The sequence below is a fragment of the Novosphingobium sp. BL-S-21 genome, assembly GCF_055521655.1.
This window is the reverse complement of the sequence record NZ_CM145495.1, coordinates 328,794-370,000: the sequence shown is the minus strand read 5'-3', so window position 1 is coordinate 370,000 and position 41,207 is coordinate 328,794. Positions and strand designations below refer to the sequence as shown.

General features: G+C 67.5%; 31 protein-coding genes and 1 other annotated feature (2 of these 32 cut by a window edge). Of the genes, 18 read left to right on the top strand and 13 right to left on the bottom strand.

The genetic code is table 11. From position 1 onward, the window contains the following. Window positions 1-1,379: the 5' portion of a TonB-dependent receptor gene (locus tag ACZ1J6_RS01460; protein ID WP_134095981.1), read on the bottom strand. It extends 1,030 nt beyond the left edge of the window; only the first 1,379 of its 2,409 coding nucleotides appear in the window; its start codon is at window positions 1,377-1,379; its stop codon lies beyond the left edge, outside the window. Window positions 1,380-1,619: 240 nt separating this feature from the next. Between ACZ1J6_RS01460 and ACZ1J6_RS01455 the strand changes: the two genes are divergently transcribed. Continuing rightward, the gene (locus tag ACZ1J6_RS01455; RefSeq protein WP_165921495.1) at window positions 1,620-2,306 is read left to right on the top strand and encodes a response regulator transcription factor; all 687 of its coding nucleotides are present in this window, start codon (window positions 1,620-1,622) and stop codon (window positions 2,304-2,306) included. A gap of 33 nt (window positions 2,307-2,339) precedes the next feature. Here ACZ1J6_RS01455 and ACZ1J6_RS01450 read toward each other — a convergent pair whose 3' ends face one another. Beyond that, window positions 2,340-2,921 carry a TetR/AcrR family transcriptional regulator gene (locus ACZ1J6_RS01450; RefSeq protein WP_465127380.1) on the bottom strand — a complete coding sequence of 194 codons (582 nt, stop codon included), beginning with the start codon at window positions 2,919-2,921 and terminating at the stop codon, window positions 2,340-2,342. A gap of 163 nt (window positions 2,922-3,084) precedes the next feature. Here ACZ1J6_RS01450 and ACZ1J6_RS01445 point away from each other — a divergent pair, with 163 nt between their 5' ends. From ACZ1J6_RS01445 to ACZ1J6_RS01405, 9 genes are all read left to right on the top strand, one after another. Next, window positions 3,085-5,562, top strand: a complete 2,478-nt coding sequence (locus ACZ1J6_RS01445) for a TonB-dependent receptor (RefSeq protein WP_134095978.1) — start codon at window positions 3,085-3,087, stop codon at window positions 5,560-5,562. A gap of 77 nt (window positions 5,563-5,639) precedes the next feature. Further along, window positions 5,640-7,178, top strand: coding sequence for a CehA/McbA family metallohydrolase (locus ACZ1J6_RS01440; protein WP_431567293.1), 1,539 nt, complete (start codon window positions 5,640-5,642; stop codon window positions 7,176-7,178). 131 nt (window positions 7,179-7,309) lie between these two features. Further along, window positions 7,310-8,161, top strand: coding sequence for a TauD/TfdA dioxygenase family protein (locus ACZ1J6_RS01435; protein WP_134095976.1), 852 nt, complete (start codon window positions 7,310-7,312; stop codon window positions 8,159-8,161). Window positions 8,162-8,454: 293 nt separating this feature from the next. Next, window positions 8,455-9,489: a sulfate ABC transporter substrate-binding protein gene (locus tag ACZ1J6_RS01430; protein ID WP_134095975.1), complete on the top strand. Its 1,035-nt coding sequence runs from the start codon at window positions 8,455-8,457 to the stop codon at window positions 9,487-9,489. A gap of 49 nt (window positions 9,490-9,538) precedes the next feature. Continuing rightward, complete coding sequence (cysT, locus tag ACZ1J6_RS01425) at window positions 9,539-10,381, top strand: sulfate ABC transporter permease subunit CysT (protein ID WP_243654393.1); 843 nt, start codon at window positions 9,539-9,541, stop codon at window positions 10,379-10,381. Continuing rightward, window positions 10,378-11,217, top strand: coding sequence for a sulfate ABC transporter permease subunit CysW (gene cysW / locus ACZ1J6_RS01420; RefSeq protein ID WP_132268810.1), 840 nt, complete (start codon window positions 10,378-10,380; stop codon window positions 11,215-11,217). Before cysT ends, cysW begins: the two co-directional genes overlap by 4 nt. Continuing rightward, complete coding sequence (locus tag ACZ1J6_RS01415; RefSeq protein ID WP_243654394.1) at window positions 11,214-12,191, top strand: sulfate/molybdate ABC transporter ATP-binding protein; 978 nt, start codon at window positions 11,214-11,216, stop codon at window positions 12,189-12,191. The genes cysW and ACZ1J6_RS01415 overlap by 4 nt, the downstream gene beginning before the upstream one ends. After that, entirely contained in the window at window positions 12,191-12,343 is a 153-nt protein-coding gene (locus ACZ1J6_RS01410) for a YezD family protein (RefSeq protein WP_132268813.1), read from the top strand. Before ACZ1J6_RS01415 ends, ACZ1J6_RS01410 begins: the two co-directional genes overlap by 1 nt. A gap of 247 nt (window positions 12,344-12,590) precedes the next feature. Beyond that, window positions 12,591-15,971 carry a glycosyltransferase gene (locus tag ACZ1J6_RS01405; protein ID WP_134095974.1) on the top strand — a complete coding sequence of 1,127 codons (3,381 nt, stop codon included), beginning with the start codon at window positions 12,591-12,593 and terminating at the stop codon, window positions 15,969-15,971. 30 nt (window positions 15,972-16,001) lie between these two features. On the opposite strand, the gene ACZ1J6_RS01400 is transcribed toward ACZ1J6_RS01405, so the two are convergent. From ACZ1J6_RS01400 to ACZ1J6_RS01390, 3 genes are read right to left on the bottom strand one after another with little or no spacing between them, the layout of a single operon-like run. Further along, window positions 16,002-17,390: a sensor histidine kinase gene (locus ACZ1J6_RS01400; protein WP_243841241.1), complete on the bottom strand. Its 1,389-nt coding sequence runs from the start codon at window positions 17,388-17,390 to the stop codon at window positions 16,002-16,004. Then, window positions 17,387-18,073: a winged helix-turn-helix domain-containing protein gene (locus tag ACZ1J6_RS01395; protein ID WP_132268819.1), complete on the bottom strand. Its 687-nt coding sequence runs from the start codon at window positions 18,071-18,073 to the stop codon at window positions 17,387-17,389. Before ACZ1J6_RS01395 ends, ACZ1J6_RS01400 begins: the two co-directional genes overlap by 4 nt. 29 nt (window positions 18,074-18,102) lie before the next feature. Next, a complete protein-coding gene (locus tag ACZ1J6_RS01390; RefSeq protein WP_134095973.1) occupies window positions 18,103-18,561 on the bottom strand; it encodes a PDZ domain-containing protein in 459 nt (152 codons plus the stop codon). A gap of 275 nt (window positions 18,562-18,836) precedes the next feature. On the opposite strand from ACZ1J6_RS01390, the gene ACZ1J6_RS01385 reads away from it, so the two are divergent. From ACZ1J6_RS01385 to ACZ1J6_RS01370, 4 genes are all read left to right on the top strand, one after another. Further along, window positions 18,837-19,634, top strand: a complete 798-nt coding sequence (locus ACZ1J6_RS01385; RefSeq protein WP_134095972.1) for an AcvB/VirJ family lysyl-phosphatidylglycerol hydrolase — start codon at window positions 18,837-18,839, stop codon at window positions 19,632-19,634. Further along, window positions 19,631-20,107: a DUF2147 domain-containing protein gene (locus ACZ1J6_RS01380; RefSeq protein WP_132268824.1), complete on the top strand. Its 477-nt coding sequence runs from the start codon at window positions 19,631-19,633 to the stop codon at window positions 20,105-20,107. The genes ACZ1J6_RS01385 and ACZ1J6_RS01380 overlap by 4 nt, the downstream gene beginning before the upstream one ends. After that, window positions 20,089-22,704, top strand: a complete 2,616-nt coding sequence (gene mprF, locus ACZ1J6_RS01375; protein ID WP_243841240.1) for a bifunctional lysylphosphatidylglycerol flippase/synthetase MprF — start codon at window positions 20,089-20,091, stop codon at window positions 22,702-22,704. Before ACZ1J6_RS01380 ends, mprF begins: the two co-directional genes overlap by 19 nt. A gap of 156 nt (window positions 22,705-22,860) precedes the next feature. Next, window positions 22,861-23,841, top strand: a complete 981-nt coding sequence (locus ACZ1J6_RS01370; RefSeq protein WP_132268825.1) for a magnesium and cobalt transport protein CorA — start codon at window positions 22,861-22,863, stop codon at window positions 23,839-23,841. Between the two features lie 98 nt (window positions 23,842-23,939). On the opposite strand, the gene ACZ1J6_RS01365 is transcribed toward ACZ1J6_RS01370, so the two are convergent. From ACZ1J6_RS01365 to ACZ1J6_RS01350, 4 genes are all read right to left on the bottom strand, one after another. Further along, window positions 23,940-25,073, bottom strand: a complete 1,134-nt coding sequence (locus tag ACZ1J6_RS01365) for a BON domain-containing protein (RefSeq protein ID WP_134095971.1) — start codon at window positions 25,071-25,073, stop codon at window positions 23,940-23,942. A 173-nt stretch (window positions 25,074-25,246) separates the two neighbouring features. Beyond that, the gene (locus ACZ1J6_RS01360) at window positions 25,247-26,620 is read right to left on the bottom strand and encodes a carbohydrate porin (protein WP_243841239.1); all 1,374 of its coding nucleotides are present in this window, start codon (window positions 26,618-26,620) and stop codon (window positions 25,247-25,249) included. 87 nt (window positions 26,621-26,707) lie between these two features. Beyond that, a complete protein-coding gene (locus ACZ1J6_RS01355; RefSeq protein ID WP_134095970.1) occupies window positions 26,708-29,152 on the bottom strand; it encodes a glucose/quinate/shikimate family membrane-bound PQQ-dependent dehydrogenase in 2,445 nt (814 codons plus the stop codon). Window positions 29,153-29,174: 22 nt separating this feature from the next. Then, window positions 29,175-29,327: a hypothetical protein gene (locus ACZ1J6_RS01350; RefSeq protein WP_165921496.1), complete on the bottom strand. Its 153-nt coding sequence runs from the start codon at window positions 29,325-29,327 to the stop codon at window positions 29,175-29,177. A 350-nt stretch (window positions 29,328-29,677) separates the two neighbouring features. Between ACZ1J6_RS01350 and ACZ1J6_RS01345 the strand changes: the two genes are divergently transcribed. Next, the gene (locus ACZ1J6_RS01345; RefSeq protein WP_134095969.1) at window positions 29,678-31,003 is read left to right on the top strand and encodes a dicarboxylate/amino acid:cation symporter; all 1,326 of its coding nucleotides are present in this window, start codon (window positions 29,678-29,680) and stop codon (window positions 31,001-31,003) included. A gap of 222 nt (window positions 31,004-31,225) precedes the next feature. On the opposite strand, the gene ACZ1J6_RS01340 is transcribed toward ACZ1J6_RS01345, so the two are convergent. Further along, window positions 31,226-32,722 (bottom strand): SulP family inorganic anion transporter, encoded by a 1,497-nt coding sequence (locus ACZ1J6_RS01340; RefSeq protein WP_134095968.1) that lies wholly within the window; start codon window positions 32,720-32,722, stop codon window positions 31,226-31,228. A gap of 64 nt (window positions 32,723-32,786) precedes the next feature. Next, window positions 32,787-32,842 (bottom strand) — a sequence feature (sul1 is cis-regulatory element that is thought to sense ions involved in sulfur or methionine metabolism; They are found in Alphaproteobacteria). 144 nt (window positions 32,843-32,986) lie between these two features. Between ACZ1J6_RS01340 and ACZ1J6_RS01335 the strand changes: the two genes are divergently transcribed. Together ACZ1J6_RS01335 and ACZ1J6_RS01330 are read left to right on the top strand one after the other, a co-directional pair. Continuing rightward, window positions 32,987-33,805 carry an AraC family transcriptional regulator gene (locus ACZ1J6_RS01335; protein ID WP_134095967.1) on the top strand — a complete coding sequence of 273 codons (819 nt, stop codon included), beginning with the start codon at window positions 32,987-32,989 and terminating at the stop codon, window positions 33,803-33,805. 62 nt (window positions 33,806-33,867) lie between these two features. Then, entirely contained in the window at window positions 33,868-34,812 is a 945-nt protein-coding gene (locus ACZ1J6_RS01330; RefSeq protein ID WP_132268835.1) for a DMT family transporter, read from the top strand. A gap of 9 nt (window positions 34,813-34,821) precedes the next feature. Here ACZ1J6_RS01330 and ACZ1J6_RS01325 read toward each other — a convergent pair whose 3' ends face one another. From ACZ1J6_RS01325 to ACZ1J6_RS01315, 3 genes are all read right to left on the bottom strand, one after another. Continuing rightward, a complete protein-coding gene (locus tag ACZ1J6_RS01325; RefSeq protein ID WP_134095966.1) occupies window positions 34,822-36,228 on the bottom strand; it encodes an efflux transporter outer membrane subunit in 1,407 nt (468 codons plus the stop codon). A 113-nt stretch (window positions 36,229-36,341) separates the two neighbouring features. Further along, window positions 36,342-39,593, bottom strand: a complete 3,252-nt coding sequence (locus tag ACZ1J6_RS01320; protein ID WP_134095965.1) for an efflux RND transporter permease subunit — start codon at window positions 39,591-39,593, stop codon at window positions 36,342-36,344. A 4-nt stretch (window positions 39,594-39,597) separates the two neighbouring features. Then, window positions 39,598-40,719, bottom strand: coding sequence for an efflux RND transporter periplasmic adaptor subunit (locus ACZ1J6_RS01315; protein WP_134095964.1), 1,122 nt, complete (start codon window positions 40,717-40,719; stop codon window positions 39,598-39,600). Between the two features lie 192 nt (window positions 40,720-40,911). Between ACZ1J6_RS01315 and ACZ1J6_RS01310 the strand changes: the two genes are divergently transcribed. Then, window positions 40,912-41,207: the start of a response regulator transcription factor gene (locus ACZ1J6_RS01310; RefSeq protein ID WP_132268970.1), read on the top strand. Its footprint extends 451 nt past the window's final position; the window shows 296 of its 747 coding nt (coding positions 1-296); its start codon is at window positions 40,912-40,914; its stop codon lies beyond the right edge, outside the window.

The following is a 41,207-nucleotide window of genomic DNA, read 5'->3' as shown; positions in this document are numbered from 1 at the left end:
CAGCCCTGGTTGGACGAACTCACAACGCCCGAGACGCTGGGGCTCAGCACGGTGTAGCCGGAGCCGTCCGCGTTCCACTGGTTGGAGCTGGGAGTGGCGGCGTTCTCGCTGGCGTGCTCGTTGTAATAGTAGGCACCGGCCACGAAATCGAGGTGCGGCAGGCTGCCGACCAGCTGGAGTTCCTGGCTGAACTGGTTCTGGTCGAGGAACGAAAGCGAGTAGCGGCTGAACTTGGCGTTCGGCAGGAACACGGTGCGGTGAGCGCCGCCCGAGTTGTCGTACTGGTCGGTGTGGACGTCACGCCAGGCGGTGATCGAGCGCAGCGTCAGGTTCGGATTGAGGTCGTAGCTGAGGTTGCCCATCACCCCCTGCGTGCGATCGACGCTGGGCTGCTGCGGCACGCCGATGTCCGCGGTCTTCATGCGCTTGTCGCCGCTGACCTGGACGAGCGGGGAAAGCGGGGCGATCTGCCCGGCCTTCAGCTTGCCGCCCTGGCTGGCGATATCCGCCAGCGTGGCGACCGTCAGGTTGTTCGGGTTGTAGTTGATGAGCTGGCTGTACATCGGCGTGTTGTCGTCACGCGACTTGTCGTACGAGATGTTCGCCGTCAGCCCTTCGAACGGCTTCCACTGGGCCTGGATCCGGCCGCCGACGCGGTCGTAGTAGTTCCAGCCGGTCTGCCCCGCGAGCGGGTTCTTCACCGTGGCGTCCTGGTGCTGGTAGACCCCGTCTACCTTGACCGAGATGTTGTGGAACTCGGGGAAGTCGATGTGCGCTTCGCCGTCGCGCTGGCCATAGTTGCCGAGGCCCGCCGAAACGCGGCCGCCGAATTCGCCGGTGGGCGCCTTGGTGACGATCGAGAGCGCCCCGCCTTCGGTGTTGCGGCCGAACAGCGTGCCCTGCGGCCCGCGCAGCACTTCGATGCGCTGCACGTCGAACAGCGCGGCGTTCAGGCCCTGCTGGCGGCCGAGGTAGACGCCGTCGAGGTAGACGCCCACGCCCTGGTCGCGCGCGGTCTGGTTGGCGTCGAACGGCACGATGCCGCGGATGCCGACGGTAAGGGCAGACTGGCGCGCTTCGAACGTGGCGACGCGCAGCGAGGGCACGGTGCCGCTGGCCAGGTCGATCAGGCTCTGGACGTGCTGCTTCTCGATATCCGCGCTGCCGATGACGGCGATGGCGATCGGAGTCTTCTGGAGGTCGGTCTCGCGCTTGGTGGCGGTGACGATGATCGGCACCGAGCCGTCGCTGTCGGCCGCGGCGGCGCTGTCGGCCGCGGGAGCGATTGTTGCGGCTTCATCGGCGAAAGCGGCTACCGGCGCCTGGCTCAACGCGACGATGCTGCAAGTGGCCGCCAGACGGATGGCGTGGCGAATCATGCGAAAACTCCCTGAAATGCTTGGTCTTCCTCCTTGCAGTCGCGGCAAGGGGCCCGCCCGGCGGGGCGACAGGGAGGCTGACTAGGCGCAACCCGCGTCACATCCGTGTTGCTTTCTTGTAATTTTCTTGACGCAATTGTGGCGACACGCGGCCGGGCGAACATGACAAATTTGACATGTGCATGGCGGCGATCACGGCACTATGTGGCCGGATCATTCGTATCGAAACTGCAGGATACCATGATCAAATCTGGCGACATCGTGCTGACCTCGGGCGACCTTGCCCATGTCAGCGCCGTTCGTGACAACTTCCTCTCCTTCGAGGCGGCGGTGATGAACGCAACCGAACTCTGCGCGCGGCCCGCCAGGGCCCCGACCTGGATCTTCGTGGACTGGCTTCTGCCGGAAATGTCGGGACTTCAGCTCTGCGGGCTGCTGCGCGACCGCATCAACGACCATCCCCTCCACATGACGATGATCCTGCCGGAGGCCGATCCGCGCGCCCAGGCCCGCGCGCTGGACGCGGGGGCGGACGACTACCTGATCGCGCCCCTCACCCCGCATGCGCTCGTGCAGCGCCTGCGAATCTACCAGCCTGCCGCGGCCGCGCGCAAGGAAACCCCGGCGATCCAGATCGGCGAGCTGATGATCCAGCCCGATTCGCATCTCACCCGGTACCGGGGTCTGGTCGTGCCGCTGCAATCGAATGAGCAGCGCCTGCTCAATCACTTCGCGCGCAATCCCAACCGGGTGTTCACGCGCGGCGAACTGATCGGCGTGCTGGGCAAGAGCGTGGAGGTCTGCGACGAGCGGACCGTGGACTCCTGGGTCAGCCGCCTGCGCCGCAAGCTGCGCTCGATGCAGGTCCCGCACCTGCCGCGCACCGTGCGTTCGTTCGGATATGTCTTCGACAGCGCCGAAGCCTGAGGGCGGCGGCCAACTGCGGCTGCGAAACCGCGATCAATCCGGGCCCTTGTGCCCGGGCCGCGCATATTCGGGATAATGGAACATGGCGCTGAAGACATGGCCGGCATCGGCGAACAGCGCTTCTGCGTCCATTTCCTTTTCCTTCAGCATCTCGTCCAGCGAATAGGCGATCTCCACCGACATGCGGGTGCGCCGCAGCACCAGTTCACGCGGAACATGCGCGAGATAGGGCATGTACATGTCCGTCAGCAGGTCCGAGACGAAGTTATGCGAGAACAGGCGGATCGGCGTGAGGCTCGGGATCGCCCGCAGCGCCCGCATGATCCACAAGGCGCCGGGCTCGCTGGCCGTGATCTCATGCATGGTGCGGATCAGTTCGACCACCTTGCCCTCGATCACGTCGAGCCCGGCCTCGCGGTAATTGTCCAGCCAGGCCTGTAGCGCCACGTTCTGCCGCTCCATGAAACGCTCGGCCAGGGCATGGAGAATCGCGTATTTGTCGTCGAAATAGCGATAGAACGCGGGCGGGGTCATTCCGGCGCGTTCGCAGATCTGGTTCGTCGAGATGCGCTCGATGCCCACCTCCCCCAGCAGATGCGCGGCGGAATCGAGCAAGGCATTGAATGTCTTGCGCGATCGCTCCTGCACGGGCCTGCGGTAAGGGGGTTTGTCAGGGTCCAATTCGTGCTCCGGACACCGCAAATGCCGCGTGGTGTCATAAAAATGATAATTATAGCTACCATATGCGGTCCGCACAGCAAATACAGGGGTCGCATCCATGTTCAAGTCCCGTTTCCGCGTGCAGGCCTCGGCCTGCGCGATGGCCGTCTTCGCCTGCGCTTCGGGCATCGCCCATGCCGACGAAGCCTCGCCCAACCCCGCCGCCGGATCGGGTGACGACATCATCGTCACCGCGCGCGCCGGCAGTGCGCAGAAGAAGGTCGAGGCGAGCTACGCCATCTCGACGATATCCGAAGCCGAACTGCAGATGAAGGCGCCCATCGGCGTGGGCGAGGCGCTGAAGAACGTGCCCGGCTTCTGGATCGAAAGTTCCTCCGGCGAGGCCAGCGGCAATATCCGCGTGCGCGGCATCCCGACCGACGGCTTCTCCGCGCTCTCGCTGCTGGAAGACGGCATCACCATCCAGCACGACGCCGGCCTCGGCTGGCTGAACGGCGACCAGGCCCTGCGCATGGACCAGACCATCCAGGGCATCGAAGTGGTGCGCGGCGGTCCGTCGTCGATCTTCTATTCGAACGCCCCCGGCGCGGTCGTGAACTTCATCACCCGGCGCGGCGGCGACCATCTGGAAGGTTCGGTCCGCTACGAAGTGGCCGACTACAATTCGCACCGCGTGGACGGCTGGGTCGGCGGCCCGATCGGCAACAGCGACTGGCGCTTCCTGGTCGGCGGCTATTACCGCCTGTCGGACGGCCAGCGCCACACCGGCTACCGCCAGGACGAAGGCGGCCAGATCCGCGCCACGATCTCGCGCGAGTTCGAGCGCGGCTCGCTCATGCTGGGCGTCAAGCGCATCGACGAGCGCATCGGCAACGCCATGGTCACGCCCTTCGTCAACGACAGCAATGGCGATCCGGTGGGCGTGCCCGGCTTCAACGCCAAGCGCGACATCATCGCCGGCAAGGAAACCCGCTATTTCGACTTCCTGACGCCGGACGGCGTGGAAAAGTTCGACAACGGCATCGGCACCACCATCAAGCTCACCCAGCTGACCGGCGAGTTCGACTACGAACTGACCGACAGCCTGCGCGTCGAGCACAAGATGCGCTACCGCGACAGCTACACCAAGCGCAACTCGATCACCCCGCGCACGGTCGCCTCGGCCGCCGACCTGCTGTCCTCGACTTATGGCAAGTACGTCGACACGGTCGCCGGCCAGACGCTGGGCTTCAACTATACCAACGGCAGCGGCCCGATGGACCTGGCCAATGCCAACGGCAACGGCCTGGCCCTGCTCAACCTCGCCCGTTCCTTCACCATTCCCGAAGACGAGTTCGTTTCCGACACCCGCTTCCTGCAGGACTTCGAACTGGCCGGCCACCACGACCTGGCGCTGGGCTTCTACTATGCCCACGTCAAGGAAACCTACCATTCGAACTCGGCGGCGATCTTCACCGACGTGAAGGACAATGCCGCCCTGCTCGACGCCGTGCTGCGCGATGCGGCCGGCAACACGCTCTACCAGTTCACCAATGACGGCATCGCCAGCTACGGCTCGGAATTCAACAACGCCTTCGGCAAGTCGGACACCATCGCCGTCTACGCCAGCGACGAATGGAAGCTGACCGACCGCCTGCGCGTCGATGGCGGCATTCGCTGGGAGCAGATCAAGACCAGCGGCCAGGTGGAAGGCAAGAGCACGATCAACCTCGGCCAGTCCGCCACCGCCGCCGACGACGCGGTGCTGGTCGGCTCGGGCGTGTTCGCGCCGTTCTCGCGCAAGTACGATCACATGGCCTGGACGCTCGGCGCGAACTACCAGCTCCAGCCGCGCATGGGCGCCTTCGCCCGCTTCACCTCCACGTTCCGCCTGCCCAGCGTCTCCAGCTTCCTCGGCAATGCGGCGGCCAGCCCGGTCACGCAGAAGATGGACTTCTACGAGGTCGGCCTGAAGTACGCCTCGCCCACGTTCGACGTCTATCTCACCGGCTTCAACTCGATCTACAAGAGCTACGAGATCAGCGACTATCGCCAGAACGCGGCCGGGCAATATGTGCTCAACACGGTCTACGGCGACACCAAGACCTGGGGCACCGAGCTGGAAGCCACCTGGCGCCCCGCGAATTGGTTCGACATCCACGCCAACTGGACCTGGCAGGACGCGCGCTTCACCGACTTCGTCTACACCAATTCCAGCGGCCAGGTCGTCGACTATTCCAAGAACCGCCTGATCCGCGTGCCGAAGCACAGCTTCCGCATCACTCCGGGCGTCAACCTGATGGACAACCGCCTGCGCGTGGAGGCTGACTTCGCCTACTACGGCCAGCGTTATGCCGAAGTGGCCAACCAGATCAGCCTGCCCGCCTATTCGACGGTGGACCTGAACGCCAAGTTCGACGTCAACGACCGGCTGACCTTCAACCTCTACGTCAACAACCTCACCAACACGATCGGCCTGACCGAGGGCAATCCCCGTGCCGGCTCGATCGACAACGAGGAAGTGGGCGACCTGGTCTACATCGCGCGCTCGATCTTCGGCCGCAGCGTGCGCGGCGCGGTGACGTTCAGGTTCTGATCGGCCTCTCCGCTCTCTCCCTCCGGCGGGCGCCATGGCCGCGCCCGCCGGAACCCTCACCTCCGGGGACAATCGACATGCCCAAGACCTTCTCCCGCCTCGCCTCGCTCGCCCTCCTTCTCGCTTCTGCCCTCGGGTCGCACCAGGCAATCGCGCAGGACCTGCCGGAATGGGACAAGGTGCCTCTGGCAAAAGGGCATGAGAAGCCGGACCTCGTGCTGACCGGCACGGTCGACCGTTCGGACTACCAGCGCAACGTCCCGGTCTCGTTCGACGTCCCCGGAGGCGTTACCCGCATCGGCGTGGAGTACGAATATACCCGCCCGGACGGGAAGACCGTGATCAACCTCGGCCTGTTCGACGGCAGGACGTTCCGCGGCTGGAGCGGCAGCAACAAGCACACCGTCGTGATCGACGAGAACAACGCCACGCCCTCGTTCATCGCCGGGCCGGTCGGCGGGCGGCGCTGGTCGCTCGATCTGGGCGTGTCCTATATCGGCGAAGGGGTGACCTCGCGCTTCACCGCCCGCATCTGGTTCTGGCGGCCGGGCGAAGTGCCAGCCGTCTCGACCTTCTCGCCCGAGCCGCTGGAAGCGGCCGACAAGTGGTATCGCGGCGACTTCCATCTTCACACCGGCCATAGCGACGGCTTCTGCACCAGCCGCCGGGGTCGCAGCGTGCCCTGCCCGCTCTACCGCACCGTGGATGCGGCGCTGGCCGCCCATCTCGATTTCGCGGCGATCACCGATCACAACAATGTCGCGCTCTATGGCTCGATGCGCGAACTCCAGCCCTTCTACGACGATATCCTGCTGATCCCCGGCCGCGAAATGACCACCGAGCAGGGCCACGCCAACGTCTTCGGCACCACCGAATATATCGACCACCGCCTCGGCGAGAAATCCATGCCCGACATGGCGACCATGATCGAGCGCGCCCATGCCGCGGGCGGCCTGTTCTCGATCAACCATCCGGGATCGCCCACCGACTTCCGTTGCCGCGGCTGCGGCTGGTCCGCCCCCGAGGCGACTTACGCCGCGACCGACGCCATGGAAGTGATGAACAGCGGCAACCTCTGGAAGCAGCTTGGCGGCGGGGACGCCGGGGGCGATGTGGCGATCTGGGAAAAGCAGCTCGCCCAGGGCCGCCGCATCACCGCGATCGGCGGCAGCGACAACCATGACGTCGATCTCGGCCGCCTCGGCGTCGGCTTCCCGACCACGCTGGTGCGGGCGCCGGAACTGTCCGAACGCGCCATTCTCGATGCCGTGAAGGCAGGCCACGTCATGATCGACATGACCGGAAAACCGGGCCTCGGCTTCGATCTCTCGGCGCGCGGCGGCGCCCGTGCAGGAACGGTCGGGGATGCCTTCGCGCTGCCTGCCGGCCAGACCCTGGAACTGGCGCTCACCATCACCGGCGCGAAAGGCCGCAAGCTCGTGGGCCTGGTCGACGGTCAGCCGGCGGCGGAACTCTCGGCCGAGAGCCTGACCGAAGCGCGGCAGGCCCTGCCGCTCAAGTGGACCTCGGACGGCCAGCGACACTGGATCCGTTTCGAACTGCGCGACGGGGCGCAGCGGCTCTTCATGACCAATCCGGTATATGTGAACTACTGAGCTTCCCGCTCCGCAGGGCCGACCGGATGGGCCTGGACTGCGGCGAAACGCTTGCCAGGAGAGGGCTGGGACGGCTTGACCGGGTAAACTCAATCAAATAGGTTGAGAATACCCGGTCAGGAGTTCGTACAATGCCGATTGAAATCCGCAAGCATGGGCGCGTCGGCGCCGAAATCCTCGGGATCGACCTCGCCCGTCCGCTGACGGAAGACGATCTTTCGGCGATGCGCGCGGCTTTTGCCGAACATGGCGTGGTCTTTTTCCGCGACCAGTCCATCACCGAACAGCAGCATATCGACTTCGCCCGCCATTGGGGCGCGATCAACATCAACCGCTTCTTCACCGCCCATTCGGTCTATCCGGAAATCGCGCTGGTGGTGAAGGAACCGGACCAGCAGCACAATATCGGCGGCGGCTGGCACACCGACCATTCCTACGACTTCGCCCCCGCGCTGGGCTCGATCCTGGTGGCCCGCGAACTGCCGCCGCAAGGCGGATCCACGGCCTTCGCCTCGATGTACGCCGCCTATGACGCCTTGCCGCCGCCGCTCAAGGCGCAAGTGGAGGGGCGCCATGCCGTCCATTCCGCACGCCATGTCTTCGGAAGCAGGGCCGGCGCTTACGAGGCCGCGCAGGACACCCGGCGGGACGGCCGAATCGGCAATGCCGGCGCTGCGGACCTGCTGGACGACCCGGTCCATCCGGTCATCATCACGCACCCCCTCAGCGGCAAGCGCGCAGTCTACGTGAACCCCAGCTTCACCCTGCACATCCAGGGCCTGTCCGAAGAGAACTCGCGCGGCTTGCTCGAAGAACTCTATGCCCATTGCCGCCGTCCGGAATTCCAGGAGGATTTCCACTGGCGGGAAGGTTCGATCGCCTTCTGGGACAACCGTGCCACCTGGCACTACGCCTACAACGATTACCACGGCCATCGCCGCGAGATGCACCGCATCACCATCGAGGGCACCCAGCTCGGCTGAATCGGTCGCGGCGGCACCCGGGTTTTCTCGCAGTTGAAGGGTGCGGGGCTTTGCAGCACGATGGGGCGCTGCTCCCTTTGGGTAGGGCCCGGGACGGATACCGTCCTTATGGAAACGCACCGAAGGGCGCTCTTTTCGCGCGCTTCGGCGCTGGCGGGGCCGCCGAACCCTTGGGAAACCGCGGAGTTCCGCATCGGCCAAAAGGTGGACTTGCCACCCTGCAAATACATATTTAATGTCAACCAAATCGATTGAGTTTAGGCAATGCGCCTTCTGACGGGAGACATGACACGATGAAAGCCGGAACCCTCAATCGCCGCCTGTTTATTTCGGTGGCCGCCGCAACGGCACTGGCCGCCTCTCTGGCGGGCTGCTCCGGCGGCAAGTCGGGCAACGCGGTGGAGATCACCAATGTCTCCTACGACCCCACCCGCGAACTCTATCAGGCCGTGAACCCGGCCTTCGCCGCCTACTGGAAGAAGAAGTCCGGCCAGGACGTGACCTTCCGCATGAGCCACGGCGGATCGGGCAAGCAGAGCCGCGCCATCATCGACGGATTGGAAGCAGACGTCGCCACCCTGGCGCTGGCCTATGACATCGACGTGATCGCGGACAAGGCCAGGCTGCTCCCGGCCGACTGGCAGAAGGCCCTGCCCGACAACAGCGCGCCTTACACGTCCACCATCGTGTTCCTGGTCCGCAAGGGCAATCCCAAGGGCATCCACGACTGGGCCGACCTGGTGAAGCCGGGCGTGCAGGTCATCACGCCCAATCCCAAGACCAGCGGCGGCGCGCGCTGGAACTTCCTGGCCGCCTGGGCCTACGGCCGCAAGGCGGGCGGATCGGATGCCGCCGCCGAGACGTATACGAAGCGCCTCTTCGCGCAAGTTCCGGTGCTTGACAGCGGTGCGCGCGGCGCCACGACCACTTTCGTCGAACGCGGCATCGGCGATGTCCTGCTGGCCTGGGAGAACGAGGCGCTGCTGGCCGAAAAGAAGCTCGGCGCCGGCAAGTTCCAGATCGTCGTCCCCTCGATCTCGGTCCTGGCGGAGCCGCCGGTCGCCGTGATCGCGAACAATGCGAAGAAGCACGGTACCGAAGCGGTTTCCAAGGCCTACCTCGAATATCTCTACACACCCGAGGCCCAGGTCGCGATCGCACGCAACTTCTACCGGCCGAGCGACCCCAAGATCGCGGAACAGTTCGCCGGGCAGTTCCCGAAGCTGAACCTCGTCACCATCGACAAGGACTTCGGCGGCTGGACCAAGGCGCAGAAGACCTTCTTCGACGACGGCGGCGTGTTCGACCGCATCTACACCAAGAAGTAAACCGCGCCCTTCGCGCCAGAAATCGAGCAGGCCACTGCAGATGCCATCCATGACGACGCGCAAGGCCAGCTGGCGTGCGCCCTCCGTGTTGCCCGGCTTCGGGCTGACCTTCGGGTTCAGCCTGGCCTGGCTTTCCCTGATCGTGCTGATCCCGCTTTCCACGCTGTTCCTGAAGTCCGCCGGCATGGGCTGGCACGCTTTCGTGGACGTGGGCTTTTCCTCCCGCGCCCTCACCGCCTATCGCCTGAGCTTCGGCACCGCCATCGCCGCGGCCTTCGTCAACGCCGTCTTCGGCCTGCTCGTGGCCTGGGTGCTGGTGCGCTATGAATTTCCCGGCAAGCGGGTGGTGAGCGCGCTGGTGGACCTGCCCTTCGCGCTGCCCACCGCCGTTGCCGGCATTGCCCTGACCGCGCTTTACGCGCCCAGCGGCTGGGTCGGCCAGTACCTCGATCCGCTGGGCATCAAGGTGGCCTTCACGCCGATCGGCATCACCGTGGCGCTGATCTTCATCGGCCTGCCCTTCGTGGTCCGCTCGGTGGAGCCGGTGCTGGCCGACCTGGGCAAGGACGTGGAGGAAGCCGCCGCGACCCTGGGCGCGAACCGGGCGCAGACCTTCGCCCGCGTGATCTTCCCGGCGATCCTGCCCGCGCTCTTCACCGGCTTCGCGCTGGCCTTCGCGCGCGGCGTGGGCGAATATGGCTCGGTGATCTTCATCTCGGGCAACATGCCCGGCCGCACGGAGATCGCCCCGCTGCTGATCGTCACCCAGCTCGAACAGTATAATTACGACGGCGCCACGGCCATCGCCATGGTCATGATGCTGGTGTCCTTCGCGGTGCTCTTCACGCTCAACGCGCTCCAGTCGATCCGTCGCAGGAGGCTCGGCGCATGAGGCGGCACGCTCCCGGCACCGAGAGCCGGACCGCACAGGTCCTGCTGATCGGCCTTGCCCTCACTTTCCTGGCCTTCTTCCTGATGCTGCCGCTGGTCGCGGTGTTCAGCGAAGCGCTGAAGCAGGGCATCCGTCCCTTCCTGGACGCGGTGACCAACCCCGACGCCTTCTCGGCGATCCGGCTGACGCTCATCATCGCGGCGATCAGCGTGCCGCTCAACATGGTCTTCGGCCTTGCCGCCAGCTGGGCGATCACCAAGTTCAGCTTCCCCGGCAAGAACCTGCTGCTGACGCTGATCGACCTGCCCTTCTCGGTCTCCCCGGTGGTCTCGGGCCTGATCTTCGTGCTGCTGTTCGGGGCGCAAGGCCTGCTGGGGCCATGGCTGTCAGCGCACGGCGTCAAGATCATCTTCGCCGTACCCGGCATCATCCTCGCCACCGTGTTCATCACCTTCCCCTTCGTCGCGCGCGAGTTGATCCCGCTGATGATGGAGCAGGGCAAGGACGACGAGGAAGCCGCGCTCTCGCTGGGCGCCAACGGCTGGCAGACCTTCTGGCATGTGACCCTGCCGAACATCCGCTGGGGCCTGCTCTACGGCGTGCTGCTCTGCAATGCCCGCGCCATGGGCGAGTTCGGCGCGGTCTCGGTCGTCTCCGGCCATATTCGCGGCGAGACCAACACCATGCCGCTGCATGTCGAGATCCTCTACAACGAATACGATTTCGTCGGAGCCTTCGCGGTCGCCTCGCTGCTGGCCGCCCTCGCCCTCGTCACGCTCGTCCTCAAGAGCGTGCTCGAATGGCGCTTCGACCTTCACTCGGGAGCAAGCCATTGATCCGCGTCCAGAACATCACCAAGCGTTTCGGCAACTACCCGGCGCTTCACGGCATCGACCTGGAGATCCAGCCGGGCGAGTTCATCGCCCTGCTTGGCCCCTCCGGCTCCGGCAAGACGACCCTGCTGCGCATCATCGCCGGCCTGGAGTTCCAGGACGAGGGCCACGTCTACTTCGACGGGCAGGACGTTTCCGACATTCCCGTGGGCAAGCGCAATGTCGGCTTCGTGTTCCAGCAATATGCGCTGTTCCGCCACATGACCGTGGCCGACAACATCGCCTTCGGCCTCAGCGTGCGCAAGGCCCGGCTGCGCCCGGCCAAGGCGGAGATCAAGGAACGCGCGCAGGAACTGCTGCGCGTGGTCCAGCTGGAAGGGCTGGGCGACCGTTATCCCGGCCAGCTTTCCGGCGGCCAGCGCCAGCGCGTGGCGCTCGCTCGCGCGCTGGCCATCGAACCGAGCCTGCTGCTCCTGGATGAGCCGTTCGGCGCACTCGATGCCAAAGTCCGCAAGGACCTTCGCCGCTGGCTGCGCGACTTGCACAAGCAGATGGGGCTCACCTCGATCTTCGTCACGCACGACCAGGAAGAAGCGCTCGAACTCGCCGACCGCGTGGTGGTGATGGATCACGGCCGGATCGACCAGATCGGCACGCCCGAGCAAGTCTACATGGAGCCCGCCACCGCTTTCGTCTCGCACTTCGTGGGCGAGACCAACCGCCTGCCCGACGGCCGCCACATCCGCCCGCACGACATCGAGATCGTCACCGCGGCCAGCGGCCGGGGCGAAGGGCAGCTGCTGGTGGACAACGTGTTCCGCAAGGGCGGCGCCTGGCGCGTTGAAGGGCGGCTCCACGGTAGCGAGACGATCGTCGAGATCGACGTGGATGCCCATGAGCCGCCGCCCGGGATCGGCCAGACGGTCGCCATCGCCGCACGCCGGGCCCGGACCTTTGCACTGGCGGAGGAAGCCTGATGACCCGCGACAGCCAGTCCGAGCGCAATCTCGAGGAAAGCCTCGCAAAAGTCCGCGAGGCCCTGCAGGACTTGCGCTACGGCCAGATCGCCCTGACCATCCACGACGGCCGCGTCGTCCAGCTCGACGTCACCGAGAAGAAGCGCTTCTGATCCGCCAGCGCTCCCGGACGCGGTCCGGGAGCGCTGGCCCCCTTCTCGCCGCAACATGAATCTTTTGTAACCTTGCCTCCACGCCGGCTCCATGCCGCCGGGGTTAGAACGGCCATGCGGTCCGGGAACCGAATTTGACATTCGCACCCTCGTCATTGCCTCTGGTTCCCGGGCCGCACCTTCCAGAAGACCAATGAGCCTCCGGGCGGCGTTCCCCCACGCCGCCCGGAACTTCGTGAGGCACGCCGTGGCAGCACCTGTTTTCTTCGACCCCACCGGAAACCGGCGCGTCCGGGTCCGCCGCCTGTCGTTCCTGGCGCTGCTGCTGGCGATCGCCGCCTGCGTCGTCTTCGCGACGACCGTGGCCAGCGTACCGGCCCCGCCGCCGCTGCCCATCGCTTACGAACATGCCTCCCCCCTGCCGTTCCGCGCGCAGATCGGCCACCTCACCCGCAGCGCACGCAAGTTCCTGTTCGGCAAGGCGGCCGTCCAGACCCCGACGCCCGGTGCAAAGCCGATCACGGTGGGCTTCTACACGCCCTGGAGCGACGACAGCGCCACATCGCTGGAACGCCATATCGATCGGCTGGACTGGGTGGCCCCGGCCACCCTCTCCGTAGACGCGACCGGCGCTCTCAAGGTCGACGACGATGCGCGCCTGAAGCACATCCTTTCCTCCGCGCTCCACCGCCCGCTGGTGGTGCCGGTGCTCCAGAACACCGTCGACGGTGACTGGCAGGGCGATGCCACCGCCGCCCTGCTCGCCCGCCCGGTCCGCCGCCGCGCCCTGGAAACGCAAGTCGCCGCCTATCTCGACCGGACCTCGGCCGCTGGCGTCATGGTCGATTTCGAAACCATGCCCAGCGCCAGCCTGCCCAACTTGCGCCTCTTCCTGAGCGAACTGCGCGCGGTTCTGGCGCCGAAGCACCGGATCGTCTCGGTCACCATGCCGATCGACAATCCCGAATGGTCGATGCGCGCCTTCGGGCAAGTCGCCGACCGGCTGGTGCTGATGGCCTATGACGAGCACTGGCAGGGCGGCACACCCGGCCCGATCGCCTCGAACCCGTGGTTCGCGCAGAAGGTCGCCCATGCCCTGGCCGGATTGCCGCGCGGCAAGGCGATCGTCGCTCTGGGCGAATACGCCTACAACTGGCACGATGGCAAAGCCGACAGCATGACGGTGGAGGAGGCCTGGCTCGACGCGCACGACAGCGGCGCGCCGCCGCAGTACGACGCCATGAGCGGCAATGCCGGCTATTCCTATGACGATCCGCAGGACGGCCAGGATCACCGCCACGACGTGTGGATGCTGGATGCGGCCGCGACCTGGAACGAGATGCAGGTTCTCTCGCGCCTGGGCGTGGGCGACATCGCGCTCTGGCGCCTCGGCTCCGAAGATCCCGGCTTCTGGAACACGGTTAAGGCCTGGCGCACCGGCACGCGGCCGAACCTCACCCGCCTTGTCCAGGCCGCCAATGTCGACGTGGAAGGCCAGGGCGAGATCCTCGACGTGACCGCCACCCCGCAGGAAGGCAGCCGCACCGTCGGTTTCGATGCGGCCACCGGCATGATCTCGGCGGAAAGCTACACCCGCCTGCCCACGCCTTACGTCGTCCACCGGATCGGCGCCCTGCCGAAGAAAGTCGCCCTTACCTTCGACGACGGCCCGGACGCCACCTGGACCCCGCGCATCCTCTCGATCCTCGAACAGTACCACGTCCCCGGCACGTTCTTCGTCGTGGGCGAAAACGCGCTGACCAACCGCGACCTCATCAAGCGCATCGCCGACGACGGCGACGAGATCGGCAACCACAGCTACACGCACCCGAACATGGCCGAGGAAGCGGCGACCGGCATCGGCCTGGAACTCAACGCCACGCAGCGCCTGGTAGAGGCCACCACCGGCCGCTCCACGCGCCTGTTCCGCGCACCCTATTTCGGAGACGCGGAGCCCACCACGGCCGACGAACTGGTGCCGGCGGCCATCGCCCACGCCCGCGGCTATACGGTGGTCGGCCTCCACGTCGATCCGGACGACTGGAAGCGCCCCGGCGTGCAGCATGTGATCGACAGCACGATCGCGCAGGTGGAATCCGCCTCGCCCGACCGTTCGGAAAACGTGATCCTGCTGCATGACGGCGGCGGCGACCGTTCGCAGACCGTGGCGGCGCTGCCCGTCATCATCGAGCGCCTGAAGCAGGACGGCTACACGTTCGTGCCCGTCTCCACCCTTGCCGGCCTTTCGCACGATGCGGTGATGCCCAAGGTCGACGGCGTGGACCTGGCCGCCGTTCGCGCCGACGTGGCGCTGTTCGGCGCGCTGGCGGCGATCCTGGTGGCGCTCAACTGGACGTTCTTCTTCGCGATCTCGCTGGGCGTGCTGCGCTCGATCGGCCTCGCCTCGCTGGCAAGCCTGCTGCGCCGTCCGCAGCCGATGGCCGCCCCGGAGGACACTTGCGATCCGCTCGTCACCGTCATCATTCCCGCCTTCAACGAGGAACGCGTGATCGAGGCCTCGGTGCGGCGCGTGCTCGAAAGCGACTATCGCCAGCTCCAGATCATCGTCGCCGACGATGGATCGAAGGACCGGACGAGCGCCATCGTCCGCGAGGCTTTCGCCAGCAATCCCCGCGTCGAACTGCTCACCCTGGTCAACGGCGGCAAGGCCGCGGCGCTCAACCGGGCCCTGAAGGATGCGCGCGGCGGCGTGATCGTGGCGCTCGATGCCGATACCCAGTTCGAACGCGAGACGATCTCGCGCCTGGTGCGCTGGTTCGCCGATCCCGCCATCGGCGCGGTCGCGGGCAATGCCAAAGTGGGCAACCGCGTGAATCTCGTCACCCGCTGGCAGGGCGTGGAATATGTCACCGCGCAGAACCTGGAGCGCCGCGCGCTGACCCGGCTGGACGCGATCATGGTCGTGCCCGGCGCGGTCGGCGCCTGGCGCCGCGAAGCACTCGACGATGTCGGCGGCTATCCCGAGGACACTTTGGCGGAGGATCAGGACCTCACCATCGCCATCCAGCGCAAGGGCTGGAAGATCGCCTACGACGAAGACGCGGTGGCCTGGACCGAAGCGCCGGAGAGCTTCCGCGCGCTGTCCAAACAGCGCTTCCGCTGGTCGTTCGGAACGCTCCAGTGCCTCTGGAAGCACCGCGGCACCCTGGCCAAAGGCCGTCCTTCCGGCCTCGCCTTCATCGGCATGCCGCAGGCCTGGCTGTTCCAGATCGTCTTCGCGGTGATCTCGCCCGCCATCGACCTTGCCCTGCTGATCTCAATCGCCGGCACCGCCTTGCGCGTCTCGCAGCACGGCTGGGCCCAGACCCAGACCGACGTGCTGCGCATGGGCGCCTACTGGCTGGCCTTCACCCTGGTGGACCTCGCCTGCGGCTGGATCGCCTACCGCCTCGACACCCGCCGCGAGCGCTTCCGGCCGCTGCTGCTGCTGGCGCAGCGCTTCGTCTACCGCCAGCTCATGTATAGCGTGGTGATCCGCGCGGTGAGCGCCGCTTTCGCCGGCAAGGGCATCGGCTGGGGCAAGCTGGAGCGCACCGGCCGCGTCACCGCGACGCCGGGCGCCGGCCCGGCAACGCCGGCACGGGAGCGCGAACTGGAAACGGTCTGAAGGGCGCGGAAATCGGCGCGGAGATCGGCGTCAGGCCGGAATGCCGAGCCGGACCTCCAGCCCGCCGCCCGGCGTTTCCGCCAGTTCGACGCGCCCGCCATGCAGCTTCGCCACGGCCTCGACCAGCGCCAGCCCAAGCCCCGAACCGGCGACCGCGCGGCTGGGATCGAGCCTGCCGAAACGCTGCAAGGCCGCCTCGCGCCGCGCTTCCGGGATCCCGGGCCCATCGTCGCGCACGCCCAGCACGACCTGTCCCTCGCGCCGCCGGGCAAAAAGCGCGATGGTGCTGCCGCCTTCGGCATATTTGACGGCATTGTCGACCAGGTTGCCGAGCGCCTGGCTCATCAATTCGCGGTGGAGCAGCACGGTGAGCCCCACCGGCGCCTCGGCTCGCAGCACGAAGCCCGCGTCCTCGGCATAGGGCTCGTAGAGCGCCGCGAGATCGCCGAGGAAATCGCCCGCTTCCGTCTGCTCGAAGCGCTCGCGGCCGATACCGGCTTCCGCACGGCCGATCTGGAGCGCGGTGGTGAGAATGCGGGTGAGCGTATCCGCCTCGGTCAGGGCGCGCTGCATGGCAGCCTCGGCAGCCGGATCACGCGCCTCCAGCGCCGCCTGTTCCAGCACCGCGCGCAGCCGCGTGACGGGCGAGCGCAAGTCGTGCGCCAACCCTTCCGCCACCACGCGCAGCTCGCCCACCAGCGTCTCGATCCGCGCGAGCATGGCGTTGATCTCGCCGGCAAGCTCGTCGAAAGCGTCGCCCGAACCGTCCAGCGTCACGCGGGCGTCGAAAGCGCCGCTGCCCACCCGGTGCGCGGTCTGCGCCATGTCGTGGACGCGCTGGCCCACCAGCCGCGAGGTCAGGACCGCCACCAGCATCGCCAGCGGCAGGGCCAGGAACAGCGCCGCGAACAGCGCCTGCTCGAAACTGTGCTGCAGCTTGAGGTCGCGCCCGATCTCGATTCCGGCCAGCAGGATCGTACCGTCCGCAAGCCGCGTCTCGGATAGCGCCATGTTCAGCGGCTGGGCGCTGTCGCTCCGGTAGAGCACGGTCTCGAACTGGCCGCCCGCCTCGGGATCGGGCGGCGGCAGGGCCGAAAGATTGCCCACCAGGCTGCGCCCCTCACGATCGGCCAGGAGCAGGACCGGCGCACGGCGGCCCTCGCTGCGCAGCCGCCGCTCGATATTCGCCTGGAGCGCCGCCGATCCGCCGTCCTGATAAGTGTCCAGCAAGTCGTCGCGCAGTTCCTCGACCAGCGCCCGCTGCTCGTCCCGCACGCTCTGCTGACCGGCGATCCATACGAAAGTCAGCACCCCGCCGGTGGCGACGAGCTGGAACAGCACGACCGGAACGAAAAGGCGGAACGTCGTCGAGCGCAGGAAGCGCGGCAGGCGCGCGGGCGCGACCCCGCCGCCCGTCAAGCCGCCAGTCCCAGGCGGTATCCCGCCCCGCGCACGGTGTGCAGCAGCGGCGCCGCGCCGTCCTCGTCCAGCTTGCGGCGCAAGCGGCTGACATGCACGTCGATGACATTGGTGCCGGGATCGAAGTGATAGTCCCACACCGCCTCCAGCAGCATGGTGCGCGTCACCACTTCGTCGACATGGCGCAGGAAGTATTCGAGCAGGCGGAATTCGCGCGGCTGGAGATCGATGGCGCGGCTGCCGCGCCGCACCTTGCGGGCCAGCAGGTCCATTTCCAGATCGCCGCAGGCCAGCCGGGTTTCAACCGCCGCCTGCCCGCCGCTGCGCTTCACCAGCAGGCGCACCCGGGCGAGCAGTTCCGCAAAGGCGAAAGGCTTGGTGAGATAGTCGTCCGCGCCGGAGGTGAGCCCCGCCACGCGGTCATCGGTCGATCCCAGGGCCGACAGCACGATCACCGGCGTCTCGATCCCGCCTGCGCGCAGGGCGCCCAGTACCGACATGCCGTCCATCTGCGGGATCATGCGGTCCAGCACGATGGCATCGTAAGTCCCGTCGCTGGCCAGGAACAGCGCATCGCGCCCGTTCGCGGCCCGATCGACCACGAAGCCCTCCTCGGCCATGCCCTTGGCGATATAGGTCGCCGTGGCGTCGTCGTCCTCGACGACCAGCAGCTTGTGACCCATTTCTTTGCCCGGCCCCTTCACATCGCGGTTCAGAGCCCTTGCGGCCCCGGCTCCCGGGCAAGATCGATCGTGCGGACCGCGCCCTGGTGCACTACCTTCAGGTGAATAGGCCGTTGTCCGCGCTCAGACAACTCCTCGGCGAGGGCCTGCAGGCTCGGCGGTTCGTGGCCGTCGGCGCTTTCGATCCAGTCTCCCACCGCCAGCCCCGCCTTCTCGGCATAGCCGCGCGATCGCACGCTGGTGACGACCAGCCCCGGCTGCGGCCCCGGCACCGGGTCCGCGGTGAAGTCCAGAGCCTGCCGCCAGCCCTCGGCCGAAAGCGTGCCATGGGGATGGGGCAGGGTCTGGCCGATCAGGCCGAAGTGCCGCTGCGCCCAGATGTCGCCCCAGGTCAGCGCGCCGGTCACGGCCAGCAGCGCGCCCAGCATCGGCAGCAGGCTGAGTATCCGCGTCCTGCGGCGACTGCCCAGGTCCTGCGCCTCGCTCACGCGAAAGCCTCCTGGCCCAAAGCCGGCTGGCCCAAAGCCGCTCGGCCACAGCAGGACATGCAGCCGGGCCTGCCGGCAAGGAAAGGGGAGATGGGCGAAACGAACATGAAGCGGCACGATCCTCGGCGCCAGTACGAGACTGACCGCAAGCTACACCCTTGCCCTGCACTATCGCAGCACGGCGTGCCGGAGTCACATTAAGGAAAGTCCATGTTTGCTCCACGCTGCGGCAAGGTCCGCGCGCCCAGACCTGCAGCATGAAGAAGGCTGGCAGCATGAGAGGAACAGCACCCCGTCGGTCGCGGCGCCGCGCCGCCTGGCTGGCCGCGGTGGTCATCGTCGCCGCGGCCGTGCTGGCCATTTGGCTCGGATGGCTCGGCGCCTGGAACGCCAGCCCTTTCGCGGACCTGCCGGCAGCAAGCGCCGGCACGGTCAAGGGCGAGCGCTATGCCGCCGTCCTGCTCTCAGGCGACATGGGGCCGCGCGCCGGGCTGGGCGGGCAACTGGCCACCCGCCTCGCGGATCACGGCCTGGCCACCGTCTCGGTCAATTCGCTCACCTACTTCAAGGTCCGCCGCACGCCCGCCGAGGTTTCCGCCATGCTGGCCGAGGCCATCCACCGCGCCATGGCGCTGGGCCATGCCGACCGCGTGATCGTGCTCGGCCAGTCGTTCGGCTCCGACATGGTTCATGTCGGGCTGGAGCATCTTCCCGCTGACGTGCGGCGCCATGTCGCGATGGTCGTGCTCACCGTGCCCACGCGCACCGTGTTCCTGCGCGTCTCGCCGCTCGAATGGCTGGATCGCACGCCGCCCGACGCGCCTGCCCTGCCCAGCGCCATGAAGCTGGATTGGGTTCCCGTCGTCTGTATCCATGGCCGCGACGAGCCGGACAGCCTCTGCCCGCTGCTTCACCTGCCGCGCCTGACGCAGATCGTCCTGCCCGGCGACCATTACCTCGACAAGGATGCCGACCGCCTGTTCGCTGCGATCCGCGGCGCCCTGACCGCGCATTTCGGCCCCGGTCGCATATTCGCCAAGCGCCTCACGAGCGGCGCGGAGATCGCCTCATGACTTCGTTCACCCGCGCCTTGCGGAGCGCTCTGCAGCGCACCCTGCCGCGTCCCCGCCTGCGCGCTTTCCTGCCGGTGCTCGCGCCGCTGCTGATCGGCGCGCTGGCCGCCACTGCCCCGGCCCGGCCGGTCAATACCATCAGCCCCTACGGGCGCTGGCTCAATCCCCGCGGCGACGTGGAAGTCTCGGTCGCGCCTTGCGGGGCGATGCTGTGCGGCACGGTCACCTGGGTCGGCGGCGCGGCGGTGGCCGATGCCACGGATGCCGGCGTCGGCCATCTCGTCGGCACCCAGCTCCTGCGCGACTACCACCGCGAGGAAGACGGCGGCTGGCAGGGGCAGGTCTTCGTGCCGGACATGGGCGAGAGCTTCTTCTCCCGCATTCGCCAGCCCGATCCGGCGCACCTCAAGATCAGCGGCTGCATCCTGCACGGGTTGATCTGCAAGTCGCAGACATGGACACGCCGGTCATGAGCGCGGCCGGGATCCTGCAGCCGCTCGGACGCCGCTTCGCCCACCTCCAGCCGCTGGCCCGCCGCCTGGCGATCCCCGCGCAGCTCGCCGTGGCCGCTTTCGTGCTGGCGCTGGCGGCGATCTGCCTGCACCGGCTGGCGATGTCGCTGAACCTGCACGCGCTGGTCCGCACCGCGCGCGCCATCCCCGCATGGCGCTTCGCCGCCGCACTGGGGCTGACCGGGGCGAGCTACCTGCTGCTCACCATCTACGATGTCATGGCCCTGCGCACCATCGGCCGCCCGCTGCCCTATCGCACGGCCGCGCTGGCTTCGTTCACCAGCTATACCCTCAGCCACAACCTCGGCTTCGGCCTTTTGACCGGCGCCGCCGCGCGCCTGCGCATCTACGGCGCCAAAGGCCTGGGCACCGGCGAAGTCGCCCGCGTCACCGCCATTGCCGGGATCACGTTCTGGACCGGCGTGCTGGCCTCCGGCGCGCTGGCCCTGCTGGTCCATCGCCGGCCATTGGTCGTGGCCGAGCACGTCCTTCCGCTGGGCGTCCAGCATGGCGTGGGTGCCGGGCTGCTCGTACTGCTGTCGGCCGGCGCGCTGACGGCCCGGCGCTGGCACCTGCCGCCCCCGGCAGCGATCGCACGGATGACCCTGGTGGCCCTGGCGGAAATCGCCGCCGCCTGCGGCACGCTCTACGTCCTGCTCCCTCACGCGCCGATCGCGCTCTATCCGCCGCTGCTGCTCGCTTACGTCCTGGCCATCGTCATCGCGCTGGTGAGCCACGTTCCCGGCGGCCTCGGCGTGTTCGAAGCCACGGTGGTCGCGCTCTGCCCGCAGATCCCGGCGGGTGAACTGGTGGCCGCACTGCTGGTCTACCGCATTGTCTACTATCTCCTGCCGCTGGCCTTCGCGATGGTCCTGCTGGTCCGCCACGAACATGCCCGCTGGCGCCGCCCCGCGGTGCTGGCGCTGAAGGCGGGGGAGACGATGATGGTCAGCCTGGCGCCGCGCGCGCTGGCGCTGCTGGTGTTCCTGGGCGGCGCCATCCTGCTGCTCTCCGGCGCGACCCCCGCCTTGCCCGAGCGCATGGCCGACATCCGCGGCATCGTGCCGCTGCCTTTCGTGGAAGCCTCGCAGATCGCCGCCAGCCTGGTGGGCACGCTGCTGCTGCTGCTGGCCCCCGCGCTCTATCGCCGGCTGGACGCGGCCTTTCTGCTCACCCGCGCGCTGCTGCTGGCCGGGGCCGCCTTCTCGCTGATCAAGGGCCTGGACTGGGAGGAAGCGCTCACCCTGCTGGCGGTGGCCGGTATCCTGCAACTGGCGCGCAAGGGCTTCTGGCGGCGAACCGCGCTGACGGCCGACGTGATGAGCGCCAACTGGATCCTGGCGATGGTCGCCACGATCGCGCTGGCCATCGTCATCGGTTACTTCGCCCAGACTTTCCCCGCCTATCGCGGCAGCCTCTGGTGGAAGTTCGCCTGGTCCGGCGACGCTTCGCGCTATCTGCGCACCAGCTTCGCCGTCGCGGTGCTGATGTGCGCCTCGGTCCTGCTCGCCTTCCTGCGCCCCTCGCGCCGGGCACGCCTGCCGGATGAAATCGCGGTCGACGTTGACGCCGCACTCCGCCATGCCACCCGCTCGGAATCGATGCTGGCGCTCACCGGGGACAAGCTGTTCCTGGCCGGTCCCGACAATCGCAGCATGCTGATGTACCAGGTCCAGGGCCATTCCTGGATCGTCATGGGAGACCCCGTGGGCGATCCCGCGGACTGGCCCGAACTGCTCTGGCGCCTGCGCGAGCGGGCGGACGCCAACCAGGGCCGCGTCCTGCTCTACCAGGTCACGCCCGAAGTCCTGCCCATCGCCATCGACATGGGCCTGCAGCTGATGAAATACGGCGAGGAAGCCCGCGTGGAGCTCACCCGCTTCGGTCTCGAAGGCCCTGCGGCCCGGCCGCTGCGCCATGCCATGCGCCGCGCCGAGCGCGAGGGCGCCGAATTCGCCATCGTCCCCGCCGCCCGCGTGCCGGGCCTCATGGCCGAGCTTGGCGCGGTTTCGGACGAGTGGCTGCGCGCAAAAGGCCAGCGCGAGAAAGCCTTCAGCGTCGGCCGCTTCGATGCGGCCTATATCGCCCGCTGCGACGTGGCCGTGGTCCGCTGCGCGGGCCGGATCGTCGCTTTCGCCAATCTCTGGAAGACGGCGGGGCGGCAGGAACTCTCGGTCGACCTCATGCGCCACCGCGCCGAGGTACCTTATGGCTGCATGGACTTCCTGTTCACCCGTCTCATGCTCTGGGGCCGGCAGGAAGGCTACGCCTGGTTCAACCTCGGCCTTGCGCCGCTCTCCGGCATCGAGGCCCGCCGCCTCGCGCCGACCTGGGCACGGGCCGCCGGGATGCTGTTCCGCCACGGCGAGGCCTTCTATGGCTTCGAAGGCCTGCGGAACTACAAGGAGAAGTTCTCCCCCCTCTGGGAGCCGCGCTACATCGCCTGCAACGGCGGCATGGCCACCGGCCGCGCGCTGCTGGATCTCCAGTCGCTCATCGCCGACGGCAAGGGCAGCGCCGCGCGCCAGCATACCGAACGGCAGCGGGAAATGCGTTGAGGCGCAAGCGGGTTCCGAACATGGGCAGGCCCGTCCCGCCCACGGCTTCCCTGCGCCGGGACGCAGCCGCGGACGGCACTCGATAAGGCAGGACATGCCTTCCCCCCGCCGCTATCGTAATCGGCGAAGTCACCAGAATTCCGGAAAAACGCCCCGATGTCCGTCATTGCCGCCCGCCTCTATCGCCAGGGCCACCCCGCCGAGCCGGTCTCGCTCGAAAACTGCCCGCCGATCCAGGACCGGCCCCAGGGGCAAGGCGAGGACTTCGTCTGGATCGGCCTGCATGAGCCGACCGAAGCCGAATTGCGCGCGGTCCAGAAGACCTACGGCCTCCATCCCCTGGCCGTCGAGGATGCGCTGAAGGCGCACCAGTTGCCCAAAGTCGATATCTATGGCGACCAGCTCTTCGTCATCGCCCGCACCGCTCACCTCGAAGGCGACGAAATCGTCTATGGAGAGACCTCGGTGTTCGTGGGCAAGCACCATGTGATCTCGGTCCGCCACGGTTCCGCGCGGGCCCATACCGAGCTGCGCGCCCAGCTGGAGGCCGCGCCCACCCTGCTCTCCAATGGCGTCGACTACGTCCTTCACGCCATTCTCGACTTCATCGTCGATGGCTACCTGCCCATCGTCGAGACCATCGAGGAAAACGTGCTGGAGATCGAGAAGCGCGCGCTCGACGCCTTCCTCGACCGCGAGGACGTGATGCGCCTGTTCGGCCTGCGCCGCGAACTGATCCGGTTCCAGCGCGTGCTGGGGCCGATGGCGGAAGTGAGCAGCAAGCTCGTCCACCTCGACGTGCCCTATCTGGATGCGGCGGTGCGGCCCTACTTCGCGGACGTCTTCGATCATGTGCGCCGGGTCGATTCCATGGTCGCCAGCCTGCGCGAAGTGCTGACGACAGTGTTCGAAGTAAGCCACCTGCTGGAATCGCAGCGCCAGGGCACGATCACCCGCCAACTCGCCGCCTGGGCCGCCATCCTGGCTGTCCCCACCGCGATTGCGGGCATCTACGGCATGAACTTCGAGAACATGCCCGAATTGCACATGCGCTACGGCTATTTCGGGGTGCTGACCGTGATCGCCGTGCTCTGCGCCACGCTCTATGCGTGGTTCCGCCATACCCGCTGGCTCTGATCCTCCCACGCCCGCCGCACATCCCACAGGCCCAAAGGAAAGGCCGCGGAATTCCCTGGGGAACTCCGCGGCCAATCTTCGCAAGCGGTCGTGATCGCTTACGAAGAGCTACCTGTGGTGCTCGAACCCGAAGTGGGGGTCAGCCCGCTCGCGCTCGAACCGGCCGTCGTCGAACCAGTGGCAGTCGAACCCGTGGCCGTGGAACCTGTCCGTGCCGAGCCGGGAACCGAAGCCCCCTGGCCGGTGTCCGTCCAGTTCGTGCCGCCGGTGACGCGCAAGTTGTTCTGGACGTGCTTCACGCCGGTGACGTCATCGGCAAGGTCTTCCGCACGGCGCTTGGCGTTGCGGCTGCCCACGGTGCCGTCCAGCGTGATCTCGCCGTCCTTGGCGACGACGCGGATATTGGTGGCATCCACGCGCCAGTCCTGCGTCAGGCGGTCGTTCACATCCTCGCGGATGCGCTCGTCGGATCGGGTATAGTCCGAAGGACCGCGACCGCGATGGTCGTCCTCGCGGCGGCGGGCGGCCTCTTCGTCGCCAAACCAGCTGGCGATCTCGTCACCGGCCTTCGCGAAGAAGCCGCGTTCCTCGCCATATTCGCGCCACTCGCCGTAATCGCGCGGGCTGCGGCTTTCGCTTTCCTGTTCGCCATAGCCACGGCTGCCGAAATATCCGCGGCCGAACGTGTCGAACGTCGGGCGGTAGCTGAAGCTCGGGCTCAGTCCGCCCCCACCGCCGCGCCGGGCAGAAAAGTCCCGTCCGCCGTAGTCCTCGCTGGTGAAGCTGGCGAAGTCGTTGCCGCCGCTGGCATCGTATTCGCGGCTGGGATAAGCGCCGCGGTCGCCCGAAAAGCGATAGGACTGGTCACCGCCGCGCCGACTGTAGTCGTCGCCATAGGCGCGTTCGCCGTAGCCACGCTCGCGGCCATAGCGCCCGCCGGCTCGTCCGCCCTCTCGATAGCCCGCCCCGTCGCGGCCAGCGGCTCGATAGCCGGACTCGTCGCGGGGATCGCTGCGATAGCGGCCTTCCAGGTCCTCCGCGGACGTGGCGCGGCGGCGGCGCGTCTCTTCGGAATAGCGGGTCTGCTGGTCTTCGTCGTTACCCCAGCCGCCGGTCTGGCGAGGGGATTCGCTTTGCCACTGGTTGGCCTGGCGGGGAGTTTCCCAGTCGGAGTCTTCGTTGCGGTAACCACCGGACTGCTGGCCGCCGAAGTTCGAATCACGCCGATTCATCGATGCTCTCCTTGGTGTCGTTCTGCTATGCCGAGACCGGCCCCGGCCGGGGTGCGGGGGCGCGCTCTGCATCGGCTGATAGTGGAACGTGGCGGGACGGACAGACGATCCACTGCCCAACGCTCAAGGAATCGATTTCATCGCACGCGGAGAAAATGCGGCCGCCCGAAAGCCTAGAACTGCATCCTCACCTGACAGCCGAGCGCGAGCGCATCTGCCGTGGAGCGGAAGCTGAACGCGCCCGGGTCGAGAATGTACTGCACGTCCGGACGCACCACCAGCCAGCGGTTCGCCTGGAAGCCGTAGCTCAGTTCGATGGCCGTTTCCCCTGCCGGCAGCGAGGCATAGCTGCCCGGCACCGGCGCCGTATCGACATGAAGGCGGCGCAGGCGCGGATCGACAACGGCATGGGTGAAGCCCAGCCCCACGGTGTCGGCATCACGGCCCGCGAACGTCCCGGTCTTGACCAGGCCGCCCGCGTACCAGCGGGTGATCTGCGCCGAGATCTGCGGATTGGCCGTGAACTGCCCGAAGACCGAGAGGCCGCGGCTGCTGCCGCTCCGCCCCCTACTCTCGCGCCAGATCATCTGGTCCGCCAGGATATAGAAGCCGTAGCGCCCTTTCACGGTGCCGCCGCCGCCCTGCCGGGTGACGCGAGACGTATCGTAATAGCCGCCCACCTTGTAGTGCCCGGGAAGGACGCGGCTGCCTTTCGCCGCGCCGGGATCGTATTCGAACTCCAGCGGCAGGAGCACGCCGATGGTGCCGCCGGCGAAGGGGTTCCAGGCATTGTCCTGATCGTTGAGGCGCGGGTTCACCTGGTAGAGCCCGGTGCGCACGATCAGGTCCGGCCGCAACCGATAGCGCAAGGCCGCGCCCCAGCGGGCATTGGGGTAGTTGTACCAGCCGCTGTCGCCGGACATCGACAGCGGATGGGCGCAGAAGGCCGCGTTCACGAAATTGCAGCCGATCGGCATGCCGCCCAGATCGTTGCCCATGGCGAAATAGCCGAGCCGCAGGTCGAGCTTGCCGCCCATCAGGCTCTGCTCGATGCTGGCCTCTGTCAGGCGCGCGTAATAGCCGCCGGCCGCCTCCTGGATCGGCAGGCGATTGCCCACGTAGTCCGAAGAGAGGCCCACGCCCCGCCGGTCGTTCACGGTCAGGTGCACGGTGGCGCCCTGCCAGCCGGCCAGGCGCTCCATGTCGAGATCCGTACCCATGCGGACTTGCTGGACGTACGTGGTGCCGCGGCGCTCTCCGCCATCCACGGCCGAGAATGTCTCCGAGACGTAGTCGCCGCGAAAGGTCACGCCCGACTGCTTCAGCCGGGTGCGCAAGCCGCCCCAGTCCCCCGTGAGGGTCTCGCGCCCGGCGGGCGGCGGGACCGGCTTTTCGGCGGCGGCCGGGGGTTCGACCGGCCCGGCGGTTTGCGGCGCTTCCGGTTCATCCGCATGAGCGGGAAGCGCGGCCAGCGGCGCGGCGAGAAGCAGCCCGAAACCGGTGGTCCGGGCGGCACGGCGAATCAAGGTCTGGATGCTTCGGGCCAAGGCCCCCTCCTCCCCGCCGTCCTGCGTGACGCGGGCTTGCGTTCGTTTGAAGGAATAAGGGGCGGCGACCGGCGCCGCCCCCAGCCGCTACTTGAGCGTATAAGCGATCACGTAGTCCCCGCGGTCGGGCGACTGACGCGCACCGCCTGCAGTGATGACGACATATTGCTTGCCCGTCCGGGGCGACTTGTAGCTCATCGGCCCGCCCTGGCTGCCGACCGGCAGACGGGCCTTCCAGACTTCCTTGCCGTTCGCCGCGTTGAAGGCGCGCAAGTAGTAGTCCTGGGTACCGGCGATGAAGACCAGGCCGCCCTGCGTGGCCAGCGTTCCGCCCAGGGTCGGCAGGCCGATCGGGATCGGCAGGCCCATCTTGATGCCCATGGGGCCGGTATCGCGCACGGTGCCGACCGGGACCTGCCACTTCACTTTGCGGGTCTTCATGTCGATCGCCGTCAGCGTGCCGAAGGGCGGGGCCTGGCAGGGAACGCCCAGCGCGGAGAGGAAGCGGTCCTTCACCACCGAATAGGGCGTGCCCTTCAGCGGCACGCTGCCCATGCCGGTGTTGATCGCCTCGCCCGCGGCGCCGGCCTTGCCCGCCTGCGCCCTGGTCTGGGCGACCATGCGCACCCAGAGGCCCAGGCGCATGTCGTTGGCGAAGATCGTGCCCGTGGTCGGGTCGGTCGAAAGCCCGCCCCAGTTCATTCCGCCCAGCGATCCCGGGAAGCTGAGCGACTTGTCGGTGCCCGGCGCGGTGTAGAGCCCTTCGTAACGCATGCCCTTGAAGGCGATGCGGCACAGGAGCTGGTCGAAAGGCGTGGCGCCCCACATGTCCGCCTCGGTCAGCGGGCCCACGCCGATCTGCGGCATGCCCACCGAACGCGGCTGGGTGAGCGCGTAAGGCTCGTTGGGGATATCCGCGGCCTTGACCGCGACGTCGGCCACTTCGGTCAGCGGCTTGCCGGTCGCGCGGTCGAGCACGTAGAGCTGGCCGGCCTTGGTGCCGAAGACCAGCGCCGGGACCGTCCGCCCGTCCTTGGCCGCGAAGTCGATGAAGCTGGGCTGCATCGGCAGGTCGAAGTCCCAGAGGTCGTTGCGGACGGTCTGGAAGTGCCACTTCTCCTTGCCGGTCGTGGCATCGAGCGCCAGCATCGAAGCGCCGTAGCGGTGATCCAGCGACCTCCGGGGAACGCCGTAGAGATCGACCGAGGAACTGCCCACCGGCATGAACACGGTGTTCGACGCCGGATCGTAGGACATCGCCGCCCAGACATTGGGGGTGGAGCGGGTATAGGTCTGGCCCGGCGCGGGCATGCCGGTGATCGCCGGGTTACCGGGATCGAAAGCCCAGCGCAGCTGGCCGGTGACCACGTCGAAGCCGCGCATCACGCCGCCCGGCATGTCGACCTGCACGTTGTCCGCCACGCGGCCGCCGACGACCACGGTAGTGCCGGCCAGGGTCGGCGCCGAGGTCAGCTGATATTGCGGGTCCGGCGCATTGCCGAGCCCGGCCTTGAGGTCGACGCGGCCGCCGTTGCCGAAGTCCGGGCAGAACTTGCCGGTCTCGGCATCGAGCGCGATCAGTTCGGCATTGATGGTGTTCATCAGGATGCGGCGGTGGCACGGCGCGCCCTCAGGCACGGTAACGGCGGTCACCGGGCTCGATCCGGGCATCGCCGGCTGCTGAAGGGGTGCCCTGGCATCGAAATAGGCCAGGCCGCGGCAGCGGTTCCAGACGGAAGCGCGCGCATCGATCCGCGCCTTCCACTTCTCGCGCCCGGTATCGGCATCGAGCGCAATGACGTTGTTGTGCGGCGTGCAGATATAGACGGTATCGCCCACCTGGAGCGGGGTATCCTGGTCCTCGGCGCCATTGCCGTCGCTCACGGCCACATCGCCGGTGCGGTAGGTCCAGGCGACCTTGAGGTTTTTCACGTTGTCGCGGGTGATCTGGTCCAGCGCGGCGAAGCGGCTGCCACCGCTGGTGTTGCCATAGGCTTCCCAGTTCTTCTGCTCATGCGCGGGATCGACCGGGACCAGAGCGCCTTCCGGACCCGAGAAGGCAACGGTCGCATGGGGCACGAACATGCCCGCAAAACCCGCGGCCGAGCCAAGCCCGACGACCGCCGCCACGCCCAGCGCGGGTTTCCACGCCGGAGCCAGGCCGGCAGCGCGGCGCAGCAGCGGATAGGAGACCGCAACCACCGTCGCGCCGACGCCCATGGCCAGAAGGCGCGAGATCAGCGGCCAGAACGAGAAGCCTACTTCCCAGAGCGCCCAGGGAACCGTCAGCAGGAAGACTGCGCCGAACAGCAGTGCACCGATCGGCCGGCGGCGCGCGATCAGCACGCCCGAGACCATCAGCGCGAGGCCGGCCAGTACGAAGTAGAGGCTGCCCCCCAGACTGACGAGCTTCGCGCCGCCGATCGTGAAGAAGAGCCCGGCGGCCACGACCACCACCCCCAGCAGGAAGAGCCATGCCCTTGTCGGCATATTGGCGTCGTGCTTCCTGGCGTCGTACTTCGTGCCCCGCATTCGGCACCTCCTTGCTTTGATTTCACATGCGATTCAGAATCGCGCAGCGCGGAAAAAGGCGAACAGAAACGGTCAGGACACGCGCGATCCGGCCTTCCGGTTCAGGAAAGCAGGAACAGCGCGCAATCAATGCTTTGCCGGTCTGGTGACTGCACGGATTGGAAGCGTCGCGCATTGGCACTCCATCACGCTCTCGACCAATTTGAATTGCGCAAGGGCAATCGCTTATTGCTTTGTTATTGCTATAGTATTCCAAACCATAAAGTTATGGAAGTCTATCTTTACGTTATAGCCGCGCGACATGGAGGCGGAGAACGTCGGATCGGACGCATTGTCTACCGATTAAGTTGACATTGAAGAGGCAGTGTGCGAGCGCCCGGATCGACAGTTTGCGGCCGCCTGCCCTTGCAGGATGCACCGCAAGCGACGAAATGGGCTGCGGCCCGGGCCTTCCGGCCAGCACCGCCGATGGCCCACACCGGCGAAGCAGGCCAGTGGCGGCAAGCCGGTAACGAAAGTAAGCGAATGTCGAATTCCCCGCGCTCCCAACGGTCATGGCTTCCCGGTTTCGGGACTCAGGTCATGCTGGGCATGGTCGTCGGCCTCGGCGCGGGGCTGGTGGTCCGGCAACTGGGTGCCGACAGTGCGCTGGCCAGCGGTGCGAGCGAGACATTCCATACGATCGCCCAGATCTTCGTCCAGCTGCTGCGCACTCTGGTGCCGCCGCTGGTCTTCACCGCCATCATCGCCTCGGTCGCGGCGCTGCGCGGGCTCGACAATGCAGTGAAGCTGGTGGGCCAGACCCTGCTGTGGTTCGCGATCACCGCGTTGATCGCCGTGCTCATCGGCATAGCCCTGGGCCTGACGATCCAGCCCGGCCTTCACGCCAGCGTCGATGCCGGCGCCGCGCAAGTCCCCAAGGCGGTGGGCGGCTGGCTGGACTTCCTGAAAGGACTGGTCCCCGCTAATTACCTGGGCATCACCGCATCGACCACCATCGAGGCGGGCGGCCCGGAAACCGCTGTTTCGTTCAACGTCCTGCAGATCATCATCGCGGCCGTGGCCGTGGGCGCCGCTGCCGTGCGCATCGGTGACAAGGCGGAACCGTTCCTGACCTTCATGACGTCCGCCAACCTCGTGCTGCGCCAGATGCTGCGCTGGCTGATCGCGCTGACCCCACTGGGCTCCGCCGCGCTGATCGCCAATGCCGTGGTGAGCTATGGGTGGGATGCTCTTTCCGCGCTCGGCGCCTTTGCCGGCGCGGTCTACATCGGCCTCGCGATCGTCCTGCTGGCGGTCTACCCGATCCTGCTGCTGATCCACGGCATCAACCCGATCCGGTTCTTCTCGGTGGCCTGGCCGGCCATCCAGATCGGCTTCCTCTCGCGCTCCTCGGTGGGCACCATGCCGGTGACCGAGGAAGTGACGGAGCGCCTCGGCGTGCCGCGCTCCTATGCCGCCTTCGCCGTGCCGCTGGGCTCGACCACCAAGATGGACGGCTGCGCGGCGATCTATCCCGCGATCTCGGCGATCTTCGTGGCCCAGTTCTACGGCGTGCCGCTGCAGCTTTCCGACTATGCGCTGATCGTCTTCGTCTCGGTGATCGGATCGGCCGCCACGGCCGGCCTGACCGGCGCCGTCGTCATGCTGACGCTCACGCTCTCCACCTTGCGCCTGCCGCTGGAGGGCGTGGGGCTGCTGCTGGCCATCGACCCGATCCTGGACATGGGCCGCACGGCGGTCAACGTGGCGGGGCAGGCCCTGGTACCCACGATCGTCTCGGAGCGTCTCGGGATGCGCGGTCCGATGCAGTTCCAGCCCGCCGAAGAGGGTGCCCCGGCCGCGTCCTGACGGGAACCGCGGCTGCTTCCGTGGATTGTTTCCCGAACAATTGGAAAGGAAAAACCATGCGTTCGGGACTTCTCTGGCTGATCGGCGTTCCGATCCCCATCATCCTGCTGCTGGCCTATTGCTCGGGCCACTTCTGATCCGCACGGGAAGCGATACGGCCGGCACCGGCTGAAAGGTGCCACGCGCTCCGGGACGGCGCGAGGCAGTCCCGGAGCTTCATCGTCAATGCGGCGTCGCGCCGGTCTCGAAGCCGGTCTTGTCATGCAGGGCGAAGCGGTCGACGATATCGGCGCTGGCCCGGTTGTAGCCGTCGATCTCCACGCTGCGCCCTTCCCGGCGAAGGCGGGCGACCACCTTGTCCAGCGCGCCGACGCCGGAGATGTCCCAGAAATGCGCGGCCGAAACGTCGATAAGGACGTGCGAGGCCTCGCTCTCGGACTGGAACGCGCGGGTGAAGCGCTGGACCGAGGCGAAGAAGATCTGCCCGGTGACGCGGTACGTGGCATGCGTGCCGTCGGCGGAAAGCACCCGTTCCACCGCAAACATGCGCTGCACTTTGCCCGCAAAGAACACGCCCGAAAGCAGGACCCCCGCCAGCACGCCCAGTGACAGGTCGCGCGTGGCGACGACGACCACGACCGTCACCAGCATGACCGCCGAGGAGGTCGGCGGATGTCGGCGCAAGTTGGCGATCGAGGCCCAGCTGAACGTGCCGATCGAGACCATCACCATCACCGCGACCAGCGCCGGCATGGGAATGCGGCCCACCCAGGGGCCGAGCACCGCCAGCAGGAACAGCAGGAAGGCGCCTGCCACGAACGTCGAAAGCCGTCCGCGTCCGCCCGAGCTGACATTGATAACCGACTGGCCGATCATGGCGCAGCCGCCCATGCCGCCGAACAGGGCGGCAACGATATTGGCGCTTCCCTGGCCTGCGCATTCGCGGCGCTTGTCGCTGTCGGTATCGGTCATGTCGTCGACGATCTGCGAGGTCAGCAGCGATTCCAGCAGGCCGACGGCGGCCATCGTCAGCGAATAGGGCAGGATGATGCGCAAGGTGTCCAGCGTCAGCGGAACCTGCGGCAGCGCGAAGCTCGGCAGGCCCTCGGGCAGGCGGCCCATGTCGCCCACCGTGTGCACGGGCAGGCCCATGGCGATGCCGATGGCCGAAAGCACCAGGATCGCCACCAGCGGCGACGGCACGGCCCGGGTCAGGCGCGGGAACAGGTAGATGATCGCCAACCCGCCCAGGACCATGGCGTAAGTCTCCCAGCCCACATGGGTCAGCTGGGGCAGCTGCGCCATGAAGATCAGGATCGCCAGCGCGTTGACGAAGCCGGTGATTACCGAGCGCGAGACGAACTGCATCACCAGGTCCAGCCGCAACAGGCCCGCGACGATCTGGAACAGGCCCATGAGGATCGTTGCCGCGAAGAGATATTCGAGGCCGTGATCGCGCACCAGCGGGCCGATGAGCACGGCCACCGCGGCCGTCGCGGCCGAGATCATTGCCGGGCGGCCGCCGGTGATGGAGATCACGATGGCGATCGCCACCGAGGCGTAGAGGCCCACGCGGGGGTCGACCCCGGCGATGATGGAGAAGCCGATGGCCTCGGGAATGAGCGCGAGGGCGACAACGATCCCCGCAAGCACGTCGCGGCGCGCCGTCGGGGCGTCGCTGAACCACTGCCGCCGATAGCGGGTGAGAGCATTGGACATGGAAAAAGTCCGCAATTGCGCATGACGCCGGCAGTGCCGGTGCTGAATGAAGGAAGTCATGCGAGATTGTCCGGCGGATCGGCGGCCGGAATAGCCACCCGGATTCTCACCGGGCTCCTTGCGAATGGCGGCCCCTTACACGACCTTGCCAGCCGGTTTCAACCCTTGCACCTGCCAGTTCCTGCGCACGGCCAGCGCCCCGCCCGCCAGTCCTGATAGCGAAACTGTCTGTCACCGGGGCGGCGATCGGTGGTAGACGGGGGCATGGCGCCGCCACCCACCCTTTCCCTGGACTTGCGCAGCTACGGCCCGGACAGCACGACCGATCGCCACGGCTTCGCACAGATCGTGCTGCCGCTGGAAGGCGCGCTGTCGATGGAGATCGGCACGCGCGGCGCGGCGATCCTGCGCGGGGACATGGCCTTCGTCGAAAGCGACACGCTCCACGACCAGGTGAGCGCGGTGCCGAACCGTTCGTTCATTCTCGACCTCGACCCCGAGGCGCTGGCCCCGCGCCTGCGCGAGGAACTGATCCGCCGCCCCTACACCGCGCTCTCGCCCGCCGCGGGCAAGCTGGTGGACTTCATGGCGCTGATGGCCGCGCAGCAGGATGCCTCGGCGGAAACGACACAGGCCATGGTCGATCGCTGGGCACCGCTGTTCCTCGATACGCTGGCAGGCGGCATGCCGCGCTCTCGCCTGCGGCTGGCCGCCCTGCTCGCGGCCCTGGAGGCCGAGCCGGGCCGGGACTGGACGGCCGCCGCGATGGGCCGCCATGCCGGTGTCGGCGTCAGCCGCCTTCACGAGCTGTTCCGCCAGGAACTGGACACCACGCCGCGCGCCTGGCTTTCCGATCTGCGCCTGAAGCGGGTGCGCGAGGCGCTGGCCGCGGGGCATCGCTCCATCGCCGAACTGGCCTATCGCTTCGGCTATTCCGACCAGAGCGCCTTGACGCGCGCCCTGCGCAAGGCCACGGGGCTGCCGCCGGCGGCCTATCGCCGCCAGATGCAGGATGCGATCGCGGAAAGCCCGCCAGAGACGCAGGGCGAGACCGGGCCGGAGCCTCGGTCAAAACCGGCGTAGACGGGGACAAGACCCCCGCGGGCAACCGTTGCAACCTGCCGCCTTTCTGGACGGAGTCAGCAGTGTCGGACGCGCGGAACACGATTGTCGGAGTGGGGTTCGGCGCAGCGGCCGGCGCGGTCTGGGGGCTGGTCTTCCTCGCGCCGGAACTGGCGGGAGACTTCGGCCCGCTCTACCTCGCCGCCGGGCGCTATCTTGCCTATGGCCTGATCGCGGCGGCGCTGCTGGTGCCCAGGTGGCCGATGCTGGTGCGTCATCTCGGCCGTACCGAGTGGATCGCGCTGGCGTGGCTGAGCCTGCTGGGCAATACGCTCTACTACATCCTGCTGTCGAGCGCGGTACAGATGGCGGGGATCGCGGTGACGTCGCTCATCATCGGCTTCATCCCGGTCGTCGTCACCATCGTCGGCAGCCGCGATGCCAGCGCGCCTTCGCTGGCGCGGCTGGCGCCCTCGCTGCTGCTCGGCATCGGCGCGATCGGCTGCATCGGCTGGCAGACCCTGGCGAGCAGCCATGCCCAGGCCGGTATCATGCCGCTGATCGGGCTGCTTTGCGCGGTGGGCGCGCTGGCGTCCTGGGCGACGTTCGCCATCATCAACAGCCGCTGGCTGGTGCGGCTGGAGCACGTCTCCGCCCACGACTGGAGCCTGCTGCTGGGCATCGTCACCGGACTGCAGGCAGTGGTGCTGGTGCCGCTCGCGCTCCTGCTCGAACCGGCCGCGCACGATGCGGCGGCATGGTACCGGTTCCTGGCGGTGTCCGGCGCGGTCGCGCTGTTCGCCTCGGTCGTGGGCAATGCCTTGTGGAACACCATGAGCCGCTTGCTGCCGCTCACCATGGTCGGCCAGATGATCCTGTTCGAGACCGCTTTTGCCTTGCTCTACGCCTTCCTCTGGGAAGCCCGGCTGCCGACCGTTCCCGAAATGCTGGCCATCGCCTGCATGGGCGCAAGCGTCGTCTCCTGCCTGACCGCGCACGGCCCGAGACGCGCCGCCGCGGTCGCTTAGGGTCGGGACCTAGGTCGCAGCGCTCACCGGCCCTGCCAGCGTATCGTCCGCGCCCACCGCGCTGTAGACGGTGATCCGGTTGGTGAGGTCCGCCAGGATCGTCGCGATCCGGGTCTGGCGATAGGCGTAGAGCGACCGCTGGGCGACCAGCGCATCGAGATAGGTATCCGTCCCCGCCCGGTACTGCGCGTCTGCCAGGCGGTAGCTCCTCTCCGCCGCCGTCACCAGCCGGTCCTGCGCCGCGCGCTGCTGGGTGATGGTGCCGCGCCGGGCGAGCGCGTCGGCGACATCCTTGAAGGCGGACTGCACCGCCGCGCGGTAAGTCGCGAGGTAATATTCGCGCTGCGCCTTGGTATATTCGAGGTTGCCCTTGTTGGTGCCGCCCAGGATCGGCAGGCTCGCGCTCGCCGTGCCGCTGGCGCCGAGCGCGCCGCCGGTGAAGAGATCCCCCAGCGCCGTGCTGGCCAGGCCGAGCGCGGAAGTCAGCGAGATCGTCGGGAAGAACGCCGCGCGGGCCGCCCCGATCTGCGCATAGGCCCCCTTCAGCTGATGCTCGGCTTCCACCACGTCCGGGCGCCGCAGCAGGACTTCGGAAGAGAGGCCGGCAGGAACCTGGCCGATGCGCGCATCCAGTTCGGCCAGCGAGGCGGGCAGCAGGGCATCCTCCACCGAGCCGCCGACCAGCAGCTCCAGCGCATTGCGGTCCTGTGCCACCAGCGTCGTCTGCGAAGCGACGTCGGAGTTGGCCTGCTCCAGCACCGTCTGCGCCGAGGCCAGGTCTCCGGCCGCCGCAAGCCCCGATTTCAGCAGGCTCTGCGTCAGGTCCACCGAGCGCTGGCCGCTGGCGCGCGTCTCCTGAGCCAGGGTCAGCAGATCGCGGTCGGAGGCGAGCGTGACATAGGCCGTCGCCACATTGGCCACGAGCGTCAGCCGGGCGGCGCGATAGCCGGACTCGGTCGAGAGATAGGTCTCCAGCGCTTCGCGGCTCTGGTTCTTGAGGCGCCCGAACAAGTCGAGTTCGAAGGCGCTGAAGCCGGCATTGGCACTGTAGGTCTGGGTATCGCCCTGCGAGGACCGGAGTCCGCGCGTACCGGTCGCGCTGGCCGTGCCGGCCAGGGTCGGCAACTGGTACGACCGCTCGACATGGTACTGCGCCCGCGCCGAAGCGACATTGGCCAGGCTGGCCTGAAGGTTCTGGTTGTTCGCAAGCGCCCGCTCGATCACCGATTGCAGGCGCGGATCGGCAAGGAGCGTGCGCCAGGGCATGCCTGCCTCGCCCGCTTCGGCAGGGGCATAGGCCGCGCCTTGCGGCCACTGCGCAGGCGCGGCCGCTTCGGGCTGGACGTACTTGGGCGCCATGTTGCAGCCGGCAAGGGCCGTGGCGGCGACAAGGAGCGGTATCAGGGTGCGACGCATCGACTGGTTCCTCGATGAAGGTGCCCGGAGCCCCGACCTGATGGGGCTCCGGGCTTCACCGGCGCGGGAGGGTGCGACTGTTCCGCGCCGATGAATGGGGAGAGAGGGGAGGCTCAGGCCTCTCCTTCGGATGGGGTGCCCGGGACTTCGGCATGCGATGCAGGCCGCAGGTCCCGGGCAGCGTCGTCCTTGCCGCCTCGGTGGAAGAGCTTGGCAACGACGACGAAGAACATCGGCACGTAGAAGATCGCCAGCGCCGTCGCGGTCAGCATGCCGCCCAGCACGGCAGTGCCGATGGCGATGCGGCCTTGCGCGCCTGCCCCGCTGGCGATGGCGAGCGGGACGACGCCGGCCATGAAGGCGATGGAGGTCATCATGATCGGCCTCAGGCGCACGCGGGCCGCGTCCAGCGCGGCGTGGAGCATGTCCTTGCCGTCGCGCCAGGACATTTCCGCGAACTCGACGATCAGGATCGCGTTCTTGGCGGCAAGGCCGATGGTGGTGAGCAGGCCGACCTGGAAGTAGATGTCGTTCTCCAGCCCGCGCGCGGCCACCGCGATCACCGCGCCGATCACGCCCAGCGGGATCACGAGCAACACCGCCAGCGGCACCGACCAGCTTTCGTAAAGCGCGGCAAGGCACAGGAACACCACCGCGATCGACAGCGCATAGAGGTAGACCGCCTGCCCGCTCGACTGGTTCTGCTGGTAGGACAGGTCGCTCCAGGCATAGCTCGTGCCCGGCGCGATCTTCTGCTGCAGCGCGACCATCTCCTTCATCGCATCGCCCGAGCTGTAGCCCGACCCGGCATCGCCCTGGATCGTGTAGGACGAGCGGCCGTTGAAGCGAGAGAGGCTGTTCGGCCCGGTTTCCCAGCCCATCGTCGTGAAGGCGGAGAACGGCACCATCTTGCTAGTGCCGTCGCCATTGGTGCCCGAAGTCGAGCGGACGAACCACTTGTCGAGGTCGCTCGGCAGCATGCGCGCGGTAGCCTCGCCCTGGACGTAGACTTTCTTCACGCGGCCACGGTCGATGAAGTCGTTGACGTATGTGCCGCCCCAGGCCGTGCTCAGGGTGTCGGTGGCATTGTCCACCGAGAGGCCGAGGACGGAGAGCTTGGCGTCATCGTAGTGGACGTCGAACTGCGGCGTATCCGGCAGGGTGGAAGCGCGGACTTGCGAGAGCTTGGGATCCTGGTTGGCCGCCGCGATCAGCTTGTCGCGCAGGGCGACGAACTTGGTACGGTCCATGTTGGTGGAATTGAGCAACTGGAACGAGAACCCGTTCGACTGGCCCAGCCCCTGGATCGAAGGCGGGGTCATCACGAAGACCTGCGCATCGCGGATCTTGCCCAGCTTGGCCATGATCCGCCCGCTGATCGCCGCGGCGCTCTTGCTGGAATCCTTGCGCTCGTCGAACGGCGCCAGGCTGGCGAAGCCCATGCCCGCGTTCTGGCCCGCTCCGTTGAAGCTGAAACCGCCGATGGTGAAGCGCAGCGGCACGTTGTCGCCTTCGGAGGCGAAGGCCGCCTCGATCTGTTCGCGCACCTTGTCGGTCCGCTCGGAGGTCGCGCCGGCGGGAAGCTGGTAGACGACCATGACCTGGCCCTGATCCTCGGTCGGCAGGAAGCCGGTGGGCAGGCGCGTGAAGACCACCACGAGCGCGACGATCACCAGTCCGTAGACCACCAGCCACACGCGGCGGCTGGCGATCAGCTTCTCGGTCGTGTCGACATAGCGGCCGGTCATGCGGTCGAACCAGCGATTGAAGCCGCCGAACCAGCCGTCGATCCGCTTCTGGACCCGCTGGACAGTGCCGCGCAGGCCCGTGGCGGGGACCTGCGCGTGATCCTCATGTTCGCGCGGCTTCAGCAAAGTGGAGCAGAGCGCGGGCGAGAGGATCAGCGCGGTCAGCACCGAAAGCGCCATGGCCGAGACGATGGTGACCGAGAACTGGCGATAGATCACGCCCGTCGAGCCGCCGAAGAACGCCATCGGCAACAGCACCGCCGAAAGCACCAGCGCGATGCCGACCAGCGCGGAGCCGATCTCCTCCATCGAGCGGACGGTGGCGCGATAGGGGCTGAGGCCGTCCTCGTGCATCAGGCGCTCGACATTCTCGACCACGACGATGGCGTCGTCGACGAGGAGGCCGATGGCCAGCACCATGGCGAACAGGGTCAGCGTGTTGATCGAATAGCCCAGCAACGCCAGGATACCGAAGGTGCCCATGAGCACGACCGGCACGGCAATGGCCGGCACCAGCGTGGCGCGCCAGCTCTGGAGGAAGGCGTACATCACCAGGACGACGAGCACGATGGCGATCACCAGGGTCTCGATCACTTCCTTGATCGAAAGCTTCACGAAGTCGCTGGTGTCGCGGGCGTAGGCGATCTTGTAGCCGCTGGGCAGGCCCTGCGCGAGTTCGTCGACACGCGCCTTCACCGCGGCCACGGTCTTGAGCGCGTCCGCGCCGGAGGCCAGCTCGATGCCGATGCCCGAAGCCGGATGGCCGTTGAGGCGGGCCGAAGTCGAATAGCTCTCCTGTCCCAGCTCCACCCGCGCCACGTCGGAAAGGCGCACGACGGAGCCGTCCGTCAGCGTCTTCACCACGATGTCGCGGAACTGCTCGGGCGTCTGCAGGCGCGACTTCGCCTTGACGACGGCGTTCAGCATCTGCCCCTTGGCCAGCGGCTCGGCGCCGAGCTGGCCTGCGGAAAGGTCCACGTTCTGCGACGAGATCGCGCTGGTGACGTCCGAGGGGATCAATTGCCGCGCCGCCAGCCTGGCCGGGTCGAGCCAGATGCGCATGGCATATTGCGCGCCGAACACGCGCACCCCGCCCACGCCGTTGACGCGGGCGAGATCGTCCTGGAAATTCGAGACGAGATAGTCGGCCACGTCGCTGTCTGTGGTCTTGTCGCTCTCGTCGTAGAGGCCGACCACCAGCAGCATGTCCGACCCCGACTTGGTGACGGTGAGGCCCTGCTGCTGGACCTGGGTGGGCAGGCGCGAATTGGCCTGCTGCACCTTGTTCTGCACCTGCACTTGCGCCACGTCGGGGTCGGTGCCCTTGGCGAAAGTCGCGGTGACGGAAGCCGAACCCGAACTGTCCGAACTCGACGAGAAGTAGAGCAGGTTGTCGATGCCGGTCAGCTGCTGTTCGATCACCTGGGTGACCGAATTCTCCAGCGTCTGCGCCGAAGCGCCCGGATAAGTAGCGCTGACGGTGACGGAGGGCGGCGCGACATCGGGATATTGCGCGACGGGAAGGCTCATGATGCCGGCAACGCCGGCCATCATGACGATGATGGCGATGACCCAGGCGAAGATCGGCCGGTCGACGAAATAGCGGCTGAGGTTCATCGGATCAGTCGCCCAGCTTCACGATGACGGCCTTGACCCTGGCCCCGGCGCGGGCCTTGTCGGTGCCCTCCACGATCAGGCGGTCCCCCGCCTTCAGCCCGCTGACGATCAGCCACTTGTCGCCGATCGCCTGGCCCGTCACGACCTTGCGCTGCTCCACTTTGCCCGAGGCATCGACGACGAGCGCCGTGCCGTTGCCCTTTGCATCGCGCGAAATGCCCTGCTGCGGCGCGAGCACTCCGTTCTGCACCACGCCCTGCGGCGCGGCGACGTTCACGAACATTCCGGGCAGCAGCAGGCCGTCAGGGTTGGGGAAGCGGGCGCGCAGGGTCACCGTTCCGGCCTGGGGGTCGACATTGACCTCGCTGAACTCGATGGTCCCCTCGCCCGGGTATTTCGTGCCGTCCTCCAGCGTGAGCGAGACTTTCGCGCTGGCCGGCATCATGCTGCCCTTGGCGAGCGCGCTGCGCAGGCGCAGCAGGTCGGCCGAGGACTGGGTGATATCCACGAAGATCGGATCGAGCTGCTGGATCGTCGCCATCGCATCGGTCTGGCTGGCCGTGACGAGCGCGCCCCTGGTTACCGAGGAGCGACCGATGCGCCCGGTGATCGGGGCCAGCACGCGGGTGAATTCCAGGTTCACCGCGGCGCTGCGGCTCGTCGCCTGGTACTGGTGCACGGCGGCCTGCGCGGCGCGGGCGGCGGCGATCGTCTCGTCCCGGTCCTGTCCGCTCACCGCCTCGCTGTCCCCGAGCGTGCGATAGCGCTTCGCCTTGGCCTCGGCGCTGTAGAGCGTGGCCTGCGCGTTCTCCAGCTGCGCGCGCGAGGTATCCAGCGACGCGCGATAGAGCCGCGAATCGATCTGGTAGAGCGGCTGTCCGGCGTGGACCAGCGAGCCCTCCTCGAACAGGCGCGACTGGATCACCCCGTCCACTTGCGGGCGCACTTCCGCCACCGTCGTCGCAGCGGTGCGGCCCGACAGCGTGGTGGAGACCGTCACCGGCTCCGCCCGCAGCGTCACCACGCCCACTTCGACCTCCTGCTGCGGCATGGCCTGCTGCTGGCCGCACCCGCCAAGGCTCAGCGTCGCCAGCGAAAGCGCGGCCATGGATAGCATCGGGGCCATGGCGAAATGTTTGAACGAAGGGCGCAAGCGGGGGGCTCCTGTGCACGGTTGCAGCTTTGATCCTGCAATTGTGCGCCGCAGCACGGAACGGCAATCAACAGCGCGTATCGTCAAGTTGCCGGCGGTAGCCTATTGTTTCATCGTGTATCACCAGGGCAGACTTCACCGGGCAGCGCGTTTATGGCTTCATTCATGATCCCGCAGAGCGATGCGCCGGAAGGCCGCATCATCGTCCTTGAGGACGATCCCGACATTCGCGAACTGATCGCCGCGCAGCTTTCGCGCGAGCCGCAGCGCGTGGATTCGGTCGGCTCGGTGGCCGAACTGCGCACCTGCCTCCAGGGCGATCCGGTGGACCTGCTGATCCTGGACCTCAACCTGCCGGACGGCGACGGGCTGGACATCTGCCGGGACTTGCGCGCCGCCGGACATCAGGGCGCGATCATGATGGTCACCGCGCGCGAAGGCCCGATCGACCGCGTGCTCGG

Excerpts from the sequence above, each read along its gene's own strand:
- cysT (WP_243654393.1), top strand. The coding sequence starts at position 9,539 with ATGACGACGCGCAAGGCCAGCTGGCGTGCGCCCTCCGTGTTGCCCGGC.
- ACZ1J6_RS01315 (WP_134095964.1), bottom strand. The coding sequence starts at position 40,719 with ATGGCCCCGATGCTATCCATGGCCGCGCTTTCGCTGGCGACGCTGAGC.
- ACZ1J6_RS01455 (WP_165921495.1), top strand. The coding sequence starts at position 1,620 with ATGATCAAATCTGGCGACATCGTGCTGACCTCGGGCGACCTTGCCCAT.
- ACZ1J6_RS01325 (WP_134095966.1), bottom strand. The coding sequence starts at position 36,228 with ATGCGTCGCACCCTGATACCGCTCCTTGTCGCCGCCACGGCCCTTGCC.
- mprF (WP_243841240.1), top strand. The coding sequence starts at position 20,089 with ATGGACACGCCGGTCATGAGCGCGGCCGGGATCCTGCAGCCGCTCGGA.
- ACZ1J6_RS01435 (WP_134095976.1), top strand. The coding sequence starts at position 7,310 with ATGCCGATTGAAATCCGCAAGCATGGGCGCGTCGGCGCCGAAATCCTC.
- ACZ1J6_RS01365 (WP_134095971.1), bottom strand. The coding sequence starts at position 25,073 with ATGAATCGGCGTGATTCGAACTTCGGCGGCCAGCAGTCCGGTGGTTAC.
- ACZ1J6_RS01440 (WP_431567293.1), top strand. The coding sequence starts at position 5,640 with ATGCCCAAGACCTTCTCCCGCCTCGCCTCGCTCGCCCTCCTTCTCGCT.
- ACZ1J6_RS01370 (WP_132268825.1), top strand. The coding sequence starts at position 22,861 with ATGTCCGTCATTGCCGCCCGCCTCTATCGCCAGGGCCACCCCGCCGAG.
- ACZ1J6_RS01355 (WP_134095970.1), bottom strand. The coding sequence starts at position 29,152 with ATGCGGGGCACGAAGTACGACGCCAGGAAGCACGACGCCAATATGCCG.
- ACZ1J6_RS01335 (WP_134095967.1), top strand. The coding sequence starts at position 32,987 with ATGGCGCCGCCACCCACCCTTTCCCTGGACTTGCGCAGCTACGGCCCG.
- ACZ1J6_RS01320 (WP_134095965.1), bottom strand. The coding sequence starts at position 39,593 with ATGAACCTCAGCCGCTATTTCGTCGACCGGCCGATCTTCGCCTGGGTC.
- ACZ1J6_RS01340 (WP_134095968.1), bottom strand. The coding sequence starts at position 32,722 with ATGTCCAATGCTCTCACCCGCTATCGGCGGCAGTGGTTCAGCGACGCC.
- ACZ1J6_RS01345 (WP_134095969.1), top strand. The coding sequence starts at position 29,678 with ATGTCGAATTCCCCGCGCTCCCAACGGTCATGGCTTCCCGGTTTCGGG.
- ACZ1J6_RS01380 (WP_132268824.1), top strand. The coding sequence starts at position 19,631 with ATGACTTCGTTCACCCGCGCCTTGCGGAGCGCTCTGCAGCGCACCCTG.
- ACZ1J6_RS01445 (WP_134095978.1), top strand. The coding sequence starts at position 3,085 with ATGTTCAAGTCCCGTTTCCGCGTGCAGGCCTCGGCCTGCGCGATGGCC.
- ACZ1J6_RS01430 (WP_134095975.1), top strand. The coding sequence starts at position 8,455 with ATGAAAGCCGGAACCCTCAATCGCCGCCTGTTTATTTCGGTGGCCGCC.
- ACZ1J6_RS01350 (WP_165921496.1), bottom strand. The coding sequence starts at position 29,327 with ATGCGCGACGCTTCCAATCCGTGCAGTCACCAGACCGGCAAAGCATTG.
- cysW (WP_132268810.1), top strand. The coding sequence starts at position 10,378 with ATGAGGCGGCACGCTCCCGGCACCGAGAGCCGGACCGCACAGGTCCTG.
- ACZ1J6_RS01385 (WP_134095972.1), top strand. The coding sequence starts at position 18,837 with ATGAGAGGAACAGCACCCCGTCGGTCGCGGCGCCGCGCCGCCTGGCTG.
- ACZ1J6_RS01410 (WP_132268813.1), top strand. The coding sequence starts at position 12,191 with ATGACCCGCGACAGCCAGTCCGAGCGCAATCTCGAGGAAAGCCTCGCA.
- ACZ1J6_RS01395 (WP_132268819.1), bottom strand. The coding sequence starts at position 18,073 with ATGGGTCACAAGCTGCTGGTCGTCGAGGACGACGACGCCACGGCGACC.